This window comes from Corynebacterium tuingiense (genome assembly GCF_046718165.1).
GTDB lineage: Bacteria > Actinomycetota > Actinomycetes > Mycobacteriales > Mycobacteriaceae > Corynebacterium.
The window spans coordinates 1,547,154-1,604,263 of the sequence record NZ_CP177101.1; the positions used below are offsets into that span (position 1 = coordinate 1,547,154).

General features: G+C 59.8%; 55 protein-coding genes (2 of these 55 cut by a window edge). 7 read left to right on the forward strand and 48 right to left on the reverse strand.

From position 1 onward, the window contains the following. The 14 genes from dprA to rimM form a co-directional block, all read right to left on the reverse strand. Window positions 1-316, reverse strand: the 5' portion of a protein-coding gene (dprA, locus tag ACLI1T_RS07385) for a DNA-processing protein DprA (protein WP_349852731.1). 866 nt of this gene lie to the left of the window's left edge; only the first 316 of its 1,182 coding nucleotides appear in the window; it begins with the start codon at window positions 314-316; its stop codon lies beyond the left edge, outside the window. Continuing rightward, entirely contained in the window at window positions 313-1,878 is a 1,566-nt protein-coding gene (locus ACLI1T_RS07390; protein ID WP_411702311.1) for a YifB family Mg chelatase-like AAA ATPase, read from the reverse strand. The genes dprA and ACLI1T_RS07390 overlap by 4 nt, the downstream gene beginning before the upstream one ends. Then, complete coding sequence (locus ACLI1T_RS07395; RefSeq protein ID WP_023022903.1) at window positions 1,865-2,263, reverse strand: YraN family protein; 399 nt, start codon at window positions 2,261-2,263, stop codon at window positions 1,865-1,867. The genes ACLI1T_RS07390 and ACLI1T_RS07395 overlap by 14 nt, the downstream gene beginning before the upstream one ends. A gap of 182 nt (window positions 2,264-2,445) precedes the next feature. Beyond that, window positions 2,446-2,751 carry a DUF2469 domain-containing protein gene (locus ACLI1T_RS07400; RefSeq protein WP_005278666.1) on the reverse strand — a complete coding sequence of 102 codons (306 nt, stop codon included), beginning with the start codon at window positions 2,749-2,751 and terminating at the stop codon, window positions 2,446-2,448. Window positions 2,752-2,813: 62 nt separating this feature from the next. After that, complete coding sequence (locus ACLI1T_RS07405; protein ID WP_411703305.1) at window positions 2,814-3,464, reverse strand: ribonuclease HII; 651 nt, start codon at window positions 3,462-3,464, stop codon at window positions 2,814-2,816. Beyond that, window positions 3,442-4,179 (reverse strand): signal peptidase I, encoded by a 738-nt coding sequence (lepB, locus tag ACLI1T_RS07410; RefSeq protein WP_411702312.1) that lies wholly within the window; start codon window positions 4,177-4,179, stop codon window positions 3,442-3,444. Before lepB (ACLI1T_RS07410) ends, ACLI1T_RS07405 begins: the two co-directional genes overlap by 23 nt. Then, complete coding sequence (gene lepB / locus ACLI1T_RS07415; protein ID WP_349852787.1) at window positions 4,157-4,852, reverse strand: signal peptidase I; 696 nt, start codon at window positions 4,850-4,852, stop codon at window positions 4,157-4,159. The genes lepB (ACLI1T_RS07410) and lepB (ACLI1T_RS07415) overlap by 23 nt, the downstream gene beginning before the upstream one ends. Before the next feature lie 244 nt (window positions 4,853-5,096). After that, the gene (gene rplS, locus ACLI1T_RS07420) at window positions 5,097-5,441 is read right to left on the reverse strand and encodes a 50S ribosomal protein L19 (protein WP_005278655.1); all 345 of its coding nucleotides are present in this window, start codon (window positions 5,439-5,441) and stop codon (window positions 5,097-5,099) included. A gap of 174 nt (window positions 5,442-5,615) precedes the next feature. After that, window positions 5,616-7,823 (reverse strand): YhgE/Pip family protein, encoded by a 2,208-nt coding sequence (locus tag ACLI1T_RS07425; RefSeq protein ID WP_411702313.1) that lies wholly within the window; start codon window positions 7,821-7,823, stop codon window positions 5,616-5,618. 254 nt (window positions 7,824-8,077) lie between these two features. Beyond that, window positions 8,078-10,402 (reverse strand): Tex family protein, encoded by a 2,325-nt coding sequence (locus ACLI1T_RS07430; RefSeq protein WP_411702314.1) that lies wholly within the window; start codon window positions 10,400-10,402, stop codon window positions 8,078-8,080. Window positions 10,403-10,561: 159 nt separating this feature from the next. Then, window positions 10,562-11,152 carry a hypothetical protein gene (locus ACLI1T_RS07435; protein ID WP_023022915.1) on the reverse strand — a complete coding sequence of 197 codons (591 nt, stop codon included), beginning with the start codon at window positions 11,150-11,152 and terminating at the stop codon, window positions 10,562-10,564. 96 nt (window positions 11,153-11,248) lie between these two features. Further along, a complete protein-coding gene (locus ACLI1T_RS07440) occupies window positions 11,249-11,629 on the reverse strand; it encodes a hypothetical protein (RefSeq protein ID WP_023022916.1) in 381 nt (126 codons plus the stop codon). Beyond that, window positions 11,629-12,519, reverse strand: a complete 891-nt coding sequence (gene trmD / locus ACLI1T_RS07445) for a tRNA (guanosine(37)-N1)-methyltransferase TrmD (protein ID WP_411702315.1) — start codon at window positions 12,517-12,519, stop codon at window positions 11,629-11,631. The genes ACLI1T_RS07440 and trmD overlap by 1 nt, the downstream gene beginning before the upstream one ends. Continuing rightward, the gene (rimM, locus tag ACLI1T_RS07450; protein ID WP_023022920.1) at window positions 12,516-13,013 is read right to left on the reverse strand and encodes a ribosome maturation factor RimM; all 498 of its coding nucleotides are present in this window, start codon (window positions 13,011-13,013) and stop codon (window positions 12,516-12,518) included. Before rimM ends, trmD begins: the two co-directional genes overlap by 4 nt. Window positions 13,014-13,099: 86 nt before the next feature. On the opposite strand from rimM, the gene ACLI1T_RS07455 reads away from it, so the two are divergent. Further along, window positions 13,100-13,525, forward strand: coding sequence for a cupin domain-containing protein (locus ACLI1T_RS07455; RefSeq protein WP_051138367.1), 426 nt, complete (start codon window positions 13,100-13,102; stop codon window positions 13,523-13,525). A 29-nt stretch (window positions 13,526-13,554) separates the two neighbouring features. Next, window positions 13,555-14,253, forward strand: coding sequence for a TetR/AcrR family transcriptional regulator (locus tag ACLI1T_RS07460; protein ID WP_034659129.1), 699 nt, complete (start codon window positions 13,555-13,557; stop codon window positions 14,251-14,253). Between the two features lie 151 nt (window positions 14,254-14,404). On the opposite strand, the gene rpsP is transcribed toward ACLI1T_RS07460, so the two are convergent. Beyond that, window positions 14,405-14,902: a 30S ribosomal protein S16 gene (gene rpsP, locus ACLI1T_RS07465; protein ID WP_411702316.1), complete on the reverse strand. Its 498-nt coding sequence runs from the start codon at window positions 14,900-14,902 to the stop codon at window positions 14,405-14,407. A 356-nt stretch (window positions 14,903-15,258) separates the two neighbouring features. Between rpsP and ACLI1T_RS07470 the strand changes: the two genes are divergently transcribed. Continuing rightward, window positions 15,259-17,526, forward strand: a complete 2,268-nt coding sequence (locus ACLI1T_RS07470; RefSeq protein WP_349852724.1) for an acyltransferase family protein — start codon at window positions 15,259-15,261, stop codon at window positions 17,524-17,526. Window positions 17,527-17,623: 97 nt separating this feature from the next. Here the strand turns inward: ACLI1T_RS07470 and ffh are convergent, their stop codons facing one another. The 16 genes from ffh to ACLI1T_RS07550 form a co-directional block, all read right to left on the reverse strand. Continuing rightward, window positions 17,624-19,264 carry a signal recognition particle protein gene (gene ffh / locus ACLI1T_RS07475; RefSeq protein ID WP_284900001.1) on the reverse strand — a complete coding sequence of 547 codons (1,641 nt, stop codon included), beginning with the start codon at window positions 19,262-19,264 and terminating at the stop codon, window positions 17,624-17,626. Window positions 19,265-19,315: 51 nt separating this feature from the next. After that, window positions 19,316-21,448: a [protein-PII] uridylyltransferase gene (locus ACLI1T_RS07480; RefSeq protein WP_349886435.1), complete on the reverse strand. Its 2,133-nt coding sequence runs from the start codon at window positions 21,446-21,448 to the stop codon at window positions 19,316-19,318. A 6-nt stretch (window positions 21,449-21,454) separates the two neighbouring features. Continuing rightward, window positions 21,455-21,793: a P-II family nitrogen regulator gene (locus ACLI1T_RS07485; protein ID WP_023022932.1), complete on the reverse strand. Its 339-nt coding sequence runs from the start codon at window positions 21,791-21,793 to the stop codon at window positions 21,455-21,457. A gap of 228 nt (window positions 21,794-22,021) precedes the next feature. After that, window positions 22,022-22,390, reverse strand: a complete 369-nt coding sequence (locus tag ACLI1T_RS07490) for a Na+/H+ antiporter subunit G (RefSeq protein WP_005283678.1) — start codon at window positions 22,388-22,390, stop codon at window positions 22,022-22,024. Between the two features lie 3 nt (window positions 22,391-22,393). Continuing rightward, entirely contained in the window at window positions 22,394-22,684 is a 291-nt protein-coding gene (locus tag ACLI1T_RS07495) for a cation:proton antiporter (protein ID WP_005278611.1), read from the reverse strand. Next, a complete protein-coding gene (locus tag ACLI1T_RS07500) occupies window positions 22,681-23,214 on the reverse strand; it encodes a monovalent cation/H+ antiporter subunit E (protein ID WP_411702317.1) in 534 nt (177 codons plus the stop codon). Before ACLI1T_RS07500 ends, ACLI1T_RS07495 begins: the two co-directional genes overlap by 4 nt. After that, window positions 23,215-24,756 carry a monovalent cation/H+ antiporter subunit D family protein gene (locus tag ACLI1T_RS07505; RefSeq protein ID WP_005278607.1) on the reverse strand — a complete coding sequence of 514 codons (1,542 nt, stop codon included), beginning with the start codon at window positions 24,754-24,756 and terminating at the stop codon, window positions 23,215-23,217. After that, window positions 24,756-25,232, reverse strand: coding sequence for a sodium:proton antiporter (locus ACLI1T_RS07510; protein WP_005278605.1), 477 nt, complete (start codon window positions 25,230-25,232; stop codon window positions 24,756-24,758). The genes ACLI1T_RS07505 and ACLI1T_RS07510 overlap by 1 nt, the downstream gene beginning before the upstream one ends. Next, window positions 25,232-28,213: a DUF4040 family protein gene (locus ACLI1T_RS07515; protein ID WP_411702318.1), complete on the reverse strand. Its 2,982-nt coding sequence runs from the start codon at window positions 28,211-28,213 to the stop codon at window positions 25,232-25,234. The genes ACLI1T_RS07510 and ACLI1T_RS07515 overlap by 1 nt, the downstream gene beginning before the upstream one ends. A 250-nt stretch (window positions 28,214-28,463) precedes the next feature. Continuing rightward, window positions 28,464-30,506, reverse strand: a complete 2,043-nt coding sequence (gene ftsY, locus ACLI1T_RS07520; protein WP_411702319.1) for a signal recognition particle-docking protein FtsY — start codon at window positions 30,504-30,506, stop codon at window positions 28,464-28,466. A 54-nt stretch (window positions 30,507-30,560) separates the two neighbouring features. Then, window positions 30,561-34,073: a chromosome segregation protein SMC gene (smc, locus tag ACLI1T_RS07525; RefSeq protein ID WP_411702320.1), complete on the reverse strand. Its 3,513-nt coding sequence runs from the start codon at window positions 34,071-34,073 to the stop codon at window positions 30,561-30,563. Between the two features lie 57 nt (window positions 34,074-34,130). Further along, window positions 34,131-34,409: an acylphosphatase gene (locus ACLI1T_RS07530; RefSeq protein ID WP_349852719.1), complete on the reverse strand. Its 279-nt coding sequence runs from the start codon at window positions 34,407-34,409 to the stop codon at window positions 34,131-34,133. Between the two features lie 18 nt (window positions 34,410-34,427). Continuing rightward, window positions 34,428-35,930 (reverse strand): alanine/glycine:cation symporter family protein, encoded by a 1,503-nt coding sequence (locus tag ACLI1T_RS07535; protein ID WP_349852718.1) that lies wholly within the window; start codon window positions 35,928-35,930, stop codon window positions 34,428-34,430. A 53-nt stretch (window positions 35,931-35,983) separates the two neighbouring features. Continuing rightward, window positions 35,984-36,799: a bifunctional DNA-formamidopyrimidine glycosylase/DNA-(apurinic or apyrimidinic site) lyase gene (gene mutM / locus ACLI1T_RS07540; RefSeq protein ID WP_411702321.1), complete on the reverse strand. Its 816-nt coding sequence runs from the start codon at window positions 36,797-36,799 to the stop codon at window positions 35,984-35,986. Between the two features lie 3 nt (window positions 36,800-36,802). Next, window positions 36,803-37,573: a ribonuclease III gene (gene rnc, locus ACLI1T_RS07545; RefSeq protein WP_411702322.1), complete on the reverse strand. Its 771-nt coding sequence runs from the start codon at window positions 37,571-37,573 to the stop codon at window positions 36,803-36,805. Then, window positions 37,570-38,118 carry a YceD family protein gene (locus tag ACLI1T_RS07550; protein ID WP_411702323.1) on the reverse strand — a complete coding sequence of 183 codons (549 nt, stop codon included), beginning with the start codon at window positions 38,116-38,118 and terminating at the stop codon, window positions 37,570-37,572. The genes rnc and ACLI1T_RS07550 overlap by 4 nt, the downstream gene beginning before the upstream one ends. 150 nt (window positions 38,119-38,268) lie before the next feature. On the opposite strand from ACLI1T_RS07550, the gene ACLI1T_RS07555 reads away from it, so the two are divergent. Further along, window positions 38,269-38,886, forward strand: coding sequence for a hypothetical protein (locus ACLI1T_RS07555; protein ID WP_411702324.1), 618 nt, complete (start codon window positions 38,269-38,271; stop codon window positions 38,884-38,886). A gap of 101 nt (window positions 38,887-38,987) precedes the next feature. On the opposite strand, the gene ACLI1T_RS07560 is transcribed toward ACLI1T_RS07555, so the two are convergent. Together ACLI1T_RS07560 and gdhA are read right to left on the reverse strand one after the other, a co-directional pair. Further along, entirely contained in the window at window positions 38,988-39,755 is a 768-nt protein-coding gene (locus ACLI1T_RS07560) for a DivIVA domain-containing protein (protein ID WP_349852713.1), read from the reverse strand. Between the two features lie 314 nt (window positions 39,756-40,069). Continuing rightward, window positions 40,070-41,416, reverse strand: coding sequence for an NADP-specific glutamate dehydrogenase (gdhA, locus tag ACLI1T_RS07565; protein WP_023022958.1), 1,347 nt, complete (start codon window positions 41,414-41,416; stop codon window positions 40,070-40,072). 201 nt (window positions 41,417-41,617) lie between these two features. On the opposite strand from gdhA, the gene ACLI1T_RS07570 reads away from it, so the two are divergent. Then, a complete protein-coding gene (locus tag ACLI1T_RS07570) occupies window positions 41,618-42,703 on the forward strand; it encodes a glycerate kinase (protein ID WP_411702325.1) in 1,086 nt (361 codons plus the stop codon). Here ACLI1T_RS07570 and ACLI1T_RS07575 read toward each other — a convergent pair. Further along, complete coding sequence (locus ACLI1T_RS07575; protein WP_239269987.1) at window positions 42,700-43,098, reverse strand: hypothetical protein; 399 nt, start codon at window positions 43,096-43,098, stop codon at window positions 42,700-42,702. The two genes, ACLI1T_RS07570 and ACLI1T_RS07575, sit on opposite strands and share 4 nt — an antisense overlap. A 36-nt stretch (window positions 43,099-43,134) precedes the next feature. On the opposite strand from ACLI1T_RS07575, the gene ACLI1T_RS07580 reads away from it, so the two are divergent. Beyond that, on the forward strand, window positions 43,135-44,337 hold the full coding sequence (locus ACLI1T_RS07580) for an amidohydrolase (RefSeq protein ID WP_411702326.1): 1,203 nt from the start codon (window positions 43,135-43,137) through the stop codon (window positions 44,335-44,337). Between the two features lie 83 nt (window positions 44,338-44,420). Here the strand turns inward: ACLI1T_RS07580 and pyk are convergent, their stop codons facing one another. From pyk to hisD, 14 genes are all read right to left on the reverse strand, one after another. Next, window positions 44,421-45,839 (reverse strand): pyruvate kinase, encoded by a 1,419-nt coding sequence (pyk, locus tag ACLI1T_RS07585; protein ID WP_198010487.1) that lies wholly within the window; start codon window positions 45,837-45,839, stop codon window positions 44,421-44,423. A 121-nt stretch (window positions 45,840-45,960) separates the two neighbouring features. Then, window positions 45,961-46,944, reverse strand: coding sequence for a prolipoprotein diacylglyceryl transferase (gene lgt / locus ACLI1T_RS07590; RefSeq protein WP_023022967.1), 984 nt, complete (start codon window positions 46,942-46,944; stop codon window positions 45,961-45,963). A gap of 52 nt (window positions 46,945-46,996) precedes the next feature. Further along, window positions 46,997-47,827 carry an indole-3-glycerol phosphate synthase TrpC gene (locus tag ACLI1T_RS07595; RefSeq protein ID WP_239269984.1) on the reverse strand — a complete coding sequence of 277 codons (831 nt, stop codon included), beginning with the start codon at window positions 47,825-47,827 and terminating at the stop codon, window positions 46,997-46,999. 86 nt (window positions 47,828-47,913) lie between these two features. Continuing rightward, window positions 47,914-48,549 carry a TIGR02234 family membrane protein gene (locus tag ACLI1T_RS07600; protein WP_023022971.1) on the reverse strand — a complete coding sequence of 212 codons (636 nt, stop codon included), beginning with the start codon at window positions 48,547-48,549 and terminating at the stop codon, window positions 47,914-47,916. Then, window positions 48,549-48,911 carry a phosphoribosyl-AMP cyclohydrolase gene (gene hisI, locus ACLI1T_RS07605; RefSeq protein WP_023022973.1) on the reverse strand — a complete coding sequence of 121 codons (363 nt, stop codon included), beginning with the start codon at window positions 48,909-48,911 and terminating at the stop codon, window positions 48,549-48,551. Before hisI ends, ACLI1T_RS07600 begins: the two co-directional genes overlap by 1 nt. Next, window positions 48,908-49,678: an imidazole glycerol phosphate synthase subunit HisF gene (hisF, locus tag ACLI1T_RS07610; protein WP_411702327.1), complete on the reverse strand. Its 771-nt coding sequence runs from the start codon at window positions 49,676-49,678 to the stop codon at window positions 48,908-48,910. The genes hisI and hisF overlap by 4 nt, the downstream gene beginning before the upstream one ends. Window positions 49,679-49,710: 32 nt before the next feature. Beyond that, complete coding sequence (locus ACLI1T_RS07615; protein WP_411702328.1) at window positions 49,711-50,481, reverse strand: inositol monophosphatase family protein; 771 nt, start codon at window positions 50,479-50,481, stop codon at window positions 49,711-49,713. 3 nt (window positions 50,482-50,484) lie between these two features. Further along, window positions 50,485-51,273, reverse strand: coding sequence for a bifunctional 1-(5-phosphoribosyl)-5-((5-phosphoribosylamino)methylideneamino)imidazole-4-carboxamide isomerase/phosphoribosylanthranilate isomerase PriA (priA, locus tag ACLI1T_RS07620; protein ID WP_411702329.1), 789 nt, complete (start codon window positions 51,271-51,273; stop codon window positions 50,485-50,487). A gap of 13 nt (window positions 51,274-51,286) precedes the next feature. Continuing rightward, entirely contained in the window at window positions 51,287-51,919 is a 633-nt protein-coding gene (gene hisH, locus ACLI1T_RS07625; protein WP_349862760.1) for an imidazole glycerol phosphate synthase subunit HisH, read from the reverse strand. Between the two features lie 3 nt (window positions 51,920-51,922). After that, on the reverse strand, window positions 51,923-53,173 hold the full coding sequence (locus tag ACLI1T_RS07630; protein WP_411702330.1) for an MFS transporter: 1,251 nt from the start codon (window positions 53,171-53,173) through the stop codon (window positions 51,923-51,925). Beyond that, on the reverse strand, window positions 53,170-53,337 hold the full coding sequence (locus ACLI1T_RS07635; protein ID WP_172596685.1) for a hypothetical protein: 168 nt from the start codon (window positions 53,335-53,337) through the stop codon (window positions 53,170-53,172). The genes ACLI1T_RS07630 and ACLI1T_RS07635 overlap by 4 nt, the downstream gene beginning before the upstream one ends. Window positions 53,338-53,340: 3 nt before the next feature. Next, window positions 53,341-53,943: an imidazoleglycerol-phosphate dehydratase HisB gene (hisB, locus tag ACLI1T_RS07640; protein ID WP_411702331.1), complete on the reverse strand. Its 603-nt coding sequence runs from the start codon at window positions 53,941-53,943 to the stop codon at window positions 53,341-53,343. Window positions 53,944-53,946: 3 nt separating this feature from the next. Then, the gene (locus ACLI1T_RS07645; RefSeq protein WP_411702332.1) at window positions 53,947-55,059 is read right to left on the reverse strand and encodes a histidinol-phosphate transaminase; all 1,113 of its coding nucleotides are present in this window, start codon (window positions 55,057-55,059) and stop codon (window positions 53,947-53,949) included. Next, complete coding sequence (gene hisD, locus ACLI1T_RS07650) at window positions 55,060-56,370, reverse strand: histidinol dehydrogenase (RefSeq protein ID WP_411702333.1); 1,311 nt, start codon at window positions 56,368-56,370, stop codon at window positions 55,060-55,062. 138 nt (window positions 56,371-56,508) lie between these two features. Here hisD and ACLI1T_RS07655 point away from each other — a divergent pair, with 138 nt between their 5' ends. Further along, window positions 56,509-57,110: the 5' portion of a YbjN domain-containing protein gene (locus tag ACLI1T_RS07655; protein WP_411702334.1), read on the forward strand. The gene runs 298 nt beyond the window's last position; 602 of the gene's 900 nt are visible here — the first part of the coding sequence; its start codon is at window positions 56,509-56,511; its stop codon lies beyond the right edge, outside the window.

The following is a 57,110-nucleotide window of genomic DNA, read 5'->3' on the forward strand; positions in this document are numbered from 1 at the left end:
CGTCCGCGCCATTCTGGTAAAAGCCAAAGGCAGAAGAAAACGCCTCTGCTGGCCACTCCGGGCTATCGGCCGTAATCAAGCGCGCCCCAACGCGCTCTGCCGCAGCGAGATCTTCTTTTTGCCGCACCCAATCAAACCGCGAGGCGGTGCGTGCTAAAAGAGGCCCGATCCAATCGGCTCGGTGATAAATCCCGTGGGCAATCTCTTCTGCCGAACGATGTTCCAGCAAGGCCTGCAAGGAGGCAGACGGGCCCTCTACCACGCGATTGAGATATACCCATGTGGCAAGCGGCGTCGATAAATCAAGATCGCTCATGCCGAAATCCTCCCTACCGTTTGGCTCGAACGAAGGTCGAGGGCTTGGCCCACTTCCGCGAGATCGGGTGTGGAATTGCCGTGCAAATCCGCCAAGGTCCACGACACGCGCAGGACGCGGTCGATGCCGCGCTGTGAAATCTCGCCCTCGGCAAGGTAGGCAGACAACATGATCATGGCGGACTCGGAAGCCGGGCGGTGCCGGCGCAAATAGGACGAGGGCACGGCACCGTTAACGCGTGCCGGAATGCCGTCGGCTGCCCACCGCGCCCGGGCACGGTCGCGAGCCGCAGCGACCCGCTCGGCAATGGCGGCAGAGGATTCTTCGCCCTCCGCATTGATGGTGGCTGACTGTCCGGAGAGGGTGACCACCATGTCCAAGCGGTCGCGCAACGGCCCCGACAGATTCGATAGATAATTAAGCCGGTCATGCGGATTGCAGGTGCATTTAGAGGGATCTTCGGCGGCGCACCGACAGGGGTTGGCGGCCATAATCAGTTGGAATCGCGCCGGGTAGTCAATCTCCTGCTGCGCGCGTGCCAGGCGGACATGGCCTTCTTCCAAAGGCGCGCGCATTCCGTCGAGGACCGGGGCGCTTACCTCGCTGACTTCATCGAGGAAGAGCACCCCATTATGGGCCAGGCTTACCGCCCCTGGGCGAGGATGACCGCTTCCACCACCAAGGAGCGCTGCGCGGGTAACCGAGGAGTGCGGGGCGATGAAGGGCGCGTGGGAGACCACTTCACCGGGGGTCCCCGTGAGCGAGTGGACCGCGGTGGTTTCTACCATTTGGTCCAGGCTTAGCGCCGGAAGAATACTGGGCAGGCGCGAGGCGATCATGGATTTTCCCGAACCTGGTGGGCCAATCATCAACAGGTGGTGCCCACCGGCGGCGGCGACTTCCGCCGCCCACTTGGCATGGTGTTGTCCGGCTATATCGCAATAGTCGAGGCGTTCCTGTGCGGGCGCCGGTGCGGGTTGAGCAGAACAGCACTCGGCCGTGCGAGGCAGGTCGCGCTCTCCTAGCGCCCAGGCAAAGGCATCATAGAGCGTTTTTGCGACCAGCACATTCATATCGGGAACGAGGGTGACCTCGGCAGCATTGCCTGGCGGAATGACCAGCGTAGAAATGCCCTCCTCGCGGGCGGCAAGAAGCGCTGGGATAATGCCGGGTACTGCTCTAACCGTGCCGTCCAGTCCTAGTTCCCCGAGCACCAGGGTTTCTTCAAGGACCCGGCTGGGTGACTGCACGTAGCGCGTGTAGTCAGCGCCATGCTGTTCTACGTGGGCGGCAAGAATCGCAAGGGCCATGGGCAGATCAAAATGGGATCCTGATTTTGGGAGCGAGGCCGGCGACATGGACACAATCACCTTGGTTTTCGGCCATGGCAGGCGGGAATTCGCGGCGGCGGTCTTGATGCGGTCGCGGGATTCAGATATCGCGGTATCCGCATGCCCCACCACATGGATTCCGGGCAGGCCGTGCCCTACGTTGGCTTCGACATTGATGACGCGGGCGAGCACGCCGTGCAGGGAGACTGCTAAGCATTTACCGAGGGCCATCGTCGACCCCCGTAAAGTGCTCTAGTTCAAAACCCTCGCCTTTGACGACGAGAGCAATGACATCGAAGCGCACGGTGGCCAGTGGCTTGCCGTCTAGCCACTGGACGGCGGCCCTGCGCATGCGGGAAAGCTTGTGTGGAGTCACGGCCTCGGCTGTGCCAAAGCTCGCGGTAGAGCGGGTTTTCACCTCCACGAAGACGATCGTGCCATCGGGCTCGCGGGCGATAAGGTCGATTTCTCCCACTCGGTAGGAAACGTTGGCGGCGATAATATCGGATCCACGCTCGCGGAGGTAGCGCGCGGCGAATGATTCTCCCCGCTTGCCTAGTTCTTGCCTGTGCCGGGGGCGCTTCGTAGCGAGGTGTTTATCGGATGCAAATTGCATGTGCGGCCTCCTTTTCTTTCGTGCTGTTTGTGCTGCACGCACAGAACACCGCAGGATGCGGGCCGGCTACAAGCCCGAAAACCAGAAAACCGCCGCGGATGTGAATAACTTCGGCATGACGAAGAGTTATCCACAGCTGCGGCGGGATGAAGTGGGCGCCGAGTTGACAGGCGCCCAGTGCCCTAGTCCGGCATGATGAAATCTGGTTTGTCCAGTTCCTCGATATTGACGTCTTTGTAGGTAATGACGCGGACGTAGCGCACGAATCGGGCGGAACGGTACATATCCCATACCCAGGCATCGGACATGCGCACCTCGTAGTACACATCGGGCCCGGCGGTATGGGGAATCAGTTCTACGGCATTGGCCAGGTAAAAACGGCGTTCGGTTTCTACGACATAAGAAAACTGGCTGACGACATCGCGATATTCGCGGTAAAGGGACAGCTCTACCTCTGCCTCGTAGTTTTCGAGTTCCTCTGCACTCACTGTGGACCTCCAAAATATGGGATAGCTCGCCCTAGCTTAGCGCGCAGAAACCACAATTTTCGCTAGGCACGCGCAGTGAATTGGGCATGCGCGCGCTGCACATTGCTGTAGCTCATGCGGTGTTCTGGGCTCGCCCCCAAAGCGGCAATCGCGGCCTCGTGTGCCTTGGTTCCATAGCCCTTATGCCCAGCCAATCCATAACCTGGAAAGCGCTCGTCCAGATCCAGCATGAGGCGATCCCGGCTTACCTTGGCCAGCACGCTCGCCGCCGCGATGCACCGCGCGGCTGCGTCCCCGCCAATGATGGGCAGGTGAGGTTGGGTGAGGCCGGGGATAAAGAGGGCATCGGAAAGCACATAGCCCGGGCGCTTGTCCAGGCGCGCTACCGCCCGGCGCATGCCTGAGGTATTGGCGTGCTGGATGCCGCGCTTGTCGATGTCCCCCGCACCAATATGCACCACAGACCAGTCCACAGCCTTGTCTTTAATGATGGGAAAGAGTTTTTCGCGCTGGCGGGGCGTGAGCTTTTTGGAATCGGTTAAGGTATCCAATTCGCCCACGATGCGCTCGGGCAGGATGCAGGCGGCGATGGTGATGGGGCCGCAGCACGCACCGCGGCCGGCCTCATCCACCCCGGCGACGGGGCCGAGCCCCGCCCGAGCCAACGCCACTTCAAAGGTGCGCTGCTGCTTAAGCCGCCGCATCCTGGATATCCGGATCGTCGATGCCGCCAAAGCGCGATACGGGCAGGACCACGGCTTCTACCTTGCCGCGCACGTTGTCCACCGGCACGGTGCCTTGCAGGTGATCGCCTATGTGCGCGCGAGAATCCAGGGAATTGGTGCGGTTATCCCCCATGACCCACATATTGCCTTCTGGAACGGTAACGGGGCCAAAGTACTCGCCGCCACATGCCTGCGAGCCGGAGCCGGGATCGACCGGGATCTCGGGAGGATCCAACGTGAAGCTCTGGTCTATCGGTGCACCATCCACCATCACCGCGGAATCGCCCTCCTCGCACTTGACCGTCTGACCCTCGGTGGCGATAACGCGCTTGACCAGGATATTTTCCCCATTGGGCAAAAGCCCCACTGACGCCAAGGCGTTTTGGGCACCGCGCACCAGCACGTTATTGGAGCGCTGCACCTCAAATTCCGTATTCCAAGACTCAGGGCCTTCAAATACTACGACATCGCCCGGATCTGGGTCGTGGAAGTAATAGCTCATCTTCTGCACCGCGATGCGGTCATTATCGCAGCCCGTGCAGCCATGCAGCGTGGGTTCCATCGACGCGGAGGGAATGACATACATCCTGCCCACGAAAGCCTGCAATAAGACTAGGAGCACGAAGCCGCCTATGACCGGCGCAAGGAAATCGCGCGTGCGCAGGCGCTGTTGCTGTGGTTTAGCTTTGGATGTCTGGGTCATCGACCCCACCAATGCGGTTGAACGGCCAGAATACGAACTGTACCTTTCCGCGCACGTTATCTACGGGGATCGTGCCGTGGAAGTTATCGCCCATGTGGTAGCGCGAATCCGCGGACGCGGTGCGGTTATCCCCCATGACCCAGATATTATCCTCAGGCACCTTCACCGGGCCGAAGTACGGGCCGCCGCAGGCTTCCGATCCGGTCGACTCATCCACCGGATAGGTCGGCGGATCCTGTACGTAGTCTTGCTTGATGGGCTTGCCATCCACCATGACGGCCGGATCGCCTTCTTGGCAGGAAACCGTCTGCCCGCCGGTGGCGATAACGCGCTTGACCAGGGTATTTTCATCTGGCGGCGCCAAAGAGATAAAGCTCAGCGCATCCTGAATGCCGTGAATGACGGAATTGGATGAGCGCGGGGAGACGTAACTCCCGTTCCAGTCCTCGGTGCCCTTAAAGACCACGACATCGCCTGGCTCTGGGCCCTTATCACCGTAGTAGGAGACCTTTTCTGTAAAGATGCGGTCATTCGTGCATCCCTCACAGCCATGCAGCGTCGGCTCCATGGATCCTGAGGGAATCACGTATTGGCGGCCAATGAAGTTTTGGAATAGCCCCACGACCACCAACACGGAGACGACGACCACGAGAGTCTCCAGCCACCACGGCATTTGTTTTTTCTCCGTGGTTGCTTTCTCCGTGGCCGCTTCATTGCCCTGCGAGATGCTTTCGTTATTCACCCGTCAGATCCTAGCAACTGCATGCCCGCGATCCGGGTTGGCTCCCGTGCCTGCGGGGCGATTCACAGGAAATCGAAATGATTCGAGGGGTGCACAATAAAAATCTCCCTCCCTTTCCGGCACTGTGCATGCAGGAAAGGAAGGGAGATAGGCGGCGCCCAGGGCGGCGCTAGAACTAGCGACGCTCCTTGATGCGAGCCTTCTTGCCGCGCAGATCGCGCAGGTAGTACAGCTTCGCACGGCGAACGCGGCCGCGGCGGGAGACCTTGATGGACTCGAGGTTCGGGGAGTGAACCGGGAAGGTACGCTCTACGCCGATACCGAAGGAAACCTTACGCACGGTGAAGGTCTCGCGGATACCGGAGCCCTGACGGCGGATGCAGATGCCCTTGAAGAGCTGTGCACGCTCGTTGTTACCCTCAATAACCTTGACGTTGACGTCGAGGGTATCGCCGGGACGGAAGGACGGGATGTCGTCGCGCAGCTGTGCTGCATCGACCTTGTCGATAATGTTGGTCATACCAATATTCCTTTTCAGTTTGGGACAGAGGACCCTAGCGGCCGAAGGCCTAACCGGTTCGTGCCCGTTACATAGAACGATGGATTATCTTTCCATAGGAACCAGCCAATTCCAAATTCCTCTACTTCGCGAATTTACTACCCTACCTGGGGCGAGCCGGGCGCGCAGCACGCCTTAGGCAGGCATGGGCGAGCGGAGAATGGAGTGGTGCTCATCGAGGATCTTCGCCGTGCCTAGGTGCCGCGCCCGGAAAACCAAGTACGACGCCACCACGGCACCCACCGTGATACTAAAGAGGATGATAATCCCGCTCCAGAACGTTCCATCATGAATGCCGTCGGTGGCGCGGGTAAACGCGTCCTTGGCGTAAGACATCGGGTGGAAGGGGTGCAGCAGGCTCAGCGCGCGCGGAATCGCCACGACCGGCCACACCCCGCCAAAGACCATCACTCCCAGGGCGAAGGCGCCGACGGCAAAGATTGAACCGATCTTGCGCCCGAAGGTAACCATAAAGAACTGGTAGGTCGCCGCACCCACGGCGGAAATTGCTGCAAGTACGAGCGCGATCATGGACCAGCTTGCCGGCTGCCACCCCAGGGTGGAAGACATCAGGGCCATAAACGCCAGTATGAGGAAGTTCAGTCCGGTCAGCGCGGCAAAGGCGCCGAATATGCTGCGGGCTGGGCTGGTGACGCGGGCTCCCCGGCGCGCCAAGTAGTACGGCAGCGTCATCGCCAATAGCAGCATCACGAGGAAGCCGAATACGAGCACGAAGAGCATGGAGGCGCCGCCGGTAATATTCTTTTCGGTCGGGTCCGCTGGGTTGACCACCGTCTGCACGGGGTGGACATTGGATGCGGTGAAGATGATGGGCACCGCCATATTTTGCGCGGAATCCTCTGGGCGGGAAACGGTGGGGGCTTTAGCTGCGCCATCGGCAAGTTTTGTGGATAGTTCGCCGGAACCTTCCTTGAGGCGATCCATGCCGCCCGTCAACTCAGCTCCGCCTTCTGCCAGCCGGCCAGTGCCCTCCTTAAGCGAGCCCGTGCCATCGTGGAGGCGAGATGCGCCATCCTGCAGGCGGGACGCGCCGTCCTGCAGCTGCGCGGTACCGTCGCTGAGCTTGCCAACTCCGCCGCGCAGTTCCTTAATGCCATCGGACAAGCGGTGTGCCCCGCCATTTAGCGTGGTAAGGCCGCCCAGATATTCCGATTGCGGATCGGACAGGTTGTAGTGCAGCTGCCCGGTACCTGCAGAAAGCTTTTCCAGCTGGCTAACCATATTTCCACTCGCTGCGGGATCAAGCTTGGATACGAGCGAATAAAGCTGATCTGCTTGTTGGGTCATGCCGAGCCCGCGCAGAATGTCTACCAGCTGGGTAAGACCAGGCACCACGGCCTGGGCTTGTTTCAGCACGGGGATGAGCATGCCCGTGAGCTGATTGACACCGGCATCGATTTGGCCCGCACCATCGGCGAGGCGGCCGGTGCCGGCAAGGAGCTTATCGGAGCCCTCGGCAAGCTGGGTGGCACCGTCATCGAGGCGCGCGGCGCCATCGCTCAGCCGGCCTGCACCATCATTCAACTGGCCGACGCCATCATTGAGCCGCGTCGTTCCGTTGAGGAGCTCGGCCGTGCCGTTATTAAGCGTTCCCGCACCATTGTCGAGCTTATTGATTCCGTCAATCGCGCGCCCGCCGCCCTCTTGCAGCTTGCCGACGCCCTCATCGAGGCGTCCCGCGCCGTCCGCGGCATTGTTCAGGCCGTCGCTCAACTTAGTAAGCCCCTCGATGACCTGGTCAGCGTACTTTTTGGAAATGGCGTTTTCAACACTCGTCTGTACCTGCGGAATGAGGCTGGAGGAAATCACTGAGCCATTGGTGCCATAGTAGTCATTGGTAGCGAAGTTAATCTCCGGCTTTTCGGGCTTATCGCTGATGATGGTCACGGCCTGCTCGGAAAAGTTCTTCGGAATCGTCACCACCATCAAGTATTTGCCCTTGACCAGGCCCTCATCGCCTTCGTTCTTTTTGACCTCAGAAAAGTTGAGGTAATCGGTATCCAGCAGGCCCTCGACCACTTGGTCGCCATAGTTGGTGTGCTTGCCCTGCTTATCCACGCCCGCGTCTTCATTGACCACTGCGAGGTCAATATTGCGCATGTACTTGGACGGATCCCACATGGCCCACATCATGGTTCCGGCCACGATGATGGGCGCAACGAGGAAGAATACGATAAGCACCCGCGACAAAGCGCTGCGCGGGCGCCAATCCAGAAGGCGGTGCCAGCCCAGCACCCCCCGGCCCTTGTTCTCCTCGCCACTTATCGAAGGCATCTCTGCAGTGTCCCCAGCGCCTTGACCACTATCGGCCGCACGACTCATAGTTGTCTCCTTATGGCAGTAGTTCAGCGTCTCCCCTTGCCCATCTGCTCAGGAGTGCCTCGCTGAAATAGGAGAAGAAGGACGCCATTTACTTAGTTTTTCCACACTTACCATTAATAGGCGCGGGAGTCCGCATCGACTGCGACGTGGCGGTCATATTTTTCGGCGCGTGCGCGGTTGGCGGGGAAATTTCCCCACCGTCGCCTCAAGCAACTGCCCACCTTGCGGTGCTGGTAGGCCGCTGCACCGAGAAGTTAGAAGCCGGCCTTCTTCAGGGCATCGGCCATGGTCCCCTTGGCTGCCGGGCGCCCGCGGGAGCCTCCACGATCGGAGTTGCGGCCCCCCTTCTTCCCTGCTGCGCGCGAGGGCTTTTGACCGCCGCGCTTGCCGGATCCGCGCGGCGAATCGCCGCCGCGACGCTTCGGCGCAGGCTGGCCCGGTTCATCATCCAGCCGCAGCGACAGGCCAATGCGCTGGCGATCGACGTCAACCTCCATCACCTTAACCTTGACCACCTGGCCGGAGCGCACGACTTCATGGGGATCAGAAACAAACTGATGGCTCATGGCAGAGACATGGACAAGGCCGTCTTGATGCACGCCGACATCGACAAACGCACCAAAGGCCGCCACGTTGGTGACCGTTCCCTCCAAAACCATGCCGGGGTTAAGGTCAGAGACCTTATGTACGCCTTCTTTAAAGGTGGCGGTCTTAAACTCAGGGCGCGGATCGCGGCCGGGTTTATCCAATTCGGCGATGATATCGCTCACGGTAGGGATACCGAAGGTCTCGTCCGCAAAATCGGCGGGATCTAGCTTGTCTAGCACCCGGGTATTGCCAATGAGCTCTCCGATGCCCAGCCCCGTCTGCTCCGCAATCCTTGTCACGATGGGATAGGCCTCGGGGTGAACCGCCGACGCATCGAGCGGGTCCGCTCCCCCATTAATGCGCAGGAAGCCGGCGGATTGTTCAAAAGCCTTCGGGCCTAAGCGCGGCACCTTCTTCAGCTCCTTGCGGGTAGCGAAAGAGCCATTGTCATTGCGGTAGGCCACGATATTGGCGGCAATGGTGGGGTTGACGCCCGCCACGCGCTCCAATAGCGGCGCCGAGGCCGTATTGAGGTCGACGCCGACGCCATTGACGGCGCTTTCTACCACGCCATCCAACGTCCGGGCCAGCGACGTCTGGTTCACATCGTGCTGATACTGGCCCACTCCGATGGCCTTAGGATCGATTTTCACCAGCTCTGCCAGCGGATCCTGCAGGCGCCGGGCAATGGAGACTGCCCCGCGCAGCGAGACATCCATATCGGGGAATTCCTCCGCCGCCAGCTGCGATGCGGAGTAGACCGATGCGCCGGATTCGGAGACCACGACGGGCGTCGGCCGCTGACCGCCAGCTTGTTTGAGCAGGTCAGCAATCTCGTGCGCGAGCTTTTCTGTTTCCCTGGAGGCAGTGCCATTGCCGATGGCCATAAGGTCAACCGAGTGCCGCGCGCACAGCGTGGACAGGTCTTGCACCGCCTGCGACCACTGGTTTTGCGGCTGATGTGGATAGACAATGGTGGTATCGAGCACCTTGCCCGTTTTATCCACCACGGCGCATTTGGTGCCGTTGCGGTAGCCCGGATCGAGGCCAATGGTGGCGCGCTGGCCCGCGGGAGCGGCAAGCAGCACGTCGCGCAGGTTCGTGGCAAAGACCTTGAGCGCGCCTTCTTCTGCTACCTCTTTCAAGCGCATGCGCACATCCAAGCTGGAGGAAACATACAACTTGGTGCGCCATCCCCAGTGCACGGCATTATCCAGCCACGCGGAGCTGCGATCTAGCTCGAACCGATCCGCAATCAGGTCCTCGTAGTCGGCATCGTCACCCGCATCGAGGTGCAACTGCAGCACTCCCTCATTCTCCCCGCGCAGGAGCGCCAGAATGCGGTGGGAAGGCAGCGAAGAAAAAGGTTCGTTGAAGTCGAAGTAATCCTTGAACTTCGCCCCCTCGGCTTCCTTTCCTTCCACAACCTGCGCCTGCATGGAGCCCTGGTTAAACATGCGCTCGCGCACGCCACCGACCAAGTCCGCATCGAGCGCGAACCGATCGATGAGAATGGAGCGCGCACCCTCCAGTGCCTTCTTGGTATCCGCGAAACCTTCCGTGAGATAACCTAGCGCCAGTTCCTCCGGCTGGGCTTTCGGCTGCGCAATCAATGTGTCGGTCAGCTCCTCCAAGCCGGCTTCCCGCGCGATATCCGCCTTTGTCTTGCGCCGCTTCTTATACGGCAGATACAAATCCTCAAGCCGCGCCTTGGTATCGCAGGCGAGGATCTGGCTACGCAGGTCATCGCTAAGTTTGCCCTGCTCTTCAATGGCGGCAAGGATCGTCTCTTTACGCTCTTCCAGCTCGCGCAGGTAGGTGGCCCGCTCTTCGATAGTGCGCAGTTGCGCGTCATCCAAACCACCCGTGGCCTCCTTGCGATAGCGCGCAATGAAAGGCACCGTATTTCCCTCCGCCAGAAGCCTTAGCGCCGTCGAAACCTGGGTTTCTTGAGCGCCAATCTCCGCCGCGATGGTAGCCGCAATATTCACGTAGGTTCCTCACACTTCCATTTCAAAGCTTGGTATGGGACCCACCCAATTTACCGCATGCGTTTTCCGCCGCCCCAGACGGCCAGTGCGGGGCACATAAAAATCCTCTTCTTCCCGCACGCTGAAAGCAGGAAGAAGAGGAATGAAACACGCCCCAATTTAGTGGATGACTACCCGGGCTCTATCGCCACCGGAGCAGCTCACCCGCGAGGAATTACCGGAGCAATACATCGTATAGGTACCGCCGGTCTGCGGTGAATAGACGCTCAAGGTGGCATCCGTTCCGCCACCGGCCACCCAATTATTCATGAAAGCGTTGTAGACGTTTTTAGCAAAAGGTGCTGACGTTGGGCCCGTAGCGTAATAACTCGTGTAGTCGCCCCACGAGTGCCCATTGCCACTACTTTCGGGTGCCTGTGCCGGGGCAGGCGCGGGTGCCTGCTCGGTCTTGGTCACGGTAGCTTCACTATCTGACGACTTCTCGTCGTCCTTGTCATCAGCCTTTGAGGAATCAGCCTTTTGCTGGAATTGGGTTTCCTGCGCGGTAGTGCTGGAATTATCCTTATTTCCGGTCACGAAAAAGACGGTCGCAGCGGCAATAGCAAGGAGTGCCACAACTCCCAAAATGATCGCCGCAATCATGGCGCCATTCCCGCCGCGGCTCTGATCAGGCTGAGAATACCCAGGGTACTGGCCATATTGTGGCTGTTGGTTATATCCGCCAAAATCATTTCCATTGGGAGAAGTCATGCGAGAAATCCTTGGAGAGCAAGTAAAACTGCGAGTGTGTGCTGCCCTTACAGTAGCACTACCCAGCACTAATACAAGTATTTCAGGAAATTTTCCTTAATTTTCTTCACTGGTATCTGCGCGCCATACCGGCTCAACCGACCACGCAAATTCGGTATGCCCAATTTCTGTACTCCCCAACCACGACGCTGTGGGTGGCAGGCACTCAGCCACCATGGGTGCGACGGAAGGCAGGGGCGCGGCAGTATCGCCATTGACGATAACCCGCCACAACGGCGTCCCATCCGCTGCGGTTCCATTGCTGAGTTCATATTCCTGGGCCAACGGGCTATCTGCCGGCGGCGACGGAGCAACCACTGTGGCAAAAATATTTACCGGCATAAAACCTGCATCGCGCAATTTCTCTGGCATGCCTGCCTGGCTTTCTTCCCATTCTTCCCGGGGCATCAGCACAGAAAGATCCACACTCACCTGCATTACTGTGCCTTGCCTTCAGATTCACGCTCGCGCAATTGCGCTAAATAAGCCTTATCCGCCTTGCTCAATTCCACTTGGTCCAATAACTCTGGGCGGCGCTGCCACGTTCGCTCCAACGCTTGTTCTCGGCGCCACCGGTCTACCAGCCCATGATTTCCAGAGATCAATACCTCCGGCACCGCAAGCCCGCGCCACTCGCGCGGTTTGGTATAGCTTGGCCCCTCCAATAGGCCATCAGAAAAGGAATCCTCTTCATGCGAGCGCTTATTGCCCAATACCCCGGGGATGAGGCGGACTACGGCTTCTGCTATCACCAATACGGCAACCTCTCCGCCAATGAGCACATAATCCCCGATGGATACTTCCCGAACGCGGTAGCGCTTCTTCGCATCTTCCACCACGCGCTGGTCGATGCCCTCGTAACGCCCACAGGCAAAAACAATATGTTCCTCGGTGGACCATGCCCGCGCATCCGCTTGGGTCAACGGCGCCCCAGCCGGGGTGGGAACGAGAAGCAGCGGAAGATCGCCATCTTCACTGTCGCTCCCTCGATCATCGTGCGCCGCATCGGCGCCATACGCCCGAGCTTCGACACCCTCTAATTCATCATGGCGAGGGCGGTTGAGGTGCGGCAGGGAGGAATCAAGGGTGGGGGCGGTGGTCCCGAGTGCGACATCGTCAAGCGCAGGCCCCCATACCTCGGGTTTCATGACCATGCCTGGGCCGCCGCCAAAAGGCGAGTCATCGACCGATTTATGCGCATCCGTGGCCCACTGACGCAGATCGTGCACGCCCACCTCGAGGCGGCCCTGCTCGATGGCCTTGCCTAAAAGGGCATGGCGCAACGGCTGCAGGTATTCCGGAAAGATGGTCACCACATCGAGCCTCATAGATCCAACAGCCCTTCTGGGGGTTGGATGGTGCACGAGCCGGCTTCCAAGTCCACTTCGGGGACGATGGCATGAACAAAGGGCACCAGGGCGGTGCTGCCCGAAGACAACTCAACCTCCAGGAGGTCTTGGCTAGGACCGTGTACGACGGAAGCCACAGCGCCGATATCTTCTCCATCGTGGATTACGCGCAGGCCTTCAAGCTCGTGGTCATAAAAGCCCTCGCCATCATCCTCTAATGGGGCAGCGAAAAATTGTGTGCCACGCAGGCTTTCCGCCTGGGTGCGATCGGCAATTTCCTTGCACGTCACCAAAAGCCTGCCCTTGTGGCTGCGCACCGCAGAGATGGTCAATTCGTGTTCCTTGCGGCCCTGCCTTCCCTGCAGTTTTTCTCCCACCGCAAAGCGCACCTCGGGCTCATCGGTGGTGGGCTCTACCACCACTTCTCCCTTGATCCCATGCGACTTTATGACGCGCCCAATCATCAATTCCATGGCGCAGAGTTTACCGCATACACCCAGTTGCTCTTATTTCCTGCCACACTCCCCACAACCTCGCTCTTAGGCATTACGCTTGAAGCATGAACGACTCTCCCCACCCGTCTTCCGATCCACGCAGTGCACATCAGGAGGCACCGCACTCACCTTTGATCGACCTGGATCTGGTGGCTTTGGCACCTCCCACCGATCCTGAACGCGAGCGCCCTGGGGTCAAGCGAGTCTTGAACGGAGAGCGCGCAAACCTCATCCTTTTCAGTTTCTCCCCCGGTCAAACCTTGCCGGATCACAAAGCCGCCCACCCGATAACCGTGCAGGCGATACGCGGAGAAGTAAATTTCACCTGCGGGGAGAAGACGGTCACACTAGCCCCAGGTAACATTGTGCACTTACCGGCCTATATAGTGCATAGCGTTGCCGCACCCCTACCGGATGTGAACTCGGACTCACCCACAGAGCAGCCGGACAGGCAACCTGCACTAATGCTTTTAACGATGCTTACAGGCTAATTGGAATTCACACACCGTTAGGACAGATTTTGGATACAACGCAGTCTCATAACAAGCCCTATCACCACGGAAACCTCCACGACGAGCTGCTACGGATCGCCGTGCAATTAGGCAAGGAAAAAGGCCCAGAGGCTATTACCATCCGCGCCATCACCCGCGCGGCAGGAGTGTCCCCTACCTCGGCCTACCGGCACTTTAAGGATCAGGAGGAACTGCACGATAAGGTAGCCGAGCTAGCTACCGATGAGCTCGTGCGCCGCCTTCACCGCACCACCGATGAAGTTGGCGACCTCGCCTTCCCCGTTCACCTCGTGCAGATCGGGTATGCCTACCTCGATTTTGCCCTAGATGAAACGAATTTCTTCCGTTGTATGCTGGAATGGAAGGCACTGCGCTTTATGCTCGGCGTGGACCCCTCGACTCCCGATGATCCAAAAAGCGAACACCTGAATCTGATTCAGCGCTACTTCGATCTCTTGGTCCGCCATGCCCAGGCCCTAGGCCAAACGCCTGATAAAGAATATTTCCTACACAATAGCTTGCTGTCGTGGTCCGCCGTCCACGGGTTTACCGTGCTTGCCATTGACGGGCCCCTGTCAAAACTGCCGCGTGAGGAAATCTATAAGCTGTTCAAACCCGTCGTCGCAGGCAGCTTGCGAGGGATGGATTTTAAAGATCCGGGCGATGTATACGCCAATTACCCCGAATTGCGGCCACGCAGTGAATAGCGCTAGCCACTAGCCTTGGTGATGGACGCGCGCTGGCCGAGCGCGCAAAATCCCCCACTCGTTATCGCGCATAAATGCAACGATATCGGGTGGGGGATGAAGTTTATGCACAGCGGCCCTAATTAGTGAAGGGCGCTAGAGAACGAGCAGATTACTCTGCGGACTCCTCAGCATCTTCTGCATCAGCGTCTGCCTCGCCGGCAGCAGCAGCGGCAGCCTCAGCTGCAGCAGCCTCTTCAGCTTCCTTCTTCTTCTTAGCTTCTTCCTTGGCCTTCTTCTCGGTGATGGCCTCGATGGTTGGGCCGTTATTAGCCTCAGACAATGCCTCGTTGAAGATGTCCAGCTTGGACTTCTTCTCTTCGGCAACCTTCAAGGTGCCTTCTGCGCCCGGCAGGCCCTTGTGCTTCTGCCAGTCACCGGTGACCTTCAGTAGTGCCAAGACAGGCTCGGTAGGCTGTGCGCCAACGGACAGCCAGTGCTGTGCGCGCTCGGAGTCGATCTTGATGAGGGAAGGCTCTTCCTTCGGGTGGTAGATGCCAATGTTCTCGATGACCTTGCCGCTGCGGCGGGTACGAGCATCAGCGATAACTACGCGGTATTCAGCGGCGCGGATCTTACCTACGCGCTGCAGTTTAATTTTGACAGCCATGATGGCTCCTTTTCTAGTCACTGGGCAGTTCAGACACGCGCTGTTTAGCACGCCGGTTCAACCCTTGGATTTTATCTGCGCGTGACGTACCGGCCGACCGTAGACGGGAACGGTGTTACGCAGAATGAAACGTCTCATTATCATCAGCAGTTCGCACTACTGCGATAACCCGAACCATTTTAGCGTGTGCAGGCAGTATTTTAAAATCTCCGCGTCTCCCGCGTTTTACCTTGCCCCGTTATGCCTTCGAGACCTTTAAAGAGTACCCTTATTAGCCGAATGTAAACCTTTGCCCCAGAAGGCTTTGAAATACGCCGCGTTTGTTTCCCGTGAACAAGCGCACGAAATGACGTTTTATGACAAATGATTCTCCACGCAACTTTCGATACCGCTATGACCTCGATGGTCTGCGCGGTATCGCAATTGGCCTCGTAGTTATCTACCACGTCTTTGTCGGTCGCGTATCTGGCGGCGTGGATGTCTTCTTACTGCTTTCCGGTTATTTCTTCCTAGGCTCACAGCTGCGCTATGCCGGCAAGCCCAACGCCTCCTTGAACCCATGGTGGCCAATCTGGCGCACGTTGCGCCGCTTGGTACCAAGCCTCGTCCTAGTCATCGGTGTGACGTATATATTGGTGCGCCTTTGCACGCCGCAGCTCATGCGCACTGAATTTACCCAGCAAATTACGGCAACCATGCTGTACTACCAGAACTGGGAACTGGCGCGCCAAAACGCTGACTACACTGCGGCCGCCGCCGATACTTCCCCGCTGCAGCATATGTGGTCAATGTCCGTGCAGGGCCAGTTCTACCTGATGGGCATTGCCTTTGCCCTCATCCTGGCCGCGATTATGAAATGGCGTCCGCAGCAATCTTCGCTGCGGACCAGCCGCTTCCCCACGGTCAACCAAATCGCCGGCCCCATTCTCATCGTGGTGACCATCGTGTCCTTTGCCTATGCCTCGCGCCATGGGCTGCACGGAACGCCAGAAAACTACTACTCCACGTGGTCGCGTGCCTGGGAGTTGACCCTCGGTGCGGTTCTAGCCATCTACGGTTCCGCATGGAAAATCCCTGCACGTTTTTATGACCTGTTTACCGGCCTTGGCCTTTTCATGCTGGTCTTTACCGGCGCCATCATCGCAGAGACCACCGCCTACCCAGGACCGCTCTCGCTTTTGCCTTTGGGCGGTGCCGTGCTCATCATTTTGGGCGGTGGCGGCAAGATCTCCAAGGCCATGGCCTCTAAGAAGGCGCGCTGGCTAGGCGATGTCGCCTATCCGCTGTACCTTTGGCACTGGCCGCTGCTTATTCTGTCCACCTCGTACTTGGGTCAGCAGACCCCGTCGTGGTGGCTGGGCATCATTATCATCGCCATCTCCCTGCTGCTTGCAGATATCACGCATCGCTTCATCGAACGCCCCCTGCGCCAGCACCGCAAGCGACCCTTGGCAGAGGACCTTCCGGCCCACAAGGCGGTCTCTAGTCTGTCCACCCGTGCCGGTGCCGGTCGAGCCATCGGCGGTGTCGTAGTGGCCAGCTGCGTCGCGGCGCTGCTTCTCATTCAGCCGCTGTGGCTGCGCACCATTAATAATGCTGACGCGGAAATGCTCAATCCCCAGCAATATCCCGGAGCCACGACATTCATTAATGACATCACCCCGCCGGACGGAGTAGAAATCAAACCAGATCCCATCGTAGCCGGGGGCATTGAGCCGCCGGTTGCTGCAAACTGGTGCTTCGTGCCCGATACTCAGCCCGCTGATTTCTTCTTTGAGACGCGCAGGGACGGCAAGACCCCTTGCATTTTCGGCGATACTACCGCGGAAAAAGAAGTCTATCTGGTGGGAGGATCCCACGCAGAACAATATTCTTCTGCCCTCGACCGCCTCGGCCGAGAGATGGGTTTCAAGCTGGTTCCCCTCTTGCGCCAAGGTTGCCCCATCGAGCTTGGCGATGACGTCACGGTCAGCCCAGAGTGCGCCGAGTGGGGTGAACTGGTCATGGACCGCATTGCCGAAGCTCAGCCAGAGTTGGTTATCTCCAATACCACCCGCCCGCAAAACGAGTTTGGGCATGGCCCCGACGCGGTGCCCGCCGGCTACCAAGCCTTCTGGGATGAGCTGTCCAAGCGCGATATCCCCTTCCTGGGTTTCCGCGATAACCCGTGGGGATTCGATGAGGACGGGGAGCCGCGCGAATTCGATGAGTGCTACGTTGCCACTGAAGACGCTGTGGGCTGCGGCATGCGGTTTGAGGAGGTTTACCAACCTTACGATCCAGGTGCCGTTGTTCTATCGCAGTACGAAAACATGCTGTCACTCGATACCGCGCCGTGGTTCTGCGATGCTAATGGCGATTGCCCGGTCATCATCGGCAACACCATGGTCTACCGCGATATGCACCACATCACCAATGCCTTTGCGGATTCCGCGATGCCGATGATCCGAGAAGCCCTCACCCCCTTCTTGAACGGCGAAAAAGTCCAGCAAGAGGCGCCAGAAATCTCCCCTGAAGAGGCGGAGGCAGCACTAGAGGAATCGCCAGCTTCCCCCACCACCGGTGGCACGCGGCGCGCCAACCCAGTGCCGTACCCCAATACCCCGGAAAACGATCCAGTTTAAACGCTCCCCCGCGACGACACGCACAAAGGTGGCCCATTACCTGTAAGCAATGGGCCACCTTCTATTTATGTCTCTGCCTATTTATGTCTCTGCGCGGCTACTTTTTACCCTTGCCAAAGTTGAGGTTATCGAGGTCGATATTCTCCATGCCTTTGGGCATCTTGGGCATGCCGGGGATCTTTCCACCGCCAAGGCCACCGGCACCGCCGGCGCCGCCCATTTGCTGCTGCAGCTGCTGTAGCTCTTCCATCGACGGCATACCGCCGCCCATGCCCGGCATACCGCCCGGCATCTTGGGGCCGCGGTTGCCACCGCCGCCCTTGCCCTTCTTGCGCTTGCCGTTTTTGCCCTTGCGGCCCTTGGACTTCTTCTTGGTGGCAGAGCGACCGCCACCGCCCATGCCAAATTGCCCGGCCATCTTGGACATCATCTTCTTGGCCTGGTTGAAGCGCTCGATGAGCTGGTTGACCTCGGACACGCTCACACCGGAACCATTGGCGATGCGCTTGCGGCGCGACGCGTTCAGAATCTTTGGGTTCTCGCGTTCTTCTGGGGTCATACCGCGGATGATCGCCTGGATGCGGTCCAGCTGCTTTTCATCCACCATGGCGGCCATCTCATTCATCTGCTTGCCGCCAGGCATCATCTTCAGCAGGTTGCCAATCGGACCCATCTTGCGGATCATCAGCATCTGATCAAGGAAATCATTCAGCGTGAGCTCGCCGGAGCCCAGCTTGGAGGCTGCTTCCTCGGCCTTCTGGTGGTCCAAGGTGGCTTCCGCCTGCTCAATCAGGGAGAGCAGGTCACCCATGCCCAGGATGCGGCTGGACATGCGCTCTGGGTGGAAGACATCGAAATCATCGAGCTTCTCACCGGTAGAGGCATACAAAATCGGCTTGCCGGTGACCTCACGAATGGACAGCGCTGCACCACCGCGAGCGTCACCATCCAGCTTCGTGAGAACCACGCCGGTAAAGTCCACGCCATCGCGGAAGGCCTCCGCCGTTTGCACGGCGTCTTGACCAATCATGGAGTCGATGACGAACAGGACTTCATCCGGGTTTACGGCATCGCGAATATTGCGCGCCTGCGTCATCAGGGTTTCATCAATGCCCAGGCGGCCGGCGGTATCGATAATGACCACATCGTGCTGCTTTTGCTTTGCTTCAGCAATACCGCGCTTGGCGACGTCCACCGGGTCCCCGTGCGAGGTGCCCATCTCGTGGTCATTGGAGTCCAGGGAGGTACCTGGGTCTGGAGCGAAGGTCGGAACTTCCGCGCGCTCGCCGACGATCTGCAGCTGCTGCACCGCTCCTGGGCGCTGCAAGTCACAGGCCACAAGCATGGGGGTGTGCCCCTGCTTCGTGAGGTGCTTGGCCAATTTACCCGCCAGGGTGGTTTTACCAGCACCCTGCAGGCCGGCCAGCATGATCACGGTCGGTGGGTTCTTAGCCAGGTTCAACCGGCGGGTTTCGCCGCCTAGGATCTCAATGAGCTCCTCATTGACGATCTTGACAACTTGTTGGGCGGGGTTGAGTGCCTCGGATACTTCCGCGCCGCGGGCGCGTTCCTTGATGCGCTTGATAAACCCGCGCACCACCGTCAGAGAAACGTCAGCTTCCAGCAATGCCAAACGAATCTCACGAGTCGTGGCGTTGATATCCGCCTCAGTTAATTTGCCCTTGCCGCGCAGGCCCGCCAGGGCTGACTGTAGGCGGTCTGATAGTGAGTCAAACACTACGGATGCGCTCCCTTAAATTAGATCGATCTAAAGTTCAATTATTCAATCTTAGTCCCTAGCCAGGGCCCTGGTCACATTCCCCACCACCTGGGCGCGCGAAACCGAAGCGCCAAAGAACACATGCACAATCATCGTGGCACCCAGGATCTCATGGCGCAGCCACATAAACTCCGGCAATGCCTCCACCAGATAGCCCAACGCGCCTATTCTCTCCACGGTGCGAATCTCCAAAATGCCGCCCACGTTAAAGGCCGCCGTCGTGGGCTCACCTGCGATATCGGGAAGCTCGGTGTACGTGCGCGAATTATAAGACTGGATAAACCTATCCGGTTCCGCAGCCTCTCTAAGTGTCTTTTGCACGGTGCGGATGACAAACTCCGCCTGATAACCGCTAGCATCACCGCGCACGAAATTGGCCCGCACAATGGTCCACCCCAGGGCAGAAATCAGCGCAAAAATGCGCTTAAACTCTGCTTTATTGGCACCAGACCAGGTCACGGTGACCACTTCCTCTTGCCAATCAACCGCAAGCCCTACCCCATGCTCGTCCTGCGGAACCCGGACTAAGGGGCGGGTCACTATGCGCGGCTTATTTGCCTCCAAGGCCCGGGCGACGATAAGGGCCTGTGCTTGTGCGGTGCGAGCGGACCACACCCCAGGGCCCGTCGATAAGGCATCCGCCTTGGATAAGGTAGCAAGCAACGAAATGGTCAATTGGTCATAATGACACGCATTTAATAGGGCATCGCGCGCGGCATCCGAACTCGGATCCATCGTCGCCGCCAATCGCGCCAGGGTCGTATGCTCTGCCACCACGGTTTGTACGCGGGAAATATCAGCAAGATTAAACCGCATGCGGGCGGCCTGCCGCGCCACCAACTCTGCCCCTACTTGCTCGTGCGGACGGTCATGCCCCTTGCCCAAATCGTGATACAACGCGGCCAAGAGGAGAAGGTCCGGGCGGGCCACCGAGGTTCGTACCTCGGCGCAGCGCGTCACGGTGGCAACCAAGTGGTAGTCCACGGAATGCATGTGGCTGCGTTCCCTAGGAAGTAATCCGCGCACATGACCCCATTCGGGGACCAAGCGCTCCCACAGCCCATAGCGATCCAACTCGGCAATCACCCGTGGGGTATGAGATGGCGAAGACAAAATGGCGAAAAAGTCATCCACGGCCGCCCTCGGCCACCGCTCCGGCGGGGGCGGTAACTCCTGCAGCGCCCTCCATGTCATCGCAGAAACGGAATAACCCGTCCGCGCTGCGGCCGCCGCAACTCGGGTCAACAGCCATGGATCCCCACGATTGGGTGTGCGGGCTAGGGAGATCACGGCGCCATCGGCCACGACATCCACGTCAAGGGGCCTGCGCACACGGTCGCGCCCCTGCGCCGGACCAGCGCCCCGGCTACCCAAAACGCCGCGGGCAGTGGCCAAGCTACGCTCTACCGCTTCATCGACAGCAGAAGCCGCAGTAACCAATGCCGCCGTGAGCTCGTAGCGGCTGCTGAAGCCCAATTCATCAGCGACATCTGCGGCAAAGTCCGGATCCAAAATATCGCGGTGCCGGCGAGCCTTGACGTGCAGCAGGGTCCGTGCATCGAGTAACAACCGCCGCTCTTCTTCCAGCGCAGGAAGATCGCACAGATTTCCTAGGGCTAAAGCGCGCAGGAGCTGAATATCGCGCAATCCCCCGCGCCCGTTTTTTAAGTCCGGGTTAGTCATGGTGGCAACGGCGCCAGAACGGTTCCACCGTGCGATGGCGGTATCGACGAAGCGGTCAAACCCCCGCTGCAGCTGTCGACGCCACGCGTGTAGGAGGCGTTGACGGGCGTCATCGACAAGCGGCTTCTCGCCGGCGATATACGTCAGATCCAATTGTGCGAAGCCAGCCGAGGTGTCCTGCAAGGCTATTTCGGCGCACTCCTGCGGGGTACGCAGGGCGAAATCCAGCCGATACTTGGCATCCCACACCGGATACCATAAGTCCTCTACCAAGCGGGGATCTGGCTCGTAATCCTCCGGAAAGATCAAGATGACATCAATATCGGAATAGGGAGTCATCTCCTGCCTGGCTAAAGAGCCAGTTGCAGCTAGCGCCGTGTGCGGCGGCAGATCTAAATCCTGAAGCAGGCGCACCGCCGCGTCATAAGCCTCGCTGCGAAGAGCGGATGCTGCCACCATTTTTGCTTAAAGGGCGGTCTCGCCGCGCTCCCCGGTGCGGATACGGATGACGTCTTCTACCGGGGTAATCCAAATCTTGCCATCGCCAATCTTGCCGGTATAAGCGGCATCCACGATGGCGTCAATGAGCTCTTCCACCTGGTCATCAGCGGTCAAAACTTCTAGTTTCACCTTGGGTACAAAGTCCGTCGCGTATTCGGCGCCGCGGTAGACCTCGCTGTGCCCACTCTGTTGCCCAAAGCCCTGGCTTTCGGTCACTGTAAGGCCGTGTACATCCTGCTGTTTTAATGCCTCCCGGATATCCGGCAGAGTAAACGGCTTAACGATGGCGGTAATTAGTTTCATTTAATCCTCCTGAAGAAAAGTATAAGTCGGCGGCCAGGCGCGGCGCGGATATGCTGCGTTCTAGTCTAACCCCGCACAACTTCCGAATGTGCCCGAATTACAGTTGCAGCCGGTAAATTAAGGCTGGATCCGCTGCTGTACGCACCGCATCTGCCCAAAAGAAACGCGGGCCGTACATCCTCCATGGAGAAAGTACGAACCCGCGCTGCACACTAGGGAAGGATAACCCTAGATTTCGTCTTCATCAGCGTAGACGGTCTGAATTTTCTCATTATTGTGTTTGGCGTGTTTAACGTCAGTAACCGCAACACCGTAGATGGAACGCCCCAGGTAGAACGAACCCACCGAGCCGATAATCCAGACACCAAAGCACGCGATGAGGCCCTTGATAAGGAGGCCTAGTGAAAAGCCATCCTGCCCAAAATCCACTACTAGCTTGGCGAGGATGATAAGCGGCACCGCCAGCCCCACGGTCGGGCCCATCAGGTTGGCACGGGTCAAGGCATCCGGTGCGCGCCACAAGGAAACCACCGTTGCCACCACAAGGATGGTCGCCACAATGAGCAGAACCGAAGCAATAATCTCGTAAACAGCCATGGCTTATCGCCGCCCTTTCGAAATGATGCGGGCCATAGACAAGGTCGGCAAAATACCGGCCGCGATGGCGCCAATTAGGGCAATGTCATAGGCCAATGGGGCGTTGTTAATCATTGACCATCCGAGGTACATGCAGATCATGCCATAAAAGACGATATCTGACATCACCGCGCGGGTGAGCTCATCGCGGGTGCGCAGTGCCAATAGCACCCCGCACCAGGCGGCCCCGCCCATAATGAACACGCACACCAGTACAACCCAACCGAATGGGGACAATGTTGCAAAATCAATCATCGGTCGGTCTCCTTCCTGCGTTGAATTTTCCGGGCGAGGTGCTTGGGCTTTTCGACGTCCGCCTGCCTCTCCGAAAGCGGAGTGTCCTCCGCCCGCGCGAGATCCGGTGAGCGCATATAGCGGCCGAGCGTATCCAAGGGGAATTCGTAGAAAGCCTCATCGAGTTCCGTCGTATCCCCTTGCCCAGGCACGCCATAGTCGATGCTCTTGACGCGCGGGGCCAAGTGCTCTTCCATATCGGCTAAGTCAGCCACAATCGCCGCAGGATCGGAACCCTGGACCGCTTGTACTAGCACGATGCGGGGCAAGCCCTTCCGCGGTGGTTCGCGGAGCCCCAAGGACAGCGTGCCAGGGGTAGCGGTGATGGACGAGGTGAACCAGAAAATCTCCCAGGCGCTGGTAACGCGCAGTGGATACCGGATGATCACCGGGTGGTATTCGTTATCGGGCTTAAATGCTGACATCGCCAGGGTGAACCCAGCAACGAAAATCTCCTTGATGAGCCAGAGTGCATAAGCTACGGCATGCATTTATCGGCCCTCCTGAATGTCATCGATATTAGGTAGTGCGGCTGAATCATCACCCAAGATGGTGTCAGTATAAGCCGTCGTGTCCAGCAGTTGCTCGGCTGCGGTTTCCACCGCATCAATAACCACGCCGGAGAAAATGAACATGCCCAGCGAGACCAAGATGAGCGCTGCGGAAGGCGCCATCAGCTTCTTGCGGATGATGAGCTCATCTGGAACCTTGTCCGAGGGCAAATCGTGTCCCCAGAAGGCTTCGCGCCAGACGCGCAACATCGCCAAGAATGCGGCGAAGGAAGCAATGATGATGGCGGCAATCGCAATCCAGGCCCAAGCGCCACCGTTGCGGGCGACCTCGAAGACGATCATGAGCTTGCCCCACATGCCGGAGAATGGCGGGAAGCCCACCACGGAGAAGGCACCGGCGGCAAAAATCCAGGCGATGATGGTATCGCGGCGCGCGAGGCCGGATAGCTTGGTCAAGTCACCCGTACCGTAGGTCTCTTCGATGGCACCGGACGCCAGGATCAACGAGCCAACGGTCACCATGTGGTGAATCGTGTACATGATACCGGCGGCCAGAGCGCGGCTTGGGTCTTCCGAGGTAAAGGCCAGCATCACCAAGATGAACGGCATACCGTTGAGCATCTGGTAACCCAGCACGCGGCGAATGGTCTTTTCGGTCAGACCACCAAAGGCGCCGATCATCATCGAGATCAGCATGAGGACGATGATAAGGACGTTCCACCGCTGCTCGAGATCGAAAAGCTGCACGTACAGCCGGTAGAGCATGTAGACGGCGACCTTCGTGTGCAGGCCGGAGAAAAGGCCCATCACCGCGGCCGACGTGCCTGGATAGGTACGCGGTAGCCAAGACTGCACCGGGAAGACACCGGCCTTGGCGGTAATCGCAATAAGGATAATGCCCGCGGCGACGGTCACCGGACCGTTGCCAGCGGCGGCCCCCTGCAGGGCAGCCAGGTTGACCGAGCCGGTGACGGAATAGATATAACCGACACCAACCACCAGCAGCGTGGAGGCAAAAAGGTTAACGAGGACGAACGCGCGTCCTGCCGCCAAGCGCGACCACGTGCCCGACATGGTGATAAGGCCGTAGGACGGCAGCAGCATGACCTCAATGAACACGAAGAAGTTAAAGAGGTCAGCGGTCAGCAGCGCACCGCACACACCAGTAATAAGGATCAGGGTGAGCGACGGATAGTAACGAGATTTCGTCTCCCCGCCCACGATGGCGAACCAGTTAGCACCAAAGGCCACGATCATCGTGGTGATGATCATCAGCGCGGAGAAGGCGTCCGCAACGAGCGGAATACCCACATTGCCTACGTAGAGGCCCACGGTATGCGCCACTACACCATTGTTCATGGTGTAGATCAACAGTCCCAGGCCGGCGAAGACACCGACCCCGGGAATGATGAGCATGATCGCATCGCGGACGGCGCGCCACGGCGCCAGCAAGGCAAGAGCCGCGGCAATGAGCGGAATGCCCGGGAAAAGCGGAAGAAGTTGGGCTACAACATCAGCCATTATTTTTCATCCTCCTTCTTCCTATTTACCCCGCGCTCAGCCACGGGGGTGTCGTGGTCTACCCGGCCAATGCGATCGAGCTCATTCGCGGACTCTTCCAAGATCGCACGGTTCTGGGCATCGCGGCCCAAGGTAGAAAATGCGTGATCGATGGTGTTGTCATCAACGGGTTCAACGACATCGGTGTCATCATTTTTGCCCATTGCAGCCATGGTCAACAGGATGGTCGAGGTTGCCATGGAAATAACAACTGCCGTCAGAACGAAAGCCTGCGGTAGCGGATCGGCCATCTGGTCATGAGGTACTTCCGAGGGAAATGCTTCGCCTCGGTAGGAGTACACGCCAGTGGCCAACAAGGTCAGGTTGGCACCGTGGCCGAATGCCATCATGCCCAACACAATGCGGACCAAGCCGCGTTGCTGAATGAGATAGACGGCGCCACCGATGAGGATGGCGATAGTTAACGCGAGAATCATTACTTCTCCCCTCCTCGGTTGGCGTTAGAACGGCGACGTTGCTTTGTCTTTGTCTTTGCCTCTTTGGGGCTGAGCAAAGCGAGCGGATCCGTCGACGGGTTGATTGGGTCTGGATACGGATCGTCCGCATCCTCAACGGCAATGCGCGGCGTGGCCGGCAGGGCCGAGTCATCGTCATGAATCCACGGCAGGAAGTCCCGCTCGGTACCTGGCCTGAGGTAGCCGCCCAAGGCGTTGATGGCCATCGTGAGCATGCCCAACACGGCCAGGTAAATACCGAGGTCAAAGATGAGGGACGTCGTCCAGTGCTGGCCAAAGGCTTCGCCGTGCAGGGCGGTGAGGAAACCACCATTGCCAAAGCCGTCGTGCCAGTAACCAATAAAGCCTGCCAATAGCGCCGTAATGATGCCAATGCCGGTGAGGTGAACTGGGGTCATCCGGCCGAAGACAATTTCATCGGAGCCGCGGGACAGGTAGGTCAAGCCAATAGCCGCACCCATGATGAGCGCCGCTGGGAATCCACCGCCGGAGGAATTGTGCCCGCGGAAGAACACGATGACGGACATGATGATGAGCAAAGGAATGACGATATTGATTCCCTTGCGCAGCGGCACGGAGTTCAGCTGCGACTGACCGAATGGCGCTGGGCGCGTACCCGAGCTGAACGGGAAGCGCGGCAGCGTCGTGGTAATGGCTGCGATAACGACGGCGGCCATGCCCAACACGGACAGCTCGCCCAAGGTATCGAGTGCACGGAATTCCACGATGATGGTGGCCACGACGTTATCGCCACCCGTGATATCCGGTGCCTCGTCGAGGTACCACAGCGCCAAATCCGAGCGTTCGTGGCGGCCCATCAGGCCCCACACGCCGAGGAAGGCCGCGATACCGGCCAATACGGCGATAACGATGGAGCCTACCCTGCGGGATTTATCCGTAACCGGCTGGAAGGTCTCCGGCAGGTAACGCAGCACCATCATCATGACGACCACGGACAGGGCCTCCACCATGAACTGCGTCAGTGCGACGTCCGGTGCACCCAAGAGGAACATCTGCAAGGTAACGCCGGTACCTGCGATGCCGATCATGACGGCGCCGGTGAGGCGGTTCTTGGTGCGAACCAGCCCGAATACGGACAAGGCAATGATGCCCAAAGGCAGCAGGTCCCACGGGTTGTCGAGCCCATCGACGCGCGGCTGCAGCGGTACGCCGTCGACGCCCTCACCAAACAAGGTAGTACCGGCGAGGACGATAATCACGATGACAATCGGCAGGATGTGCCGGGACGGGTTGTGGGAATCGGACATCTTGCCCAATACCTGGCCGAGCTTGGCGCAGCCATCTTGCAGGCTTTGCAGGAGCTCGTTGCCGCTGCGCGGCATGAAGTTCCGGCCCTCGAAGGCCGGCCACATCTTCTTGCGGACAAAGAGACCAGCGATACCGGCCACCAGCACGAGAATCGAGGTGATGAATGGCACGTTGATTCCATGCCATACCGCAAGGTGAGAATGCGTTTCCATGCCCACGGCGCCAACGGCATGCTCCAAAGGCTCATCGAAAATACCCAGGACGAAGACGAGCGGCAGGGACATAAAGCCCGGTAGCGCAGCAGGAAGCCACAGGGCAACTGGGGCTTCGTGGACATCGTCCATAGAGCGCGGCCCATCGAAGAATGCACCGAAGACGATCTTTGCCGAGTAGGTGAAGGTAAAGAACGCACCGATACCCGCCACGGCAAGCAAGATTGCTTGGCCTGCGCCGCCAATGGGGGCATCCTCAAAGGCGGTAAGCATGCCTTCCTTGGACACGAAGCCCAGCAGCGGAGGAACCGCAGCCATGGAGGCGGCGCCGATGACGACAGAGCCAAACGTCCACGGCATCTTATTCCACAGCGGGCCAAGGCGACGGATATCGCGCGAACCCGCTTCATGGTCAATGACGCCGATGAGCATGAAGAGCGAGGACTTAAAGAGCGCGTGTGCCAGGGTGTGCACCAGTGCTGCCCCAATAGCGAACGGGGTACCGACACCGATGGTGGCCACAATCCAACCCAGGTGAGACACGGTGGAATAAGCGGTCAACTTCTTCAAGTCCGTCTTTTGCACCGCGAATACCGCGGACATAACAGCCGTGCCCATACCGACGACGATGAGCACCCAGTTCCACACGGCGACATCGTAGAAGATCGTGGAGAAGCGAATAAGCAAGTAGATGCCCGCCTTGACCACGGCCGCGGCGTGCAGGAACGCCGAGACTGGCGTCGCAGCAGCCATAGCTTCTGGCAGCCAGAAGTGGAATGGGAATTGAGCGGACTTGGTAAAAGCAGAAGCCGCGATAAGCACGGCAACGCTCGCGGTCACGCCGGGGCGTTCATCCCATACCGAGGATGCGAGGATCTCAGAAATGGTGGTCGAACCGGTGGTCACTGCGGCGATGCCCAATGCCGTCAATAGCGTAAGGCCACCGATAAAGGTCAGGATTAAGGTGCGCTGCGAACCTGCCTCTCCCCCGGAGCCAGAACGCGCAATGAGCATGAAGGAAGCCAAGGAGACAAGCTCCCAGGCGAGGAATAGGACAACAACGTCATTGGCCAGAACTAGCAACAAGATGGACAGCGTGAACGCCGTCATCAATGTATAAAAGCTCGTATTTCCCTCATTTTTCGGGAGATACGCTGCCGAGTACGTCAACACGACAGCGCCAATGACAAGAGCCAACATGGCGAAGAAGATGCTCAATGCATCTCCACGCAGAGCGAAACTTACATCAACCCCCGGTGCAATAAAATCGCGTACCCAGGTGGCTTGGAAACTGAGTTCCTCCCCCGCTGCAATGGCAGAAAAATCCTTAGCAATGAGCACCGCTGCGATGAGAAAGAGGACGGCTAATGGATAGCCCGCCTGTCGGTCCATGACCTTTACGGTCACCGGTGCCAAGATCACTGCCAATGCTGCGAGGAGGACAGCAAAAAGTAGCGTCACGAAATACTTGCCTCACGAACCTTGGTCTTGGATTGGTGCGAATTTCGCACCGAATCACTAAATACAGCCCTACCAGATTACCATTGCTCACCAACTCAATGCAGATCACAGCAATCCACGGCTCCCCATGCTCGCAGGACATACCTGCAAGGCACATAGGCGCGAAAACTCCCCAGCACCCGCGGCTCTCTCGCTTTTGTAAGCAGCCGGGGTACTGAGGAGTTATCTAAAACGATTGAGAGAGAAGACCCTATTTCTCACCTAACAAGGCATCGACGAATCCTTCGACTTCAAATGGCGCAAGGTCATCGGCGCCCTCGCCCAAGCCCACAAGCTTGACTGGAACGCCCAGCTCCTCTTGCACCTGGAAGACGATGCCGCCCTTAGCCGTGCCGTCCAGCTTGGTAAGCACCACGCCGGAGATGTCCACTACCTCGCGGAAAATGCGGGCCTGTGCCAGGCCGTTTTGGCCCACCGTGGCATCGAGGACCAAGAGAACCTCATCAACCTCGGTCTTCTTTTCTACAACGCGCTTGACTTTGCCCAGCTGATCCATCAGGTCGGTCGAGGTGTGCAGGCGGCCGGCCGTATCAACCAAGACGACATCGACCTGCTGCTCCACACCGGTGGCCACGGCGTCAAAAGCCACGGAGGCGGGATCTGCGCCTTCCTTGCCACGCACGGTTTCGGCGCCCACGCGGCGTCCCCACGTTTCTAGCTGGTCCGCAGCCGCAGCACGGAAGGTATCTGCTGCACCCAACAGGACGCTGTGGTCCATCGATACGAGGACGCGGGCGAGCTTACCGGTGGTGGTGGTCTTACCGGTGCCGTTGACGCCCACGACCATGACGATGGCAGGCTTGCCGTCATTAGGCATCGCCCGAATGGAGCGATCCATTTCTGGGTGGCAGGCCTCGATGAGGCATTCACGCAGCATCGCACGCGCTTCTTCTTCGCTTGACACGCCACGCTCAGCGATCTTGTCACGCAGAGAATCGGTGACCTTCATCGTGGACTTGGTGCCAAGGTCCGCCATGATGAGGGTATCTTCGATTTCCTCCCAGGCGTCTTCATCCAGGTCTCCGGCGGAAAGGATTCCCATCAGTCCTTGGCCGATGGCGTTCTGGGAACGAGAGAGGCGGCCGCGCAGACGGCCGAGGCGGCCTCCCGCCGGAGCGATGTCCTCGGTGGGCTGGGCCGCCGCAACAGGTTCGCCATCTGGTACCGGGGTTTGTTCCTTAGCTGCTTCCGCAGCATCCGTTTGTGCATCGGCTGCAGCCGCAGCCTCTTCAGCTTCTTCGTGGTTATCGACGCGTTCTTCGATGTGGTCTGCGTCTTTATCATCCACCACCTCGTCAAAGACCGGGGATTCATCCTCTACCTCGGCGGCCTCAACGGATACAACGTCTTCCGGGTCTTTTTCTTCATGGTGCGGCTCGCCGCGGTGGTGGTCGTCCGCGCTATCTGCCGCGGGCTTCTCAGCCGCAGCTGGGGTGGAGTGCTCGCTGTCCTTTACTTCTTTATCCTCTACTTCCGCCTTTCCGGAAGCAGGTGCGGAAGCTTGCGCGGAATCCGGCTTGTCAGAATGATCCTTCGCCTCATCTGCGGCAGACTCCTTGCGATCCGCAGAAGCTGCAGCAGCAGCGGCACCGGCTCCCCCAGCGGCGGCCGCTGCTGCGGCCGTTCCGGTAGCGCCCTTGCCTTCAGGCTTATCCGCCACAGGCTTGGATTCCGGTTCCGGAGTGGAGGCTGGCTCGGACTCGGCCTTAGCTTTATCGCCAGCGCCGTCATCTTCTGCAGGTTGCTCAGGTTCTGCAGGCTTCTTTGGCTGCTCACCGGCCGCAGGTTCTTGACGCTGCGACTCTTCCTGCGTGGCTTCCTTTTCGGATGCAGCGTCCTTGTCCTTAGCCGGTTCAGGCCGCTTGGCTGCCGGTGGCTCTTCGCCATTGAGCTGCGCGTTGGCGATATCGGTAGCGCTCGGGTTCGATTGCTCCGTTTTCTCCGAAGGCGCCGGCTGCTGCTCCTGCTTAGCCTGCTGCGGTTGGGTCTGCCGTGGCTTCTCCTGCGCTACCTTTTCGGGGTCTTTTGGGCCCGCTGGGGCAAAGTTGAAGCCGGACTTCGCCTGGTAATTGCCGGACTTTTGCTCTTGGGTTAGCTGTTTGGGCTCTTCTTCCTTGGGTTTTTCGAAAGAAACCTTCTTGGATTCACCGCGCTTTTTGCCGATTGCAATGAAGACGACAATCAGCACAATGACAACGATTGCTATGCCGATCCATAACCATAAAGAATTCATGCCTCTATAGTGCCAGCCTTTCGGACTTGCGGCACATAGGGGCGGCGAAATCTTCTATTCCGTTGATTGCGGTGCATCAACTCCAAGCCGCGTCGCATCCCGGCTTGCTTGCTCGGCTCCCGGCGCGAGTCCGGCTGGATTCATGCGCTGGGAAATGACCCGGGTGATGCCATCGCCGCGCATGGTCACGCCATAGAGGACATTGGCCACATCCATGGTCGGCTTTTGGTGCGTGATGACAATGAGCTGGGAATCCTTCCGCAGTTCCTCGAATAGGGCGATGAGGCGGCGCAGGTTGACATCATCAAGCGCTGCCTCGACCTCATCCATGACATAGAACGGGCTGGGGCGCGCGCGGAAGATTGCCACGAGCATGGCCAGCGCGGTAAGGGATTTCTCGCCGCCGGAAAGCAGCGATAGGCGCTTGACCTTCTTGCCTGGCGGGCGGGCTTCGACCTCGATGCCGGTGGTGAGCATGTCTTCTGGCTCGGTAAGGATCAACCGGCCCTCCCCACCCGGGAAGAGGGTATTGAATACCTTGGGAAATTCCGCTTCCACATCGCGCCAGGCATCGGTAAAGAGCTGCAGGATTTGCTTATCCACGTCCGAAATCACCCCGGCGAGATCCTGGCGGGCTTGGATGACATCGTCTAGCTGCGTAGAAAGGTAGCTGTATCGCTCTTCCAGTGCCTTATATTCCTCCAAGGCCAAGGGGTTGACCTTGCCCAAGGAGTTCAAATCCTTTTCCGCCTGATGCAAACGCGACTTTTCCGCGCTGCGGTCAAAGTCTTCGCCCGGGGTGAAATCGCGCAAGAGGTCAGCGATGGCGATACCCAGCTGTTCGCCAATCTTTTTCTCCGCTTCATCTAGGCGCACCTGCGCCTGCGAACGAGCCAGCTCTGCTTCGTGCGCCCGCGCCGTTAGCCGGTCGCTATGTTGGCGTGCGGCCGATACCGCCTGCTTGGCCTGCTGCAATTGGGAATTTAAGGAGTTGCGCTCGTGGACAAACTCATCGCGCTCAGAGGTGGCGCGGCTTAAAAGCTGGTTCGCCCGCGCGGCCAAATCCTGTGCATGCCGTGCCACTGCTGATGCCAATTGCCCCTGCGCCTTGCGGCGGGCCATCGCCTGTTCATGGCGGGCCTTTGCTTGGCGCTCGTGTTGAGCCTGGCGCCGCAAATTATCGGCCTTGCCGGCAACTTGACCCACGCGCTCTTGCGCCGAGCGGGCCGCGACTTGGGCCTCCATTTCCATGGATTTTACCTCTTCCAGCGCGGCCGAGGCGGCATCCCTATCGGCGGACGAGGGCTCGTCTGGTTGATCGTCGGCATCGACGCGGGCGAGCCTATCGCGGGCATCGGCAAGCTCCTGGTTGGCTTTCTGCAGCCGGATCTCGATCTCGGTGGCGCGCTGCGCGGACTTTTCCAGCTCCGCCTTATTCGCCTCATACTGCTTCTCCAGGCGGTGATGATCGCGCTTCCAGGCATCGACTTCGGTATCGTGCTCCCGCAACGCGGCCTTGGCGGACGCAGCCGTCACGCGGGCATCCTCGGCGGCAATCTTTGCCCCCTCCAAGGTGCCGGAAAGCTCGTGCAGGGCTTGATTTGCCTGCTCTAGCTCCTCTTCAGCTTCCGCGATGCGGGCGGAGACCTCCACCGTGGACGAGGAACCGGTGCCGACCTCGACCCAGCCTTCGCCGATGACAACCCCGGACGCGGTCACGGCGCGCAGGCGCGGATCCTCGGAGACGAGGCGCCGGCCGTGGGCAAAATCGGGGACGAGGACGACATCGGCAAGCAGCCTGTGCAACGCCGCCGACACCGCAGGTTGGACCGATATGTGGTCCAGCAGCCAGGAGGTCTGCGGCGGCAAATCGGCATCGACGCGCCACGAGCTCGCAGGCGCGGTCGCCGCCGCATCCAACAGCGCCGAGCGCGGGCCCTTTTCCAAATCCGCAATCAACCCTTCGGTCAGCTGACCCGCCTGTGCCTCTGCGAAGGTGCCCAAGGCGGCCGCAACCGCTGACTCGTAGGTCGTAGAAATGTATGCGGCCAATGGCTGGAATTCCTCACCTACCTCGACCGGCTCAGGGATAGTCTGGGATAGCGTATCGATGCGGGACCGCAGCGTATAGACACTGCGCTCGCGCTCGCGCTGGGCATCGCGGAGCTGGTCCAAGCGCTTATCAGCAGCGCCCGACTCACTGGCGGCCCGGGTATGCGCCTCCTCCAAAGGCTGGCGCTCTGCGGCATAATTATCCAACTTCTGCGCTACCTCAGCGGCCTCTGCCTGCGCGTTCTGAGTGCGTTGCTGGAGCGAGGCCACGGCCTCTTCCTGCCGCGCCAACTCCTCTTCTGCGCTGGCCACCTGCCCCGCGGCCTTTTCCTCGGCGGCAAAAAGGCGCACAACTCCCTCGCGGCGGTCCGCAATGGCGCGCACCTGCGCCATATGCTCGTGCTCTGCGGCCTCGAATGCTTGCCGACGCTCCGCTACTTCCTCCCTGATGCTTTCTAACCGCTCCGCAGCTTCTTCTGCCGCTTCCAAGAGCTCCTCGTGCTCCTCGTCCGCGCGCGTCGCCTTGGCCTCAAGATCATCTGGATCCTGGCCGGCATAGGCGACCTGGGACCCGGCATTATCCGCCCGCTCCTCTGCGATTCGCTGGGTCGCCGCAATGCGCTCGGACAGGGTGGAGAGATCAAACCACAGTTTTTGGGCGGCTTCTGCCTGCGGGTTGACTTCCTCTAGCTGGGTTTCCAGCTCCATTTGGTGCTCGGTCGCCTCTTCGAGCTGTGCCGTGGTCTCTTCTACCTGGGTGGATAGGGCCGTCGCGGTGCGCTCGGCATCAGAAAGCTTCTGCCGCAGGCCGACGATGCGGTCTCCTGCCAGGCGCAGTCGCGCATCGCGTACGTCTGCCTGCACCGTCGCCGCGCGCTGGGCGGCTTCTGCCTGCCGCGCCAAGGGCTTGAGTTGTTTTCCCAGCTCATCGGTCAAATCTTGCAGGCGATCCAAATTGGCCTGCATGCCCGTAAGTTTGCGCTGGGCCTTTTCTTTGCGGCGGCGGTGTTTGAGGACGCCGGCGGCTTCCTCGATATAGGAGCGGCGATCTTCGGGGCGAGATTCCAGGATTTCAGAAAGCTTGCCCTGCCCCACGATGATGTGCATTTCCCGACCAATGCCGGAATCAGAAAGCAGTTCCTGGATATCCATCAACCGGGCCTTTGCCCCGTTGATTTCGTATTCGCTCGCGCCGTCGCGGAACATGCGGCGGGTCACAGAGACCTCGGAGTACTCGATGGGCAGGGCACCATCGGCATTATCGATGGTGAGTGTGACCTCGGCCCGGCCCAATTGCTTGCGGTCGCCAGCCCCAGCAAAGATGACGTCTTGCATCTTGCCGCCGCGCAGGGTCTTTGCGCTAGCCTCTCCCATGACCCACGCAAGGGCATCAACCACGTTGGACTTACCGGAACCATTCGGGCCGACGACGGCGCAGATGCCCGGCTCAAATTTGAGAGACGTCGCCGACGCGAATGACTTAAAGCCTTTGAGCGTCAGCGATTTCAGGTGCATTTGGGATAGTGTAGCAAGCCTTTAAGAAACGAGCTGGAGCCACCATTGGGTTGGCTATTAGCGCTCGACAAAGCCGCTTTCGCCCTTTGCGTCCGCCCACTGCTCGACCACCAAATCGACGCTGCCGGGACGGCGGGTGGTGCTTGGTTGCTCATTCAACAGTTCCAAGAGCTTCTCGCAGTCTGTGCGCGGGCCCTCAGCAACAACCTGCACGCGGCCGTCTGCCAGGTTGGTCGCATGCCCAGAAAGGCCTAATTCCAGAGCGCGCGAGCGCGTCCACCAGCGAAAGCCCACTCCTTGCACGTTGCCGTGCACAAAAGCCGTCATTCTTTCCATGTCACTGCACCATCCTCATTAGTAGCGATCGGCCTCGCCGCGATCGCGCAAGATTTTACGGTCCGCAGCGCTGCGGCGGGTCACTGGGTCAGAACCGTCCCAGCACTCCACGCCGGGCACACCCGGAAGCATATCGCGGTGGAAGACCGGATCGACTCCCTTACTGCGCTGCTCGTTGAAGTTCTTCAGCAATTGAATGGCCACGCCGGATAACGGAACAATGGCGATGATATTCAGGATCACCATCGTCGCCGCACCGGTATCCGCCAGGGCGAAGACCAATGGCAGGGACCCGACGGCACCGAACCAGACAAAGAACAGCACCACGAGGCGGAAAATATTCAGCACCGTTTTATTCGTGGTGAGGTATTCCAGGTTGGCTTCTGCCAAGTAGTAATTGCCCAAGATGGAAGAAAAGGCCAGAAAGAACAAGATGAAGCTGACGAAGTGAACGCCCCAGTGACCAACCTCGGCGGACAAGGCCGCCTGGGTAAGGGAAACGCCCTCGGCCTTTTCGCCGTAGGCTACTTCCGGGCCGAGCAGGATCAGGAAGGCGGTAATGGTACAGACCACGATGGTGTCGAAGTACACACCCAAGGTCTGCACCAGGCCCTGCTTGACCGGGTGGGAAACGGTGGCGGTCGCCGCCGCGTTAGGTGCAGAACCCTCGCCGGCCTCGTTGGAAAACAGGCCGCGCTGGATGCCCTTCATCATCGCGGCGCCGATGCCCGCGCCGGCGATTTCCTTAAAGCCGAGCGCGTGGCCGATGATATCGCCCAGCATGCCCGGGACCTTGTCAAAGTTCGTAATGACCACGAAGCCACCTATGAGCAGGTACGCCAGGGCCATAAACGGAACGACTACCTGGGTGATATTGGCAATGCGCTTCACGCCGCCAAAAATGATGAAGCCCGCGGCAATCGCGATGATGATGCCAATGATGGAGCCAAAGGTGGCATCGTCTTCGCGGCCGAAGGAAAAGGCCACGGCCTCAGCAATGGCGTTGGTCTGGAAGGAGTTATAGACCAAGCCGAAAGTAAAGACGATGGCAATAGAGAAAAGAACGCCGAGCGGGCCCCAGCCCAGGCCACGCTTCATGTAGTAGGCCGGCCCGCCGCGGTACGTATCGCCATTGCGGACCTTCCACAGCTGCGCCAGGGTGGATTCCACGAAGGCGGTCGCACCACCAAGAAGGGCGATGATCCACATCCAGAAGACGGCGCCAGGTCCGCCTACGGAGATGGCCACCGCGACGCCGGCAACGTTGCCGGTGCCCACACGCGATGCTGCGGAGATGGTAAATGCCTTAAATGCGGAGATTCCCCCGCTTCCTGCGCCCTCGTCCTCATCATCGCTGTTGGGTCGCTCGACCACGGCGCGCAGCATATCGGGTACCTTGCGAATCTGCACCACCGCGGTACGAGCGCCAAATAACAGGCCTGCACCGATAAGCAGCCAGGGCAGGATGTATGTCCACACGCCATCGTTAAATGTCGTGACGACATTTTCGAGAAATTCCATGCGAATTAATTTACTGCCTGAAGGTGCACAACGTGAATCTCACGGGTGCGAGATTATTGGCAGTGGGGGCAATAATGGCTCGAGCGTCCCCCGATAACACACCGCTCAATGGGCGTGCCGCAGCGGGAACATGGCTGGCCAGCGCGGCCATAGGCTGCAAGCGAGCGCGCGAAATAGCCGGATTCACCATTGACGTTAACGTACAAAGAATCAAAGCTCGTTCCCCCCGCTTTGAGGGCGGCAGACATCACGGTCTGCGCCGCGCTTAATAGCGCCACGGCGTCTTTTTGCCGCAGCGCAGAAGCTTTCTTGCGCGGTGAAATGCGTGCTGCCCACAGCGCTTCATCTGCGTAGATATTGCCAATGCCAGATACCAGCGTTTGATCCAATAGCGCCGTTTTTGCCGCGGTTTTCTTCTGCCGCAGGCGGCGCGCGGCGCTGGTGATATCAAAATCGGGTTCCAGGGGATCCAAGCCGATATGGGAAATCTTGGACCACGGCGCATATAGCCAGTATCCAAAGGTGCGCTGGTCCACAAAGTGCAGGTCGGTGCCATCGCTGAGCCCTACCGTGATGCGGCGGTGCGGCGAATCGGTAGGGCCGATGCGCAACTGACCCGACATGCCTAAGTGAATAAAAAGCACGTCGCGGTGGCTATCCATCGGGTCCTCCCCCACGAATTCCAGCCACATGAATTTGCCGCGGCGGGCGACTGCGGCGATTTCCTTGCCCACGACAAGGCCCGCTAGCGGTTCATCTTGGCCGCGGTTCGCCCGCGGGTGCGCAATGTCTACCACCGTAATTTCTTTGCCCACGACGTAGGTTTCCACCCCGCGGCGCACCGATTCTACTTCGGGCAACTCTGGCATTACTTAGCCTTCTTTATGGGCGGTCCCTTGCACCAGCAACGGGGTTTCGCGCAGAGTTTGGCACGCCTCTTGCGCAGCCTGCTGCTCCGCTAATTTCTTATTGTGGCCCTGCCCATTTCCCACGGTCAGCCCAGCGACGGTGGCAACCGCGCTGAAGGTTTGATCGTGTTCTGGGCCGGTAGCCGTAGCCGAATAGACCGGCATGGGTGCCTTCAACTCAGCACACAGCTCTTGCAAGGTGGTCTTCCAGTCCAAGTGGCGCCCGCTGACGGAGGCATTATCGATCTTTTCTGCAAATAGGCGCAGGATAACATCGCGGGCGGTTTCAAAGCCGTGCTCGCGATAAATAGCGCCGAAAATCGCCTCGGTGGTATCCGCAAGGATGGAATCCTTATCGCGCCCGCCGGTGGACTGTTCGCCCTTGCCCAGCAGGATATGCGGGCCAAGGTTGATTTCACGCGCGACATCGGAAAGCCCATAGCGTGAGACAATGGACGCACGCATCTTAGAGATATCGGATTCGGGGCGCGATGGATACCTCACGTATAGCTTCGCGGCCACCGATAGCCCTAAGACGGCATCGCCCAAGAACTCAAGGCGCTCGTTATTAGGCAGGTGCCCGTTTTCATTGGCAAAAGAGCGGTGCGTAAGCGCCAAGCGCAGATTGTCCGGTTCCAGGGCAACGCCGAGCGATTCCAAGAGCGGGGTGTGATCGACCGCCGCGAAGGTGGCGTCCCACGCCTCTTGCCCGGTTAGCTTCTTCTTGCGGCTCATAGGAATTTCTCCAGACCTGCCCAGCGCGGGTCTATCTTCTCCTCTTCCTCTTCTTCCCCGGAGATTCCGGTGGTCACACCCTCTGGGGTCCGAATATCGCAGCCGTCTTCGCAGACGGGGGCGAAGGGAAGGTTCAGGCCGACTTCATCAATCACCGCCTGGAGAAGATCCAGCTCATCGTCTTGGATTTCGGGGATTTCATCGCCCGAACCGGCATCGTCAGAATCGGCGCCATCGCCGCTGACAAAGGATTCATCGGCGGCAAAAACCTGGGTCACGTGCAAATCCAGCTGCGGGTGTAGCTTTTTTAAGCAGCGCGCACACTCGCCCGTGAGAACACCCGAGATATCCGCATCAACCAGAACGCCTGAACCCAGCGGGGTCAGGGTCGCGGCAACGGTGAGATCTTCGCCTTTGGGGATGGCGATCATTTCCACGCCGATCCTTTCCGGTGCAGGGCCCGTCTGGGTGCGTTGTTCCGGCATTGCGTCAGTGCCTTGGGCGTTTAGTAATTCGCCCACATCGAACTTCAATGGAGATGTCATAACAGTTGGTAGTCTACCCTGCCTCGCAAACTCCGCGTAGTTGCTGGCACGACCGCATTTTCTGGCAAGAAACTGAAGGTTTGGGCATAAAGCGCTATGGCTTGCCGGTTTTCCCTTTCCTGCAGGCCGCGGCGGCCTTAGCCTGAAAGCATGACTTACCACTTGGCCGCGGCCTCAGGAGATTTGAGCGCTATCGCTCCTAGATTCGGAGTGTTGTGCTGCCTTCCCGCCACCTTCTTGGTCATCTCTGGGTTAGTCCTCCATCGCCTGCCCAAGGCTGACCACTCTGGCATCTACGGCGACAAGGGCCTGCGCCTTTTCTCCGCCCTCATCCTCAGCACGTGTGCGGGGCTTATCGCCGGCGCGATTTTGGTCATTCCCTCCGGCCTCGACCTCACGGTGCTTACCGGCGCCCTTGTATTTTCCGCCAGCGCCGCCGCCATCACGTGGCTCTCGCGCGAAGCCCTTGCCTGCGCGCTGCTTTGCGTCGGCGCCATGTTCCTGACCGCAGGCGCGGTTATTAGTCTTAGCGCGATGTTCTTCCCCCAAGACTTTATGAGCGGCTCGATGACCTCGCTCACCTCCTACTTCACCACGTCCCTGGTCACCTTCCTCTTCCCCGGCCTGGTCAGCGCGGGGATTGTAGCCTTCGTAGCGGTCCAGAGCCAGCGCCCTCACCCTGCTACGAATACTGCTGACGCCGCGCTTGCCGATGCCCCCTCATCGTCCCCCACGCCGCGCTATTCCAACTCGCGCAGCTCGGTCTAGCCTCCCACAGGCACAATAAGTCCTGCTGCACGGCGACGCGGTTTTCGCAAATCACCCGTGCAGCAGGACTTTTTAAGCGTCGTGCCTTTTCGCCAGAGCGGTTAGCGCTCGGTATAGCGGCGCTCGTAGCCGTCGCCCTCACCATAGCGCGGGGCGCTAGCACCACCGCGGGAAGAACCGGCGTTCGTGGACGGCAGGTAGTCGCCGCCGCGAGAGCGCACGCCGGCCCCACCGCGCAGCGCGGAACGATCGGAGTTTACGGTGCGCAGGAGGCCGCTGAGGGAACTTTCAAATTCGCTAAGCTTGCTATCTACAAAGTCATCGCACTCCGTGCGCAGCCGGTTGGATTCGGTGTATGCGGTCTCCACGATCCGGTTGGCTTCTTCGTTGGCACGGCGGACGACTTCAGACTCAGAGACCAAACGTTCTTGTTCTTGGCGGCCCTCAGCCACCGAGCGTTCGTATTCCTCGTTGGCCTGAGCAATGGTGCGGTCTGCATCTGCGCGGGCTTGCTCAACGGTGGACTGGGCGCGTGCCTCGGCATCGGCCACTAGCCGCTGCGCATGTTCTTCTGCCTGCGCAACCGTGGTATCGGCCTCTTGGCGCGCCTGGCTCACCATGTCGGTGGCCTCCGCAGACGCCTCATTAATGGTGTTATCCGCACGCTCTTCGGCGCCGCGGATAATCTCGTCTTGCTTGTCTAAAACGTCCTGCGCATCGTCGATTTCTACGGGCAGCGCGTTGCGCAGGTCATCGAGAAGCGCCAGCATCTCATGGCGGGGAACCAAGCAATTGGAGGTCATGGGAAAGCCAGAAGCCTGCTCCAAATGCTGAACTAATTCATCAAGGGATTCAAAGACACGGTACATGCTGGGAATTCTACAACGCGCCACCCCGCATTGTGTGGAGGGCGCGCCCTGGATCCTCAGGCCAATGCAACGAAGGCTAAAGCTCTCCGAGTTCAATTCGCTTCCCGTGTGCGATTAACCCATTTTCCCTCCACATACCCGCGGCACTGGCGCATTCAGCCGCATTGTCCGCGTGGCTCTAACTCAAGACCAACCCGATCCTTCTAGGGCTGGCCACCGAGCCACCAAAGGGCGACAGCACGTGCCGCAGCAATGCAAAAGCTCCCCGTCTCCCCGCGGGTGCGGGGAAATGGGGAGCCGTGGGTTAAGGGAGTTTAGATAACGCCCTGTGCCAGCATGGCGTCAGCCACCTTCTTGAAGCCGGCGATATTGGAGCCAGCCACGTAGTCGCCTTCACGGTCGTATTCCTTGGCCGTGTTGTCGATGTTCTTGAAGATGTTGCTCATGATGCCGCGCAGGCGGTCATCGGTGTACTCGAAGGACCAGGAGTCGCGGGATGCGTTCTGCTGCATCTCCAGTGCAGAGGTTGCCACACCACCGGCGTTGGCAGCCTTGCCGGGTGCGAAGTTGATCTTGGAGTCCTGGAATACGTGTACCGCATCCGGGGTGGACGGCATGTTGGCGCCCTCTGCAACGTAGCGCACGCCGCCCTCGACGAGCTTCTTGGCGGACTCGCCGTCGAGCTCGTTCTGGGTTGCACACGGCAGTGCAACATCAGCCTGGACGTCCCAGATATTGCCGCCCTCGTGGAACTCCACGCCGTTGCCAGCTTCCTTGGCGTAGGTGGAGATGCGCTCGCGACGAACTTCCTTGACATCGCGAAGCAGGTCAACGTCCACGCCATTCGGGGTGGTGATGTAGCCGGAGGAGTCAGACATTGCGACGACGGTAGCGCCGAGTTCCTGTGCCTTTGCGGCAGCGTAGATGGCAACGTTACCGGAACCGGACACGATGACCTTGGCGCCGTCGAAGGACTCGCCGTGGGTCTTCATCATTTCTTCGGTGATGTAGACGGCACCGAAGCCGGTGGCCTCGGTACGTACCAAGGAACCGCCCCAGGTCAGACCCTTGCCGGTCAGGACGCCGGACTCGTGCTGGGTGGTCAGGCGGCGGAACTGGCCGAAGAGGAAGCCGATTTCGCGGCCGCCAACGCCGATATCGCCGGCAGGAACGTCGCGGTACTCGCCGATGTGGCGGTGCAGCTCGGTCATAAAGGACTGGCAGAAGCGCATAACTTCCTGCTCAGACTTGCCCTTCGGGTCAAAGTCGGAGCCACCCTTGCCGCCACCGATGGGCAGGCCGGTCAGAGAGTTCTTAAAGATCTGCTCAAAGCCCAAGAACTTAATGATGCCCAAGTTTACCGAGGGGTGGAAACGCAGACCGCCCTTGTACGGGCCGAGCGCGGAGTTGAACTGCACACGGAAGCCGCGGTTGACCTGCACCTCGCCGTTGTCATCAACCCATGGGACGCGGAAGATGAGCTGGCGCTCTGGCTCACACAGGCGCTCAACCAGACCGTAGTCTGCGTAGTGTGGGTCCTTATCCAGGACGATCTTGAGCGAATCCAGCACCTCGGACACCGCCTGGTGGAATTCCGGTTCACCGGCGTTGCGCTTGAGTAGCTTGTCGTAGTACTCAGAAATCTGGCTATCAACAGACATAGTGTATAAATCCCATTCTCGTGGAGTTTGACTAGCAGGAACTAGTTTCCTATCAATCTACCGATAATGCAAGTACAATTATTTCTCAGTCCCCCAATTACCCGCTTTCACCTGCAGCAATAAAGATAAATATTTTCTGTAGGACGTTCGGATTCCTAGCAAAAAGCCGCGGTGCGGGTCGCGGGCTTTATAATCGCGGGCATGCATATTGTCGTCGCGCCTGACTCTTTTAAAGGTACCGCTTCTGCCACAGAAGCCGCAGCCGGAATCGCCAACGGAATTCGCCAGCACTACCCCACCGCCACCGTCACCACCTTGCCCATGGCCGATGGCGGCGAAGGCACCGCACAGGTGCTGGCCCAGGCCGCCGCGGCGGGCGGGCAAGAAACCCAGACCATTACCCTTCCCACCACGGATGCGGTGGGGCGCTTGACCGAAGCGCAGTATTTCCTCGCTGGGCACACGGCCTTCATCGACGTTGCCGCCGCCACCGGACTGCCCGCGGTCCGCGACGCGCTCGATCCCCTCCACGCGGATTCTTATGGCACCGGCGTGCTGCTTGCCGATGCCCAGTCCCGCGGCGCCACCTCCATCGTGCTCTGCCTTGGCGGCACGGCCAGCATCGACGGTGGCATGGGCATCCTTGCGGCCCTCGGCGCCGCCGCCCACGATGCACGCGGCTATGCCCTGCCCAAGGGCGGCGCCCCATTGGTGCAGCTCGATTCCATCGATACCGCGCAATTAAACATCAAAGCGGGCATGGTTGATTTCACGCTCTTGGCCGATACCCGGGCTAAGGCCATGCAGGCAGCCACCATGTACGGGCCACAAAAAGGCGCAGAGGGCGAGCAGGTTGCCCTGCTTGCAGGTGCACTTCTCCAATTGTGCAAGGTCACCGGCACAGATCCAGAGACTGAATTTACCGGTGCGGCAGGCGGCATCCCCATCGGCCTTACCTGGCTTTCTCGCACGCTATGGGGCACCGATGAGCACGCCCGCGTCGTTTCTGGCGGGGCCCACGTGGCGAAGGCCCTTGGTCTCGCGGATGCCATTTCTCAGGCGGACCTCGTCATCACCGGCGAAGGCGCGTTTGACGAGCAATCCTTAACCGGCAAGGTCGTCGGCACCGTCGCGGACCTGGCGGCGGAGTCCTCTACCCCGGTTGGCATCATTGCCGGGGCCATCAATCAGGACACCGAGCACTTCACCGCGGAGCTAGATCAAGAAGGAGGGATGCCGGAGCAGCTGGCTAGGGCCGCCCGGGACATCGTCAAGCAGCTGGGCTAAGGGCGAATCTCGACCGTCCACGGAAAGATGGCGGGGCGCTCATGCGCCAACTCATCCTCCAGCAGCACATGATCCTTGGGCAATACGGCGTGCGGCGTGAGCAAACGCGACAGCACCATAGCCAGCTGGTTCACGGAGCCGGTCGCCCCCTCCACCGCGATGTTATAGCGGTGGGCGTGCGCTCCTTCTAAATCGCGCTCTTCATGTTCATCGCGGTAATTTTGCTGCAGTTGTTCCTCCAAGCCCTCAGGGAACTGGGGATCTGCCGGGCGAGTAACCTCGGCGGAGGTAAGCGATCCGCCCGCTACCAGCTTATCGGTGGCAGTGGTGAAAATTTCCTCCACGCGGTCCGCTTGCTCATCTGGAACCAATACATCGAATTGAATAGTCGGCATATAGCTGACCCTACCCTAACCAAAGGGATGAAAACTATGTCTTATTCCACAAACATCGCTTCCGTGGTCCACTCTGCGGATACTGACCTGGCGTGGCAGCGGGATTTTTACGAAGATCTGCACCGCCACCCCGAGCTTTCCCACGAGGAGGAACGCACCGCGGCGCGCATCCGCGCCAAGTTAGCGGAGTTTGATTGCGAGGTAGAAGAAAACATTGGGGGGCATGGCATGGTCGCCATTTTCCGCAACGGCGATGGCCCCACCGCGCTCATGCGCGCCGATTTCGATGCCCTGCCGGTCAAGGAGGCCACCGGCGTGGAGTATTCCTCGACCAATGACTACATGCACGCCTGCGGGCACGATATGCACACCACGGCCTTACTCGGTGCCTGTGCGCTTCTCGATGCCTCCCGCGATACCTGGTCCGGCACCTTCCTCGCCCTGTTCCAGCCAGCGGAGGAATCATCCATGGGTGCGAAATACATGATCGCCGATACCCTCACCGAGCGCGTGCCACGCCCCGATATTTGCTTAGGCCAACACGTCATGCCCGGCCGTGCCGGCACCGTTCGCCATACGGCCGGCCCCATCATGGCGGGCTGCGACTCCCTGCGCATTCGCATCTTTGGCAAGTCCGCCCACGCCTCCATGCCGCATAATTCCATCGACCCAACCTATATTGCGGCGATGATCGTCACCCGGCTCCAGGCCATCGTGGGCCGCGAGGTAGCCCCGCACGAGTTCTTCGTCATCTCCGTGGGCGAGCTGCATTCTGGCGATAAAAACAACATCATCCCGGATTCCGCCGAGCTTGTGCTCAATACCCGCTTTTATGATCCAGCCCTGGCGGAGAAGGTCTATGCCTCCTTAGAGCGCATGGTAAAAGCCGAGTGCGTGGCCTCCGGCTGCGAGAAGGACCCCACCTTCGAGTACTACGCGCACGGCGAGGTCACCGATAACGACGCCGCCGCGTATTCGCCCATCGACGAGGTCTTTGCGGCCACCTTCGGGGAAGCATCCGTTACCGCCTCGCCCTCGACCGCTTCCGAAGACTTCTGTTACCTCCCACAGGCATGGGGCGTGCCGTACGTCTTTTGGCACGTAGGGTGCACCCCCGAAGCAGAGCTGGCCGATCCCCCGGTCAATCACCAGGCCAACTTCCTGCCGGATTACGAGCCCACGGTCAAGGCTTCCACCCAGGCCGCCCATGCGGCGGTGCTGGCGTACCTGGGCGCGTAAACCTTGCGCCTTCTGGCATAAAGAATCCGCCGCGTCTCCCTTTGCTCAATGGAGTGTGGAGGCGCGGCGGATTTTTCAGTGCGCTAGTCCTTGATGGTTTCTCCCAAAATGTGGCACTGAATCATGTTGGTATTGCCGGAGATTCCCGGAGGGGTACCTGCAACGACGACGACCAAGTCATTCTCGTCGTACTCGTCCAAATCCAGCAGGTACTTATCGATAGCCTCCATCATCTCATCCGTGGACTTGACGTCGGGGCTCAAGAAGGTCTCAGCACCCCAAGTCAGCGCCAGCTGGGAGCGCACATCTTCATGCGGCGTGAATACCAGCAGTGGCAGGTCAGAGTGCAGGCGAGCAACGCGCTTTGCGGTATCGCCGGAAGAGGTAAAGGCAACAATGGCCTTGGCATTCAGGCGCTCTGCAATATCGCGGGCGGAATAGGACATCACGCCGCGCTTGGTGCGCGGGACGTGCGCCAGCGGCGGGACCTGGCCATCGGTCTCAGAACGCTTGACGATGCGCGACATGGTCCGCACCACGTTGTGCGGATCCGCACCCACGGAGGTCTCGCCGGAGAGCATCACCGCATCGGCGCCGTCGAGCACGGCGTTGGCCACGTCGGAGGCCTCCGCGCGGGTCGGGCGGGAGTTCTCAATCATGGAATCCAGCATCTGGGTGGCCACGATGACCGGCTTCGCGTTCTCGCGGGAAATCTGGATGGCGCGCTTCTGGAATAGTGGCACCTCTTCCAGCGGAACCTCAACGCCCAAGTCACCGCGGGCAATCATCACGGCGTCGAAGGCCAAGATGATGGACTCGAGGGCATCGACGGCCTCGGGCTTTTCCAGCTTGGCGATGACCGGCACGCGGCGGCCTTCCTCGTCCATAATCTCGTGGACCTTGTCGACATCGGCAGGCGAACGCACGAAGGACAGCGCGATGTAGTCCACGCCGAGCTGCAGGGCAAAGCGCAGGTCTTCGATGTCCTTCTCAGACAGGGCCGGCACAGAAATGCTCATGCCGGGCAGGGAGACGCCCTTGTTATTGGATACGGGGCCGCCCTCGGTGACCTCACACACCACGTCGTTGCCGTCTACTTCCTTGCAGACGACGGCGACCTTGCCGTCATCGATAAGCAAGCGATCGCCAGGCTTCGCGTCTTCTGCCAAGCCTTTGTAGGTGGTGGATACGCGGTCGTGGGTGCCTTCGACATCGTCTACAGTGATGCGGACGATTTCACCGTTATCCCACTGCTCTTTGCCGTTCTTAAAGCGGCCGAGGCGGATCTTAGGGCCCTGGAGATCGGCCAGGATGCCTACGTTCCTGCCGGTCTTTTCGGTGGCTTCGCGGACCCACTTGTAATTGGCTTCGTGATCCGCATGCTCGCCGTGCGACATGTTAAGGCGCGCGACGTTCATGCCGTCTTCTACAAGGCGCAAAATTCCGTCCCCGCTGGCTACAGCGGGGCCGAGAGTACAGACAATTTTGGTTCTTCTATCCAGCATTATTGGCCTATTCCATCGGGGAAATTGAACAACCCCCAACCTACTCCCTCGCGCGCCGACAGGCCACAATTTTTTGGCGCTTTAACTACGGCAATCGGACACGATCACACATAACCGGTCATTCGCGGCCGCTAGCAGTGCCCGAGATGCCTTGGGTACGAGGGGTTCCCACGCGTTTATCGTCGTCCTCGCCGCCATTTTCTGCAGCGCCTTCGGCCTGCTCGCGGTAGTAACGCGGGTCGACTTCTTCTGGAGTTTCGGGGCCCTTGCGCCGCCTGTCCAGCAAGAAAAAGACGATGAGGCCGGCAATAAACACAACGGCAGAAACAATGAGGTTCACGCGGACACCGAAGATATGGGTGGCTTCGTCTGAACGCATGCCCTCGATAAAGAAGCGGCCCAGCGTGTATCCCACGACGTAGAGGGCGAATACTCGTCCGCGCCCCAACTTCCATGCCTTGTGCGCCCACAACAGGAACAGGCAGACCAGGACGTTCCAGATGAGCTCATACAAAAACGTCGGATGCACCGAAGCGATGACCTCACCGGTAGAATGCCCGGAAACCGGCGCGTACTCCCCTGCCTCATCGACGCGGTAGTAAATATCCAGCGCCCACGGAACGTCGGTCGGTCGACCGTAGAGCTCCTGATTAAACCAGTTTCCCAACCGGCCGATGCCCTGGGCAAGGATGAGGCCAGGCGCCACCGCGTCCGCAAACGGCGCCAAGGGGATCTTTTTGATCCGGAACATTACCCACAGCGCTACGGCGCTTAAGGCGACCGCACCCCAGATGCCGAGACCACCATTGGTGACCTTAAGGGCATCGACTGGGTTGCAGGTATCACAGAAGTACTTCTGGTTATCCGTGATGACGTGATAGAGCCGCCCGCCCACGATGCCCGCGGGGATAACGACGATGGTCGCATCCCACACGGTATCGGGATTACCGCCTCGGGCTGTGTATCGCCTCAGCGTCATCCACATGCCCACGAGGATGCCGGCGATGATGCACAGCGCATACGCATGGATTGGAATGGAGCCAAGATGCCACACCACGCCCTGCGGCGGAGAGGGGATATTTGCAAGATTCTGAGTATGCACGTAGATAGTGTGCCTTATCAGAGTGGCCGTGAGCTAGTTTGGGGTAGTTTTCCTAGGAACTTTTACGCGAGGGGCACGCTGGGTGTTGGCCCGCAGCCACGAGAGAGCGCGCCAAGGCGGTGGGATCCTGGGCCGCCATGACGGATTCGCCGACCAGTACCGCATCCGCTCCGCGGGAGGCATAGTGGAAAAGGTTGCGGGCATTATTCACCCCGCCCACGGCGATGCGCAGGAGCGATTCCGGCAGCCCCGGGGCGATATCATTGAAGGCCTCTCGGTTGATCTCATCCGAGGCAAGCGACCACGCATTGATCGCGATGACGCTGCTGCCGGCCTTGATGGCGCGGTTGACCTCCCCGCAGGTTCGCACCTCCACGATGGCAGTCATCCCCAGCGATTCCGCGCGGTCCAGGAGGGCTTCCAATCGGGCTTGTTCTAAAAGCTCGACCTGCAGCGGGATCGCATCGGCGCCAAAGCAGCGGGCTTCGTGAATCTGGTACGGATCCACGATAAGGTCGCGCGCCATCATCGGGATATCGATGGCAGCGCGCGCAGCCGCCATATCCTCAAGCGATCCGTTAAAGCGCCGCGTATCCGTCTGGCAGGCCATCAGATGCACGCCGCAGTCCTCAAAGGTGCGCGCCCATTCGGCCATCTGCTCGGCCGAGCCCACGTGGGCAATTTCCCCGGTATAAGGAACGGCGCGCTTGAGCTCCGTAATGACCGAACAACCTGGTTTTAAAAGCGCCGCGCGGGCATCGCGGGGAGGCTCCATATCCCGAGAGCGCGCCTTGATGTCTTGAAAGGAAACGCGTGCTTCACGCGCGGCGACATCCTCTAGCACCCCAGCGACCAGGTGATCGACGGCAATGGGTGTGGGCATGAGCACCTCCCTCCAAGCGCGATTAAAATCACACTTAGATTAACGCTATTCGGGGCGTTTCCGGAAATTGTGCTGCGCGAACGGGGCTATTTACGGCCTACATCGGTCGGGTCGATATCGCTATCGAGCGCATCCCACATCACACGGCCGGAATCGGATGAGGTCTCCAAATCTTCCGCCAGCTTTTCTTGGCGGGCGGCAGGGGTTTCGTATTTGCTCGACGCCTTGACCTTGTCCTTGCCCGGGTTCTGGGCCAAGAGTACGGAGCCGAAAAATGCCAGCGCGGCCCCGATAATGGCGACAATGGGGCCCAGCTTAGTGACCTCCGTGGAAATGACGGTAGCCCAATCAGAAATTGCGGCAGAATCCACCGCGTTTTCATTTGCGGAAGCGCCCTGCAATATTTTTTGCGCGCGCTCGGCATCAGCGCCGCTGGTCAGCAGACTAATAGGGCTCCACGCGGCGCCTGCCGCGGCGAGGGCGCACACAATGGCCACGATGCGCCGCCCCGTTCGGCGAAGCGCAATCCCCGCGAGTACACCGGCGAGGAGGACCAGCGTCAATGCCATCAGTTCTAGGGACCACGCGGAACCCACGATCTCATTGGTTGCCGAGCCCGACTTATCGTCCTCGCTTACCGCTTTGACCCAAGTGCTACGGGAAGAAAACCACAGCACCGCCGTGCCCACCGCAATAAGGAGCGGGCCAAGTCGCCTCGTCATTAGGAATCATCCCCTAAAAGAACTTTCGCATCGAAGCATGTCCGGTCACCGGTGTGGCACGCGGCGCCGCGCTGCCGCACGGTCAGCAAGATGGTATCGCCATCGCAATCAAGGCGCACACCGAGCACCTCCTGCGTATGTCCTGAGGTCTCACCCTTAATCCAATACTCGCCGCGCGAGCGCGAGAAGTACGTGCCCTTGCGCGTGGCCAGCGTGTGGGCAAGCGCATGGTCATCCATCCAGGCAAGCATCAGCACTTCGCCGGAATCGGCCTGGGCAATAGCTGGCACGAGCCCTTGCTCATTGCGCTTGAGTAGCGCAGCAATCTGTGGGTCTAGCTCATAGTCTGCGGGATTGCTCATCGGCGCACCTCGTGTCCGGCATCTGCCAAGGCCTTTTTAACCTCGCCAATTTCTACCTCCCCAAAGTGGAAAATGCTGGCTGCTAGGACAGCATCGGCACCTGCTTCAACGGCGGGTGGAAAGTCCGCTGCTGCGCCCGCTCCGCCGGAGGCAATGACGGGAATATTCACCGTTTCTCGCACCGCGCGCAGAAGTTCGAGGTCGAATCCGGCCTTCGTGCCATCTGCATCCATGGAGTTTAAAAGGATCTCCCCCACACCCAGCTCGGCGCCGGTCTGGGCCCATTCCACTGCATCGATGCCAGCCGATGTCGTCCCGCCGTGTGTCGTAACTTCAAACCCCGACCGTGCGTGCGCCGCGTCGGTGCGCCGCGCGTCCACGGATAAGACGATGCACTGCGAGCCAAAGACTTCCGCCAATTCGCGCAGCAGGCCGGGATTGCCTATCGCGGCGGTATTGACCGATACCTTATCCGCGCCAGTGCGCAGGAGCTCGCGGACATCGTCAACGCTGCGCACTCCCCCGCCCACGGTCAGCGGAATAAAGACTTGATCGGCGGTGCGGCGTACCACATCGAGCATGGTGGACCGGCCATGCTTGGACGCGGAGACATCGAGGAAAGTCAGTTCGTCTGCGCCCAATTCCTCATAGCGCGCGGCCAATTCCACGGGGTCTCCTGCATCGCGCAGGTGCGCAAAATTCACGCCCTTGACTACGCGGCCTTGATCCACATCAAGGCACGGGATTATGCGTACGGCTACAGCCATGCGGGGCTTACTCCTTCACAAGTCGGTCAGGGTTAATTTGATTGGTGAGATAGGATTTCCAGGATTGTCTCGTGCACCTGCGGGGTACCAGAGACCATACCCCGCGACTGCACGGTCCACGGATTGCCCTCCGGATCCGTGACGATGCCCCCGGCCGCCTTGATAAGGAGCGCTCCCGCCGCGTTATCCCACGGGTGCGGCGAGAAATTGACGGCACCGTCAAAAACTCCCTGGGCCACGAAGGCATTATCTAGCCCCACCGAGCCTGTGATGCGCGGGCGCAAGCCGGTTTCGCGCAATTCGTGGAAAGCTGCAGTGGGCAGGCTGGAAAAACACCCCACGTGCCCGCGCGCATCATCGAGTTCTGGGGACTCCTCCCCGCCACCGAATCCACCTGCCGGCCCACCCGCAGAGCGCAGCGGCGAGCCGTCGTTAGCAACCAAGCGCCTGCCTAAAAGAGGAAAATCTGAAATGGCCGCGACAGGCTGGCCCTCGTGAACCAGGGCCACCAGGATGCCGGCCATGGGATTGCCCGCGGAATAATTCGCGGTCCCATCGATTGGATCGACAACCCACACGGTGTCGTGGATGCTTCCGCCGGATTCCTCCCCGTAGACCGGGATGCCGGTCATCTGCTGCAAGATATCGCGCAGCTGCTTTTCGATGGTCAAGTCCACCTCTGTAGCAAAATCGCCCCGGCTTTTAAAGTGGGCCGGTGGCGCCCCGATGCCGGATCGAAAGATGGGCTCGACTTGGTCCACGGCCGCCTCCGCGAAGGCCACCAACTCGCGCGGATCCATCATCGGTTACTCTTCCTCGGGGTCATAGGGATCGATGGGAACTTCTGCAGGCAGCGGTTCTACCTCTGCCACCGCCGCGAGCGCCTCCTCCAGGCTAAAGTTTCCTTCATACAGCGCCTTTCCGATGATCGCCGAATCGATGCCCTCATTTTCATACCGGGCCAGCTCTCTAAGATCCGCCAGGGAGGAAATACCACCGGAGGCGGTGACCTTGGCATCGGTTGCCATTGCTACCTCGCGCAGTAATTCCACATTGGGCCCAGTCAGCGTCCCATCCTTGGACACATCCGTGACCACGAAGCGCTGGCACCCTGCGGCATCGAGGCGCTCGAGCACCTCCCAGAGATCCCCGCCATCGGAGACCCAGCCGTTGCCCTTCGTACGCCATTCGCCATCTTCTAAGCGCACCGCCAAGTCCACGGCGACTTTCTCGCCATACTGACCAAGGATTTTTTCTATCCACTCTGGGTTTTCTAAGGCGGCGGTACCAATATTGATGCGATTCGCGCCGGTAGCCAGCGCGCGCTCTACCCCGGCATCATCGCGGATGCCACCGGTAAGCTCGACATTAATGCCAAGTGCTTTAGTAATTCCCGCCATTTGCTCGTGGTTGGAACCGCGATTAAAGGCAGCATCGAGGTCAACAAAGTGCAGCCACTGGGCGCCCTGGCGCTGCCATTCAAGGGCGGCGTCCCGCGGGGAACCGTAGACCTTTTCGGTACCGGCTTCTCCCTGATCCAAGCGCACGGCCTTGCCACCGGCAACATCGACTGCGGGCAAAAGCGTAAAAGTCATGGTTTCATCCTACCTAGAGAGTCTGCATCCAGTTTTCCAATAGCTGCGCGCCCGCATCCCCGGATTTTTCGGGGTGGAATTGCGTAGCCCAGAGCGCGCCATTTTCCACCGCCGCCACGAAAGAATCCCCGGCGTGCGTGGACCAGCTCACCAGCGGCGGGCGGGTAATGACGGTTTCTAATTCCCAGCGGCGAACGCCGTAGGAATGCACGAAATAAAATCGCTCATCGGCATTAAGCCCGGCAAACATCGCGCTGTCATCCGGCATCTCGACGGTATTCCAGCCCATATGCGGCAAAACATCGGACTGCAGGCGTTCGACCGTACCCGGCCATTCGCCGCAGCCTTCGGAGTGGATGCCGTGCTCGACGCCGGCATCGAAAAGCACCTGCATTCCCACACAAATACCCATGACCGGCCGCTCCCCTGCTAAGCGCTGGCCGATGACCCTCGGCCCATTCACGGCCTTCAGCCCTGTCATGCAGGCATCGAATGCGCCTACGCCGGGAACCAGCAGCCCGTCTGCCTCGAGGGCCTGATAAGGATCCGCCGTGACGGTTACCTCTGCCCCGACGCGCTCGAGGGCACGCTGGGCAGAGCGAATATTGCCCGCGCCGTAGTCCAATAACACCACCGATTTTGTCATGGGCTATACCTTACGCATTCGACGCAAACGGGTGCGGATATCGTTGGTCTCGCTGATACGAGTCCGGCCCAGGATGAAGTCCGCCGTGGTGAGCAGCAACCCGGCGATAAGGATCGCAACCCCCGCTCCAAAGGCGCCGTCGTAGCCGTAGCCCGCCACCATGGCGCCGAGCAGGGTCGAGCCCAAGCCTGTGCCGCTATCGTAGAAAATATTCCAAATGGCCGAAGCCTCCGAGACCCGCTCGCGGGGCAGCCGGTCAAACATGGATAGCAAGGCCTCGTTTTGTGCGATACCGAAGGCGCCACCGAAAAGAACGGCGCCGAGCACCAGCCACCAGATGGAGCCTTCCATAAACAGGGTGAGCGAAATCGTCCCGACACCGATGATCGCCATGATCTGGCTCGGAATGTATAGGCTGCCTGGGGCGCCAGTGCGGTCTGCCACCACGCCGGCGAAGTAACGGAAGATCATCGCCGCGCCGCCGACGATGGACAACATGACACCGGCCAGGCTGGCGCCCTTAGCGGCATCGAGTTCCTGCATTGCGGGGGACAAGAAAGAGGAAATTGCACCGTAGCTCATGGAGAAGGTGGTCAAGGCTAGAGCCGGGACCAACACCAGCTTCCAGGTAGGAACGCGGATGATATTGACTTCTTCATCGTTATCCTCGGCCAAGGTGACCTTGATCTTGGGGATGCGCAGGCACATAGCAAAACCCAAGAAGCCGATCAGACCGGCGGTGATATAAGTAGAGGCGTATCCTAGCGAATCGGCCATGAACAGGCCGAGCGGCAAGAAGATCATCTGCCCCAAGCCTGTAAATACACCAATCATACCGGTGGCCTTACCCAGCAGACGCACCGGCGAGAGCTCTGCAATGAGCGCGGATTCGGACACGGTGAGGGCGCCGAAGCCCACCCCGCGCATAGCGGAAAATAGCAAGACGATCCAGGCGTCGGTACCCAACAGGTGGCCAAAGGCCGGTACGCCCAGGGCAAAAGCGGACAGCGCCATTACGCGCCGGTAGCCCCAGCGGCGCAATAGCCACGGTGATATAATCTGCGTGGCAACCGTAAAGGCCATGAAGATACCGGTGGACCCACCTGCCAAGGTCGCGGAACCGCCGGAATCAATGACGGCAAGCGGCACCACAGGAAGCAGGATGGACCAAGCGCCAAAGGCAGCGGCGATGGCTACCATCGTCGGCGTATATCCGGGCACCTTCCAAATATTGGTCTCTTGGGATTCGCTCATTTACTAAAGCCTCCAACCATCCAGGCGATGGCCGCGGCCGCGGTGATAACGGCTAAAAGCGCGGCGACGACCGTAAAAAACTTCGAGTCCTGCTGATACGCGGACCAGGCCCCTCCTACCAAGAGGCCTGCCACCAGAAACAGGATGAGGATCATAAACTGCACGGGCTACAGGGCTCCTTTCGTCGAAGGGATTCCAGTCTGTCGCGGATCGTGGTCCACGGCAGCGCGCAGCGCGCGGGCTACCGCCTTGTATTCCGCCTCGGTCACGTGGTGCGGATCGCGGCCGTAGCGCACGTTGACGTGCAGGGTAATAGCTGCGTGCATGGCCAAGGATTCGAAGAAGTGGCGGTTAATCACCGTGGCATAGTGCCCGCCGATGACCTGCCACTGCAGGTGTTCCGGCTCGCCATTCATCACGAAGTAGGCGCGGCCCGAAAAGTCCACGACCGCCTCTACCAGTGCTTCATCCATGGGCAGCAATTGGGAGCCGAAGCGGCGGATCCCGGCCTTATCCCCCACTGCTTCGCGCAGGGCCTGGCCTAATACGATGGCGGTATCTTCCACGGTGTGGTGGGCGTCTACCTCCACGTCACCGGTGGCCTTGACCTGCAGGTCAAAGAGTCCGTGTGTGGCAAATGCGGTAAGCATATGGTCAAAGAACGGCAGTCCAGTGGAAATGTCGCTTTTCCCGGTTCCGTCAAGGTCGATGGAAACGGTGATATCCGATTCCGATGTTGCTCTTTGGGCACGCCCCACACGGTTTGTCATAAATCACTCCTTTGAAGTATCCGCTCCTACTGTAGTCGCTAGCTTTTCCGCCGCAGCCAGAAAGGCCGCATTTTCTTCTGGCAGGCCGATGGTCACGCGCAAATACCCGTCGATCCCTACATCGCGGATGAGCACCTCTTCATCCAAGAACTGCTCCCACACGCGGTGTTGATCCGCAAAATTGCCAAAGAAAAGGAAATTCGATTCGCTCGGCATGACGGTATAGCCCATCTCGCGCAGGCGCCCTGCCACCATGTCGCGTTCGGCGGCGATGGTCGCCACAGTAGCGAGGGTATCTGCGCTGTGGCGCAGGGCCACAGTGGCCGCGGCCTGGGATAAGACGGATAGGTGATATGGCAAGCGCACCAGCATGATGGCCTCCACGAAGGCCGGATCCGCCACGAAGTAGCCGAGCCGCCCGCCGGCAAAGTCGAAGGCCTTCGACATCGTGCGCGAAACCACGAGCTTGGTGGGGTATTTTTCCAAAAGGCTCGTCGCGGACGGCGAGTCAGAAAACTCGGCGTAGGCTTCGTCGACGATGACGATGCCGGGGGCAGCATCGATAAGCGCGGCAATATCCTCCAGGCTGGTTACCCCACCGGTGGGGTTATTCGGAGTGGTGACAAAGATGACGTCGGGCTGGTGCTCGGCCACTGCTGCCAAGGCGCGGTCCATGTCGATGGTGAAGTTCTCATCGCGCGGGCACTCGATAAAACGGGTATGGGTACCGGCAGACAGGATCGGATGCATGGAATACGACGGCGTAAAACCCAGCACGCTGCGCCCGGGCCCGCCGAAGGCCTGCAACAGCTGCTGCAGGATCTCATTGGAGCCGTTAGCTGCCCAGACCTGCTCGTAGGTGACATCCACGCCGGTTTGCTGCGAAACGTAGCGGGCTAGCTCGGTGCGCAGTTCGACCGCATCGCGCTCTGGGTAGCGGTTGAGCGAGCTGGCGCAGCGGCGGACCTCGTCCACGAGGGCATCGACAAGCGCGGGCGAAGGCGGGAAAGGGTTTTCGTTGGTATTGAGCTGGTAGGCCACCCGCAGCTGCGGGGCGCCATAAGCGGTCTCGCCGCGCAACTCCTCGCGCAGCGGTAGGTCATGTAGCTGGGCCATTTATTTCTCCTCGAATCGAGCGCGGATGGCCTCCCCGTGGGCGGGAAGGCGCTCGGCATTGGCAAAGGCGATGACGTTGGGGGCGATTTCTTCCAGGGCGCCGCGGTCATAATCGATGAGATTGACCGGCCGGAGGAAGGTGTGGGTGGAAAGCCCCGCGGAAAACCGCGCCGTGCCCGAGGTGGGCAGCACGTGGTTGGAACCGGCCGAATAGTCTCCCAAGGGCACCGGGGAATACGCGCCGACGAAAATGGCGCCGGCGTGGTTGATGCGCTCTGCCACTGCGCGCGCATCCGCGGTGTGGATTTCTAGGTGCTCGGCGGTATACGCATTCGCCACGGCGATGCCCGCGTCCAGGGAATCCACCAGGACGATGCCGGATTGCTCGCCGGTAAGGGCCTCGGCTGCGCGGGCGGAGTTCTCCGTTGCCGTATAGCGGCGCTCGACCTCCTGCTGCACCTGCTGGGCCACGCTTTCCGATGCCGTAATCAGCACGCTTGCCGCCATCGGATCATGCTCTGCCTGGGAGATGAGATCGTAGGCCACGTAGACGGGGTTCGCGGTCTCATCAGCCAAGATGGCGATTTCGGTCGGGCCGGCCTCCGCGTCCGTGCCTACCACCCCGCGCACCGCCCTTTTGGCCGCAGCGACAAAGATATTGCCCGGCCCGGTAATCATGTCCACGGGCTCTAGGTCTTCGTCAGCATCGCCGTAGGCCAAAAGCGCTACCGCCTGGCCCCCGCCGACGGCCCAGACTTCCTCCACGCCCAGCATGTGGCACGTGGCCAAGACCGTGGGGTGCGGCAGGCCGCCGTGCTCCTTTTGCGGCGGGGAGGCAACCACCAGGCTGGAGGCGCCGGCCTCTTGCGCGGGCACGGTATTCATGATGACTGAAGACGGGTAGACAGCCTTGCCGCCGGGAACATAGAGGCCAACGCGCTCGATGGGCCGGAATACCTCGGTCACGGTGGCGCCGGGGGCCAGCTGCGTGCTGTGCGACTCCGGCTTTTGATCCGCATGCACGCGGCGCACCCGCTCAATGGAGGCCTCGATGGCCGCGCGCACCTGGGGATCAAGTTTGTCAGCGGCCCGTTGCAGTTCTGCCTGGGGGACGCGCAGGGACGGTGGGCGCACCCCATCGAATTGCTCCCCATAATCCAACGCCGCCTGGACGCCTTCGTCGCGCACCTTATTGACCATCGGCACGACGGTCCCCATGACGGAATTGACGTCGGTGCCGCCGCGCGGAAGAACGCGGCGCAGCGTGGCGGGGCGAAGCTGTTGACCGCGGAGATCGATGGTTCGAAGCATTCCTGGCTCACTTTCTGGTTGATCACCGTGGGCTATATCTGTAGACAAATCAATATACTATCGCCCAAAGCGCCGCGGGGACACCTTCTTGGGCGATAGACTCAAAATCAACTTCCAGCGAAGGCGAGTGTGCGGTGCATGATGATTGAATTTGAATCCACCAGTCTTGAGCGGCACCTGCGCGCCATCGTCCGCGAGCTTGATTTTTCCTATTGGGCGCTACCTACTGGAGAACTCGTCATTTCCCATGGGCAGGCGGGGTCCACGCTGGTCTTTGTGTCGCAGACCGACGATGTGGTTGTCCACCTGCACACCACTCTGCGCGGCGCGGTTGACTTGGGCGAGGCCGCCGCGCTGTCCCGATTTATCACCAGTTGGAATGCCGATTGCCTCTACCCCACCGCCGTGCTGGACTATGACGAGGCCGGGTCGCTGGTGCTGTGTGGGCAGAGCCACTTCAGCACTGGAACTGCACCAACGCACGATCAATTGGCCGCTTTTGTGCCTGCCGCACTCAACGGCGCAGAGGTGCTCATCAGCGTGGCAACGCGCGAGTTTCCGGCCCTGGCCCAAGAACCAGATCTAATGCTGGCTCAAAACGATACCGCTACACCGCCCGCGTTCACCTTGGATCTCCTCGCGGCCGCTCTACCGCAAATAGGCATCGACCGCTTCCATAGCGATGGTGAAATCTGCCTATTTGCCCTCGTCAACTCCATCGCCTGCACCTTTACCCTCGA

What these genes read in the sequence shown, in the direction of transcription:
- trmD (WP_411702315.1), bottom strand. Translation starts at nt 12,519, where the DNA reads ATGAGGCTCGATGTGGTGACCATCTTTCCGGAATACCTGCAGCCGTTG.
- ACLI1T_RS07500 (WP_411702317.1), bottom strand. Translation starts at nt 23,214, where the DNA reads ATGCATGCCGTAGCTTATGCACTCTGGCTCATCAAGGAGATTTTCGTT.
- ACLI1T_RS07550 (WP_411702323.1), bottom strand. Translation starts at nt 38,118, where the DNA reads ATGACATCTCCATTGAAGTTCGATGTGGGCGAATTACTAAACGCCCAA.
- ACLI1T_RS07390 (WP_411702311.1), bottom strand. Translation starts at nt 1,878, where the DNA reads ATGGCCCTCGGTAAATGCTTAGCAGTCTCCCTGCACGGCGTGCTCGCC.
- ACLI1T_RS07575 (WP_239269987.1), bottom strand. Translation starts at nt 43,098, where the DNA reads ATGCCGACTATTCAATTCGATGTATTGGTTCCAGATGAGCAAGCGGAC.
- ACLI1T_RS07645 (WP_411702332.1), bottom strand. Translation starts at nt 55,059, where the DNA reads ATGGCCCAGCTACATGACCTACCGCTGCGCGAGGAGTTGCGCGGCGAG.
- mutM (WP_411702321.1), bottom strand. Translation starts at nt 36,799, where the DNA reads ATGCCAGAGTTGCCCGAAGTAGAATCGGTGCGCCGCGGGGTGGAAACC.
- rimM (WP_023022920.1), bottom strand. Translation starts at nt 13,013, where the DNA reads ATGGAATTGATGATTGGGCGCGTCATAAAGTCGCATGGGATCAAGGGA.
- priA (WP_411702329.1), bottom strand. Translation starts at nt 51,273, where the DNA reads ATGACTTTTACGCTTTTGCCCGCAGTCGATGTTGCCGGTGGCAAGGCC.
- ACLI1T_RS07630 (WP_411702330.1), bottom strand. Translation starts at nt 53,173, where the DNA reads ATGAGCGAATCCCAAGAGACCAATATTTGGAAGGTGCCCGGATATACG.
- ftsY (WP_411702319.1), bottom strand. Translation starts at nt 30,506, where the DNA reads ATGAATTCTTTATGGTTATGGATCGGCATAGCAATCGTTGTCATTGTG.
- ACLI1T_RS07530 (WP_349852719.1), bottom strand. Translation starts at nt 34,409, where the DNA reads ATGGAAAGAATGACGGCTTTTGTGCACGGCAACGTGCAAGGAGTGGGC.
- ACLI1T_RS07435 (WP_023022915.1), bottom strand. Translation starts at nt 11,152, where the DNA reads ATGACTTCTCCCAATGGAAATGATTTTGGCGGATATAACCAACAGCCA.
- ACLI1T_RS07570 (WP_411702325.1), top strand. Translation starts at nt 41,618, where the DNA reads ATGCATATTGTCGTCGCGCCTGACTCTTTTAAAGGTACCGCTTCTGCC.
- ACLI1T_RS07510 (WP_005278605.1), bottom strand. Translation starts at nt 25,232, where the DNA reads ATGATTCTCGCGTTAACTATCGCCATCCTCATCGGTGGCGCCGTCTAT.
- hisB (WP_411702331.1), bottom strand. Translation starts at nt 53,943, where the DNA reads ATGACAAACCGTGTGGGGCGTGCCCAAAGAGCAACATCGGAATCGGAT.
- hisH (WP_349862760.1), bottom strand. Translation starts at nt 51,919, where the DNA reads ATGACAAAATCGGTGGTGTTATTGGACTACGGCGCGGGCAATATTCGC.
- hisF (WP_411702327.1), bottom strand. Translation starts at nt 49,678, where the DNA reads ATGGCTGTAGCCGTACGCATAATCCCGTGCCTTGATGTGGATCAAGGC.
- rnc (WP_411702322.1), bottom strand. Translation starts at nt 37,573, where the DNA reads ATGAGCCGCAAGAAGAAGCTAACCGGGCAAGAGGCGTGGGACGCCACC.
- rplS (WP_005278655.1), bottom strand. Translation starts at nt 5,441, where the DNA reads ATGACCAACATTATCGACAAGGTCGATGCAGCACAGCTGCGCGACGAC.
- ACLI1T_RS07580 (WP_411702326.1), top strand. Translation starts at nt 43,135, where the DNA reads ATGTCTTATTCCACAAACATCGCTTCCGTGGTCCACTCTGCGGATACT.
- lepB (WP_411702312.1), bottom strand. Translation starts at nt 4,179, where the DNA reads ATGACCCAGACATCCAAAGCTAAACCACAGCAACAGCGCCTGCGCACG.
- ACLI1T_RS07440 (WP_023022916.1), bottom strand. Translation starts at nt 11,629, where the DNA reads ATGCAGGTGAGTGTGGATCTTTCTGTGCTGATGCCCCGGGAAGAATGG.
- ACLI1T_RS07480 (WP_349886435.1), bottom strand. Translation starts at nt 21,448, where the DNA reads ATGGTGGCAGCATCCGCTCTTCGCAGCGAGGCTTATGACGCGGCGGTG.
- ACLI1T_RS07595 (WP_239269984.1), bottom strand. Translation starts at nt 47,827, where the DNA reads ATGCCCACACCCATTGCCGTCGATCACCTGGTCGCTGGGGTGCTAGAG.
- gdhA (WP_023022958.1), bottom strand. Translation starts at nt 41,416, where the DNA reads ATGTCTGTTGATAGCCAGATTTCTGAGTACTACGACAAGCTACTCAAG.
- ACLI1T_RS07600 (WP_023022971.1), bottom strand. Translation starts at nt 48,549, where the DNA reads ATGACGAGGCGACTTGGCCCGCTCCTTATTGCGGTGGGCACGGCGGTG.
- ACLI1T_RS07535 (WP_349852718.1), bottom strand. Translation starts at nt 35,930, where the DNA reads ATGGAATTTCTCGAAAATGTCGTCACGACATTTAACGATGGCGTGTGG.
- ACLI1T_RS07505 (WP_005278607.1), bottom strand. Translation starts at nt 24,756, where the DNA reads ATGGCTGATGTTGTAGCCCAACTTCTTCCGCTTTTCCCGGGCATTCCG.
- ACLI1T_RS07395 (WP_023022903.1), bottom strand. Translation starts at nt 2,263, where the DNA reads ATGCAATTTGCATCCGATAAACACCTCGCTACGAAGCGCCCCCGGCAC.
- ACLI1T_RS07490 (WP_005283678.1), bottom strand. Translation starts at nt 22,390, where the DNA reads ATGGCTGTTTACGAGATTATTGCTTCGGTTCTGCTCATTGTGGCGACC.
- ACLI1T_RS07485 (WP_023022932.1), bottom strand. Translation starts at nt 21,793, where the DNA reads ATGAAACTAATTACCGCCATCGTTAAGCCGTTTACTCTGCCGGATATC.
- rpsP (WP_411702316.1), bottom strand. Translation starts at nt 14,902, where the DNA reads ATGGCTGTCAAAATTAAACTGCAGCGCGTAGGTAAGATCCGCGCCGCT.
- ACLI1T_RS07425 (WP_411702313.1), bottom strand. Translation starts at nt 7,823, where the DNA reads ATGAGTCGTGCGGCCGATAGTGGTCAAGGCGCTGGGGACACTGCAGAG.
- hisI (WP_023022973.1), bottom strand. Translation starts at nt 48,911, where the DNA reads ATGAGCAATCCCGCAGACTATGAGCTAGACCCACAGATTGCTGCGCTA.
- hisD (WP_411702333.1), bottom strand. Translation starts at nt 56,370, where the DNA reads ATGCTTCGAACCATCGATCTCCGCGGTCAACAGCTTCGCCCCGCCACG.
- ACLI1T_RS07495 (WP_005278611.1), bottom strand. Translation starts at nt 22,684, where the DNA reads ATGATTGATTTTGCAACATTGTCCCCATTCGGTTGGGTTGTACTGGTG.
- ACLI1T_RS07470 (WP_349852724.1), top strand. Translation starts at nt 15,259, where the DNA reads ATGACAAATGATTCTCCACGCAACTTTCGATACCGCTATGACCTCGAT.
- ACLI1T_RS07555 (WP_411702324.1), top strand. Translation starts at nt 38,269, where the DNA reads ATGACTTACCACTTGGCCGCGGCCTCAGGAGATTTGAGCGCTATCGCT.
- ACLI1T_RS07615 (WP_411702328.1), bottom strand. Translation starts at nt 50,481, where the DNA reads ATGATGGATCCGCGCGAGTTGGTGGCCTTCGCGGAGGCGGCCGTGGAC.
- lepB (WP_349852787.1), bottom strand. Translation starts at nt 4,852, where the DNA reads ATGCCGTGGTGGCTGGAGACTCTCGTGGTCGTCGTCTCCGTGTTGGTG.
- ACLI1T_RS07560 (WP_349852713.1), bottom strand. Translation starts at nt 39,755, where the DNA reads ATGTACCGTGTCTTTGAATCCCTTGATGAATTAGTTCAGCATTTGGAG.
- smc (WP_411702320.1), bottom strand. Translation starts at nt 34,073, where the DNA reads ATGCACCTGAAATCGCTGACGCTCAAAGGCTTTAAGTCATTCGCGTCG.
- ACLI1T_RS07455 (WP_051138367.1), top strand. Translation starts at nt 13,100, where the DNA reads ATGAACGACTCTCCCCACCCGTCTTCCGATCCACGCAGTGCACATCAG.